Origin of the sequence: Algibacillus agarilyticus (assembly GCF_003286125.1) — a bacterium.
In the GTDB taxonomy this organism is placed as follows: Bacteria; Pseudomonadota; Gammaproteobacteria; order Enterobacterales; family Alteromonadaceae; genus Algibacillus; species Algibacillus agarilyticus.
Genome location: NZ_QMED01000005.1, coordinates 1 through 57,671 on the forward strand (window position 1 = coordinate 1; position 57,671 = coordinate 57,671).

The window sequence follows — 57,671 nt, forward strand, 5'->3', positions numbered from 1 at the left end:
ATGGTAAGGGTTAAATTGGCGACTGCGTTCAACCAATTTCACGCTTCGAGCCATTGAAAAAAGTGTTTTAGGATCAAAAATGGCTTGGATTTTATCTGTTAAAGTTGTAAGTTTCATTGTCTTCGCGTTTGTTTGTCTTTTTATCAGTTTTGGTGAACCAATAAGATCACAAATTGAGCGCGAAGACACCTCTTTTTTTCTTAAGATCCTACATATGAAATCCATTTAGGCGGCCCCAATCACATAGTAGAGCATATGCTCATGGCGTCTCGAAGCTTGCCTGCATGGATGCAGGTAAGGGGCGAGAGCAGGACGCGGTAGCTTTGACGGCTTTGCTTACATGGATGTAAGTACTTCGGTTTCGTCTGGAACGAGAAACCTGCCCCTAAAACCCGATCGCTTTGACTATATTGTTCGAGTTTTTTACGTAAGCGCGACATAGACACTCTAACCGAAGCATCTTCAGTTGAATTAAAATCAGTTGTTTTGCCAAACACCTCGATGACTATTTCAATTTCTTTTAGGTGCTTGGCTTCATTTAAGCCGCTTTCTAATCTATCGGTTTTTTTTTGCAGTAAAAAAATCGAATAATTTACTTAAATTCGCCAATCGGGCTAAAGTTCCACTTTTTTTGTTTTGCTGCGCCTGCAATGCAATGACAGATGGAATATAGCTCATTAAATCTATCCTGTTCAATGCTAGGGATACACTTAACATGACCTATAACGTTAAAGATAACCTGTAACGTTACGTCACTTAAATAAATTGACAAATAAATTCATAAGTGAATTTATATTTTTATAAGTGTATATTTAAATAATAACAATTACTTTGTGTTTAGTTGCAACTGGGTTGAATCATTTATAGATCAAGGTTAAACAATAATGAAAACGTTAATAACAATATGCTTACTGTTTGTTGCAAATATTGCATTTGCAACAGGATGGAATTACAACAACAATCGGATAGCGATCAGCGCCGATGGTAATAATCAGCCTGATAAATTACATTTTTGGCCAAGAGCCGACCCTGATGATTGGGGCGCAACACCGGCTACCTTAGCCATAATAGCCAAGCTAAAACGCCAGCATAATTTAGTGCATTTCTCGTACAACAACTTTATCGATTCAGCGGCTCATACCACAGCAATAAATGAAATGGCAGTTGGCATACAAGGGGCGATTAAACATTGGCATTACGATAATGCTAATTTCTTTGATGTGACAACTCACTACAAACATGCACTCAACCATTTGGTTAAGGTTATTGAAGTATCCACTAAAGATGACCCTTTATATTTTGTGCATATGGGGCCGGCAGAGTTTTTTTATCGAGCGGTGAAACAAGTTATTGCCCACGGTAAAATCGACAGTTTAGCCCATGTTTATGTGTTATCACATAGTGGTTATAACGATAACCATTTACGCCGTGGTGACAGCCAGTATGATAAAAACCCAGTACCAGATAGCGAAAAACACCATACGTTACCCCAAGCCATCAAACTCAGTGGTGATCGCATTCAATATCGTCGAATTAAAGATCAAAATGGTCAATGGGATCCAAATTTATTATGGAATTCAAAACAGGATTGGTCGGTATGGCAATGGATGAAAAATCATTCAGATGAAAGTGTATCGTGGATGTATCAGCGTATGCAAAGACACCCTGATCAGGTCGCCGATATTTCTGATGCCGGTATGGTGTATTTTTTGTTATTAGGTGACGAAAATGGCAGCCCTGAAAAATTTAAACACTTCATCGGCCAAGGTATTAATTAAACATTAACTAAGCCTTTAAGCCACTTAAAGTGCACACGGTTTTGGGTTGATACCAGCATGCTTTATTAATAGATGTCTTAGAAACATGCATATATAGTCTTCTCGCTCAGGTTTTATGGTTCATTGTCAGCGCTTACTCGCCCCAATCACATAATAGAGCATATGCTCATGGGGTCTCGCCCCTTGCCTGCATGGATGCAGGTAAGGGGCGAGAGCAGGACGCGGTAGCTTTGACGGCTTTGCTTACATGGATGTAAGTACTTCGGTTTCGTCTGGAACGAGAAACCTGCCCCTAAAACCCGATCGCTTTGACTATAGCACTGTATTTATGTGCAAGTCCTGTTCTTTGCTCCTCTATTCAAGAAAATGCGCAAGTTGCGAATTTTTATCGTTGATAACCTTTTATCAGTAAACAAACAATATCAATAGTAATTCGTTTGCGTGTTTGTTAAAAATATAGTCAGTATAATAATGCGCGCGGATTTGGTAGGAAAATGCGCACATCGCGCATAATTAAGCGTTAGCAATATAGGAAAGCTATGAAAAAACTTTTAGTAATAGTATTCGCGTTATTTTTAGTATCGTGCGCTAGTACAGAAAATCAAAATACAAGCTTTATTCGAATGGAACCTGTATACCCTGAGTTCGCACTAAGAAATGGAATCAGAGGTTGGGTGAAGTTAGGGTTTGATATAACGTCTGAAGGATATGTTGAAAATGTCAAAGTATTGGATGCAAAACCACAAGGTGTTTTTGAAAGATCAGCTCGTAGAGCACTAAAGAAGTGGCGATACAGACCTAAAATAGTAGATGGTAAAGCCATAGAAGAAAAAGGGCTAGATGTAACTTTGACATTTGGTTTGAGCATAGTAAACATTGATAACAACACGCCCTGAGGTGGGCAGCAAGCATTAAAGTTTACTTTCTACCGCATATTTTAAGAGCTGTGACTCCTTACTTTTCAAGGCTTCTAGATAGGTTGATTCATCATCTGCAGTGCTGGTTTTCCAGCACTAAACTCATTCGGGACCATCTCAGCAGGCACTAATAAACCAGTTGCGCATTTTATCGTTGTTAAATTTTCATCTGTAAATAAACAATATAAATAGCAATGCGTTAGCGTATTTGTTAAAAATACAGTCAGTATAATAATGCGCGCGGATTGAGCAGAAAAATGCGAAAATCACGCACTATTAAGCGTTATGTTTTAATCAAATTCGGGGCTATTAATGACAAAAGAGGAAGGGTTAATTCGTGCTGGGGCAGATGCGATTATTGCAGCAGATTGGGATTTAGCAGTCTCTCTGTTTACTCAAGCATATAACCTAGGGAGTGGCAGCGCTGCTTTTAATCTAAGTGAAATGTACAAGACGGGTATGGGTGTTGTTCGAGACCATGATAAACAGCAGTATTGGCTTGACCGCGCCAAAGAACTTGGATTTGTACCAAAATTTAAGATAGACCCCAAGTCAAATGAACTTTTTTATCAAGCTATAGACGCTAGCAGAGCTAACGATTGGAATTTAGCTGTGTCACTCTACACTGAATCATATAACCTAGGGAATGGCAGCGCTGCATTTAATTTAAGTGAAATGTACAAGTCTGGTAAGGGCGTAGCTCAAGACCATGATAAACAGCAGTATTGGCTCGAACGATCTAAAGCACTAGGGTATATACCAAAACCAAATAGAGATTTAAATGTGTGTAAGAACGTTCCTAAGCCAAAGAAAGTAATACCTAAAAAACAAACTTTAATAGATAGGGTTCTGTCTTTATTTCGTAGTCCTTAAAACATAACAATTCATGCGGGACAGGCACTAATAAACCTAGGATTTTAAGCCTTTAGTTAGGGTACTAACGATACCAGTAGCACACGTTTTTGGTTATATCAGCAATAAGTCAAAGTGGTGCTTTATTAATGGATATCCTAGAAACACGCACGCACTATTAAGCGTATATTTTTAATCGAGTCTAGGTGTAAATGGATAATCAAATAATTAATGATAAGCCTATTGCGGTGAACAAATGTCAAAAGATAATTTACGGTCGCAGCGACTTTTTCTGGGGTATGGTTTTGATCTGGATTGCTTTACCTATATTTGCATCACTAATTATGCTGTATTTTGGAATTGATCTCGGCGGCATAGAAAAAAAGGTTAAACTCTACGAGTCTGGAAATATAGCAAAGGGCTTTCAGTTTAACTTTTTTTCTGTCTGGTACTTACAGATACCCTTACATATTTACCTTTGTTTTAAGCGTGTTTCAGATATGGGGCTTAACAAGTGGTTTACTGCTCTATTTTGTATACCAGTAATACATTTAGCTTTACTGGTATGGCCAAGTAAAAAAATATAATCGGGTAGCCAAGGGTATCTAAACCTCAGCCCCCACAACATAATTCTACAAGCTAGTTAGCACTACTCACGGAGTTTAGAGTTTGATTCTCAATAAATTGAAATGGATTTTAGTTATATTTACTCTTGTTTTTTCTGGGTATTGGTATCTTTTAGAGTTTCCATCTTTTCTATATTCACATAAATTCATTAACGATAATTTGGTTATCCATAGTGATAAAGCGATCCCGAAAAACATTAAGACAATAACAGATGAAGTTCTAATACGTTTAAAAAGATCTGAATTATATAGCGCCGAACAAACATATAACGTTTATATACCAACTGAATATTGGCGTTGGGGTATTGTATCAATGCCTATTTACTATCAAAACGTTGGTGCATTCTGTATCGGGAATAATCATAATATTTTTTTTAGACCTTCAGATATCGCAGGTAACACATTAATTCCACCTTCAGGTAAACTTGCAGATGCACAAGAAAGAGATTTAATTTACTTCATTACACATGAAGTTGGACACGCATTAATGTTTGAACGTGTAGGTGTTATTTCACACTTTAGCGATCTGCCCAAATGGTTAAGAGAGGGATACCCTGATTATATTGCGAAAGAATCCTTCGATTTTGAAGATAACCTAGATCAATTTAATAATAACGAATGGCGGTTAACTGAAAAGTCAGGGCTTTACGTTAGGTATCATTTATTTGTTTCTCTACTTCTCGACAAAGAAGGCTACAGCCTAAACGAACTTATAGATAGAGCTCCAGATAAAAGTGAAATTTTAAATTTATTAAAATCTTATAGTGATAAAAAGTAGTGCTAATCGGTAGCCAAGGATGTGCATATAACACAGCAGCCAATGTATTAAATGGCCTTGTAGAGTTGAAGCTTTTTACAAAGAAAAAAGAAGGTAGAGAGTGGGTTTATAGCATGTTAAGCCAGAAGAAAATTCTTAAGTCTTGGAAAAGCTAATCGGTAACCTAAAGTATCCCCCCCTCTACCCGCGCATAATAAATCCACTTAATTTTTAGCGCGTAATTAAATAGGCAAGCGATAATTTATAGGGTATACCCAACTTAGATACTCCCGTGCTACAAACCCTCAATAAGCCTGCAAATCAATTGGTGAAATCGAGTGATATAAATTGGTTTCTCACTTTTATAAGCGTGTAATGTATAAATGGGCCATTGTGATCCCGAAAAATTCGGGGCAATTTGCATCAAATCGCCGCTCTTAATTAAGGGTTGAGCAACGACATGCGGGATCAAAGCAAACCCCATATGCATCATGACCATTTCAATGGTCGTAAGCAATGTATTCGTTTTTGAAAACTGTTTTAATCTAATGATATCTACCGAGCCATTAGTATTATCGGTGACTTCAACACGCGCTTGTTGCCATCCTGTGGCAATCCAATTGTAATGACACAAGTCTTGAGCGTGCTGAATGTTAGGGTTTCGATTTATATAAAGCGGCGTTGCACAAAAAATTTCAGTTAAGTTTCCGGCTGGTAATGCCCGATAAGTACTATCAGGCAGTTCTCCGATGTGTACCGCGATATCGATTTTATGACTGATCAAATCTAAACTCGAATCATCGGCAATTAACTCAGGCTCTAAACCTGGAAACTCTCGACATAGCTGTTCGATGGCGGGCAAAATGACCGCCTTTTGTAAACTAAAAGGATACGTTATTACAACTCGACCTTTTGGCACTTCGCCTGCATTTTTAAGATCATTAAATAATAAATCAACTTGATCTTGAAGTACTAAACACCGTTTAACCACTTTTTCACCAATCGGTGTGATCGATACCCCTCTTGTTGTTCGGTTTAATAATCGAACACCTAATTCAGATTCCAGCAAGGTAATTTGCTGACTAACTGCCGATTTTGAAATATTTAAGTGCTTAGCCGCCTGTGTGAAAGACTTTTTAGAGACGACGGTGCTGAAAACCATTAGGCGAGATAATTGCTTACTCGTGTTCATTATTCTTAACTTAGAGTTTAATTTTTTATTATTGTCTTGATTAAACGCCACGAGCATAATAAATGTCAAGATTTACTCACATCCTATTAAACCTAAACAGGAAAAAATATGACAACTTATGTAGTAATTGGTTTTAACATCAAAGATACCGAAAAATTAAAAGCGTACAGTACACAAGCGGCCCCGACCGTAGCAAAATTTGAAGGTGAATTTTTAGTTAAAGGCAGTGTATTGCCGCTATGCGGGCAATACGATTATAACGTTCAAGCGATAATCCAATTTCCGAGTAAAGAACTCGCGGAATCTTGGTATGCTTCTGAAGAATATCAAGCATTAATTCCATTACGAACGCAGGCAATAGACTGTCATTTTCAAATAATAGAGTAAATAAAACACTGGATTAATCGCATTAAATTTACGCTGAATCACTAATAAGTAGGAAGCAATCACACAAGTAGCTTATATTAGACTGTATTGCTTACCGACAGATTGTCTTCTTAACATCATAAACACTGTAAACTTAACAGCTCGGTGATGAGCGGCGCTAAATCAATCTAACCCTTAACTAACGAATAGGCTCAATTAATATTAGTTTTTCGAAATCTGATGGGGGTATGGGTTTTGAAAACAAATAGCCTTGTATGATAGCACTGCTTGTTTGCTGTTGAATAAAACCTAAGTGTTGTTCCGTTTCAACGCCTTCACAGATCACTTTTAACTCTAAGCTCGCTGACAAAGCAAAAATGGCTTTGATAATGGCAGCATCTTGCTGATTGCAGGGTGCATTAAACACAAACGACTTATCTATTTTAATAAAATCGATCGGGAATTGAGTAAGATAACTTAACGATGAATACCCCGTACCAAAATCATCAAGCGCTATAGCAATGCCATGTGTTTGTAACCACTTCATCTGCTGTATTAATACATCATTTTCTAAAATTAACGCATATTCTGTAATTTCGATACCGATTTTTTCGTAGGGGATAGCCGAATAATCTAACTGCGCGACAAGCTGGTTGATAAAATCAATGTCGCATAAACTTTGTCCAGATAAATTAATAAATACAGGTGCGGGGTTAACCCCATTATGTAACCATTGCTTAACTTGTTTTATAACCGCGTTAACCACCCAACTATCGATACCTTGCATTTTGTTTTTGCTTTCGGCAAGTGGAATAAATTCCGCAGGTGAAATAGCGCCCATTGTTGGATGTTGCCAACGTAAAAGCGCCTCGCAGCTCACGATATTTTGAGCTTGATCGAACTGCGGTTGATAAACCAAACAAAACTCATTGTTTTCTGCGGCAGTATTTAGCGCAGACAAAATAGAATATGAACGTTGTAGTTGATGATCGAATTCTGGCTCATAAAACAAATATTGGTTTTTACCGGCATTTTTAGCGTGGTTCATGGCCGCTTCGGCGTTTTTTAAAAAATCGATATTTGAGTTAGATGCTTCAGGGTCAAATACCGCTTCGTTAATACAAATGCCCGCACTTAGCGTAATTATTTTCTGTTCGTTATTAACAGTGCAAGGGGTTCGGCCTGATTTTCGAATATTAGCAAGGGTTTGCTCAAGCAGATCAGACTGGGTATCTAGCGTTATTAAAATAACAAACACGTCACCACTGTATCGAGCAATATAATCTTGGGGTCTAATGCTACTGGTTAACCGTTCAACAACTTGTGCTATCACTTTGTCGCCAGCACTGTAACCATAAGCATTGTTAGTATGTGTTAAATCATCAATGCCTACAAAAATAGCAACGTGAGATTCTGGCTCCTTTGAATTAGTGGCTGTGAGTTTTTTTGCATAACTAAATAAACTGTCTTTGTTGTGCAAGCCCGTTTGTTTATCAAATTGAGTGAGGTATTTAACTTGTTTTTCTTTGTTGCGTTGCCCTGATAGATCAACATCAACACAATACATTTCAGGGTTATCTGTATGCTGATACAACATAACGTGGCTTGAATAAACAGGCACCAAATGATCTTGCTTGTGCTTTAATTCAAGTTCACCGGCAGGAATAGCAACGCCGTCATTAACCCAAGCGTGGTGAGCATCAATAACACCTTGGCGCATAAAATCCGGAATAATTAGGTCTTCTAGCAGATTACCCATTGCTTCTGCTTCAGTGTAGCCATAGAGCAACTCACTGGCGTGGTTCCAATATACAACCCGACGATCTTTATCGTATCCCTGCACCGACACGTTAGGCAACGCGGTTAACAACGCCCTGAAATGCTCATCGTTTTGTTGAATAATATTATTTTCAAATTTATTCATCGCTAACTCCAAGTTCCCTTATTAGTTATACCCAAGTGACTTTAAGCTGCAGGATTCAGTGGGAATTTAAATTGATTTAGGCACAGCTTCCGCATCCTGCTCACGCTAAGCACCTACGTCCTGTAGGCGAGGCAAACAGATGCAAGTTTAACGGGTTAAATTAAGTCTGTTTAACACAGCATAAATCAATTTAAAACCCACCGGGACGGAGCCCCTGAGCGCTTTTACTTCGTTGTTGTATTAACTTGAAAGGGGACTACATTCCTGCCTTAATACGCCTAGAATTAAAATCGCTCAGGGACTCTGAACTCGCATCTTGAAGTGACTTGGGTATAAAAGTAACAATGTGTCCTTAACTATAACTAATAGTCTCGATTAACTTTAAAATCAATTAAACCGTAAAGCTTCCCATTTCTTCAGTTAGCGTTTTAACATTTAATTTAAGGTTATTACCCGTTTCGGTGACAATTCTGACTTCTTGTTCAGTGTTACCCGTTAGCTCTGCTAAGTCATGTAAGTTGGCATTCAAATCTTCAGTTACGCTCATTTGCTGCGATGCGGCAGTCGCGACAACCGCATTAACTTCATTTATCACTTGAATAGACCCATTCACTTTTTCAAGTGAAGATTGTGACGCTGCTGCGACTTCTTTCGCATCCAAACTTGAATCTTTAATAACCAACATGGCGGATGCCACCTTTCGAGCCCCTAATTGTAACTTATCGATCATGGCTTTAATTTCTACAGTGCTGTCTTGAGTTCGAATTGCAAGCGTTCTAACTTCATCGGCGACTACAGCAAAGCCACGACCTTGCTCACCCGCTCTTGCAGCTTCAATAGCGGCATTAAGCGCTAATAAATTAGTTTGCTCTGCTATTTGTTGAATAACTTTTAAAACCGTATCAATCTCGTCAGTTTCTTTTTCTAATTCATTCATCGCTAAAGACGATTGATTAATATCAACGTTTAAGTCATCTAATTTTTGTACCGCAGACATTAATGCTTCTGATGTATTAGTCGCTTCCTCACTGGCTATATTCGCGGCATTTGCAGCGGTATTCCCATGATTAGTTATTTCTTGTGCACTTGCGACCATTTCATAGATGACCTGATTCAAGTATTCTGTTTTAATGCGTTGCTCTTCAACTAAGTTCAAGCTCACTCGAGATGAATCATCTAACCTAATCGTTGCTTTATCTATAATTAATGCTTCATTTTTAACCGATTTGACTGTTTTATGTATTTTATTCAAAAAATCATTAAAGGACTTAGCACATCGACCGATCTCATCTTCAGACTCCACTCTCAGGCGATGAGTTAAATCACCTTCACCATGCGCAATGTCGTAAAGCGCTTCATTCATATTATCCAGTGGCTTTAAAGCGCGCATTACAGAGATAAAACAAACCATCAATGAAATAATAATAATGATGCATGCGGTAATGACCGTTTTCGTCATAATGCGTTCCAGTGTGGAATCAAAGCTTTTAATCTTAGCTTGAACCCCTACTTCAATATCATCAATAAAATACCCTGTTCCGATCAACCAATCATAACCTGGTATGTTTTGCGCATAGGCAAGTTTCGGGGCTTGTGTTTTATCACCCAATTTTTTAAACGCGGTGTAGTGAATAAAGCCCCCTCCTTGTTTAGCAACTTCAACCATTATATCAAGTGGATGCTTTTTGCCATCAAGCTTCACACGATCAATATTCAGCTTTTTTTTAGCTCTAGGCCCTACCCGACCATTAGCAATTGAATACATATCGTAACTATTTATAAAAAAATAAGTGCCATCACCAAAATTAAGGTTAAGTAAATAAGATATAACCGCTTGATCACGTTCAACTGAAGCTGGGCGATTTAAAATATCTTGCATGCCAGACAACGCAACTAAAACAATAGATTTAAGCTCATTCTTTTTTTGAGCGAGTAATGCATGGCGTTCATGTTCGATTTGCTGTTGTTTAAAGGATCCAAGCTCTGAAATTGTGCCCCAAGACAAGACGACCGAAATAACAATTAAAGGCAAGCTACAAATTAGTAGCATCTTGTTTTTCAAAAGTTTTAATTTTTTAAACATATGCACTCCAAACTTGGGTTGTAGTAACCGATAATTAACTCATCAAACTTTGTCACAAATAGCCACCTCAACTTAATAAGCATGATGGCAAAAACAGGTTTAAGCGGGTGAACATTGATAATCTTAAATAAACAGTCAAAAACATAAAACTTCATTGTCGCGATATAACATTTTACTGAATTAATTATAAATCAAAGTATAGCTAACCTTACCAAACTTGCTTACCCGTATGGTTAAAATAGGTTAATTACATTCACAAACCAACCTCATTCAAACTTACACAAACCAATAACAACCTAGCATGACCGGTTTAAGCTGTTTTTATTTATCATTCCCCCCTGTAAACTTAGATAACCTCAACTCACTAAAATAACAACAAAAACAAGTTACTTTGCAAGCTTGCTATTAAAAGGACCATTTTGATGAAAATAGATATTAATAAAGTCGAGTTAAAATTAACCGATACCGACGACCCAATCGCAACACAAATAAAATGGACCCCCGCTAAAGAAGGCGGCTCAAACTTTAAAACCAGCACGTTAGAAACCATTGATAATCAAAAAATAAGTATCAAACCATCACCTTTTTTTCGCTTGTTTTTAGGCGCTTTTGTTGGCTTTGGTTTTTTGTTTGCTATAACAGGGGCAATTAACGGTGACATAATGCAAACTATTTTTAGTGCTATTTTTGCCGCCATACCTTTTAAACTCTTAGCGAAAGAACTTAAAACGATCTATTTTGATAAGGCCAACAATTCAATATATGAAAAGAAGCACGTTGCGCTACAAAAATTCGATCCGTCGCCTTTATTATCTGAAAATATTAATGAGGTACATGCCATACAAATTGTGGGGGAACACGTGAGCAGTAAAGGAAGCGGTGGACGAACATCGAATTACAATAGTTATGAAATCAATTTGGTTTTCAAAAATTTACGACGGGTTTGTATTATCGATCACGCTCAACATAATTCTATTCTTGAAGACGCTCAAACAATATCAACCTTTTTAAACGTTCCGCTCTGGGATGCAACCTAAAGTGTTCTAACAAAAACCGGTATGATTAAAAATCATTTAAAATAAACGTTAAGTGACTTCAGGGTTTGGACGACTTTAAGCCATTATTTTTATAATATCGCATAACCGCCAGCCCTAAGCCGATTAATACGAGCAACGACAAGATAAAAGCAGCACCCGCCGTTTCATTACTACTCACCTCGTTAGCAATCGTCATGCATACATAGTTGATTTCGAATTTAGCATCTATACTTTTTTAACATTAATTAATTGCTTGAGGCTGCTTATGCACTCATTCACGTTAACGGCTTTATTTGTATCGACAGTAACTTTATTTCTGTGCAGTTTAAACACAATAGCCGCCCCCGGCACACCAGTTAAAATACAAATCAATACCGAGGTGACGCATAAAGTTGGCACATTTGATCAATTTGAGCGAGAGCGTTATATCACGATCCACGAAACCAATAATGGCCACGACTGGTGGGGAAAAAACCCACAAAGCCTCAATCAAGAAAATGAGCTTGAAAACTTAATCGGCGAAGTTATGGATAAACGCGATGTCTATTTTGGCCGTGATACGGGCTCAATGAAATGGATAGTCATTAACACAGAAGAAGATCCAAATCGTAAAGGCTGGGCCAATAGCGATACACTAAAAAAATTAGGTGGTGATTATCGGTGGTGGTACAACAATAACCCTGATGAACAAGCAAAAGTGGCGCTCGCTTACGAAAAACGTAACTCTCGGCTTATAGTCGGCGCACAACAACGCCCATACTGGCCAGACGGTGGCGCAAAAGTAGGCACGTTTATCAAAAAACCGTGGCATTTTGCGACAACAGATACCCCAGAAGAACCGCTAGGCAGTGCGGTTGGCGATTTTATGGGGCAATACATCGCCCAATTTTTTCGTGGCCGTAACAGCGATTCAGTCGGACAACTCAAGCCTAAATATATCGAAATAATGAATGAGCCTTTATTTGAACTCGTCGAATACCCAGGTAACCATCATGCAGCAACCGTTGATCAAGTTATGCGCTTTCACGCTAACGTGGCCGACGAAATTCGCAAACATGATAAAGAAGTACTGATTGGCGGCTATACTGTCGCATTTCCGAATTATGAAGTAGACAACTTTAATGAGTGGGAAACAATCGATAAGCACTTTATGGAAGTCGCCGGCAAAAAGATGGACTTTATTAGCATCCATTTATACGATTTTCCGAATATTCCGTACGGCAGTGTTACTCGTGAACAATATCGCAAAGGCTCAAATATGGAAGCCACACTGGATATGCTAGATGCTTACATGGCGATTGAATGGCAAACCTTAATACCCATTGTCGTGTCAGAATACGGCTCACAATTACACGGCATGTATAACCAACCTTGGAGCTCAGAACGTGATTGGCTGCAATTAAAAGCCTTTAATGCCATGATCATGCAATTTTTAGAACGCCCCGATCGCATTGAACAATCATTACCCTTTATTCCGCTCAAAGCAGAATGGGGACGAAATGCACCAGATATACCCTATTATTGGCGGTTAATGATCCAACAAAAAGAACGACCGGGGCAAACAGGCGAAAAGTGGACATTCTCCGATTTGATTTATTTTTATGACTTATGGAACGGCGTAAGCGGTAAACGCTTAGATACCCGCGCCACCGATCCGGATATTCAAGTCGATGCTTATTTAAACGACAAAACACTCTATGTTATTGCTAATAGTTTAGAGTTTGCCGACTCCGCACTCGATTTATCGATGTTAGGTATTCAAGCAAAGAATATAAAACACGTAACACAACGCGTTTTATATTTAGGTGATGACAAGATCGTTAAATATAAAGAGAAATCATTAGGCAATCAGTTCCCTAAAAACCTAACTTTACAAGGCGAAGCCACCATTGTGTTAGTTATTGAACTCGAGAATGCCGTCAAGCAAAAATATTATTTACAAGAAAGTCGTCATTATGCCGACAAAATGACACAAACGATAAGCGCAAACAAAATACAGAGCTTTAAAGTGAATGGATTAGATGTCGCTAAGCAAGGAGATGCTATTTTACGTTTAGGTGTGGGGCGAGACTTTACCAAAAGTTTAACGCCGACAATTAAAATAAATGGTTCTTTAATTAATTTACCTGATGACTTTAGAGGTTATGATCAAAACCATAATGCCGCAGGTGAAAAAGGCAAAGCCAGAAATAGCTTCTTTGGGGTGCTAGAGATCCCTTTCCCTTATAGATTACTGAAAAAAGACAATAATGTTGACGTTACTTTTGCAGATGATGGAGGAAAAATATCAACCGTTATCATCCAAAATATTCAACATAGCGCAGTTTTACCCCGTCGATAAAATTCAGTACAAAAATAGACTCAAGTAACTTGGGTTTAGCACCAAGTTACTTTCATGCACTAAAAAGCGGTTTTATTTTGAATATGAGTCTTAATGATTGAATTCAAGAAACGATAAATTAAAAGTGTAATTAAATAAAAGTTAACCTATACTCAAGCTACATTGTCAACAACATACAATATTATTATGAAAAAATGCATTTCAATATTATCGATTTTACTCTTTACGCTGATCGCGTTTACTAGCCAAAGTGCAGATAAACGACCTAATATTATCGTCATTTTATCGGATGATTCAGGCTATACCGATCTCGGTAGTTTTGGGGGGGAAATAGACACCCCAAACTTAGATCAACTTGCCAATGAAGGTATGCGCTTTAGTGACTTTTATACAAATGCTCGCTGCAGCCCGACGCGCGCAACCTTATTAACCGGTGTTGATGCTGCACATGTTGGCTTTGGCGGCGGTGTGGTGGGTGATTGGGTGCGCGAATTACCTTTTAAAGCGCACCGAGGTCGCTTACCTTACGAGCAACCGTTAATCTCTGAAATGTTAGGCAGTAATGGCTATCAAACATTAATGGTTGGTAAATGGCATTTAGGCGGCAGTTATATAAAAGAACAGCCTGAATTATTAAGCCCTTATTGGAAAAAAACACACCCACCTAGCATGAAATTAACGCAAGAAGAAATGGAGTTAGATTATTTAGCTTTGCCCCCTCAACGCGGCTTTCAAAAAAGCTTTGTATTTCATGGGGCGCAAGGCAACCTGTTTTACTTACCTGAAGATCAACACGAATACTACGAGGACAATCAAAAAGCGACACTCAAATACGATTACAACTATAAAATGCATTGTTACACCAATAATGCCTACAACAAAAAACGTTATGGTGGTTGTCATGGCAAGTCGGGTAAAGTGTTTCATGCAACCGACAGCATGACCGATCGCGCGGTTGACATGATTAACACAGCGGCTGCCGATCCTAAGCCTTTCTTTATGTATGTTGCGTATCGTGCACCACATAAACCTTTGCAAGCACCAGAAGATCTTGTGCAAAAATATTTAAAACGTTATGCCGATTTACAAAAAATAGCGGATGACAGACACAGTGGATTAATTAAAGCTGGCTTATTTTCTAAAGACGTTAACATCGCTAATAATAACTACTTATGGACAAAACAAGACCAAGCTAAAATAGAGAAATTTCGTTTACAGTCGGCCATTCATGCCGCCATGATGGAGAAAGTAGATGAGAATGTCGGCAAGCTGATCGCCGGTTTGAAAAAAACCGGTGAGTATGAAAACACGCTTATTTTATATTTTTCTGATAATGGAGCCGCTTCGCACATAGGTGATTTAATGAATTCGCCTTATAAAGGTGTTAAAGCCCTCTTATGGGAAGGCGGTGCACGTGCGCACGCCATTGCTAATTGGCCAGGTGTTATCAAACCCGGCACCATCACCAATGATCTGGTTTGGGTAGGTGATATTGTGCCTACTTTATTAGATATTACGAATACCCGTTTCCCAGAAAAATTTCACGGTGCGACGCCTAGAAAACCAGATGGTCGTAATGTGTTAGCCACACTTAAAGGTGAAAAAACAACAGCACCAGAAGCCATTTATTTTAACGATAAAGGCCAACAAAGTGTTATTTATCAGGGGCGTTGGAAACTGTTAATTGAAGCCGGTTGGTATTTGCAAACACTTAAAAAACCAGGCATTGCTTATGAGTTATATGACTTAAATAAAGACCCTGGTGAAACAAATAATTTAGCGAAGCAAAAACCGGAATTAGTTCAAAAGCTCACGGCAATGATCGACAAATGGACCAAAGAAAACCAAATTGTTAATTACGCAGAGATCATTAAAATTAAACCGAAAGACCCTTTTTAGTTAAAACGTATGCTAAGCACGGCTTAAACCTTAGGCCGTGCTTAAGTCCAATTTATGCGTATATCCTTTTTCTATACCTCTATACTTATATCATCGTCGTAAATAGCAGGTCACCTTACTGGGTTTAAAAACTCGATAACGGCGAATAAACATTAATAGATCCAATAAGGATTAAGCTGGAGCTTTTTTCTTAGGCTAACATTAATCACTTATGAGCGCGGATAAGTATCAAACAACCCGCTTAATTAAAAATATTTGCTTTATTAAACATCATTATTTTTCTTTTATACTCCGATACATTTCGTCAAGCTGCTTTTGCCAACCCCATTATTTTTAGTTCTAAACACCTTGTAAGAAAAATGACAATCCGAATAACATTGCAAATTTAGTACAAAACAAACAAATTAAATTAAATTAAATCAAAACAAACAAATAATTAATCTATACTAAGCCCATATATACTAATAGGAGTAAACAATGAAAATCGCACTCATGAATGAATTTAGTCAAGCGGCTAAAAATCCAATTGTATTAGCGCAATTACAAGCGGTAGGGCAAGAACAAGGTCACGATATTTTTAATGTGGGTATGAATGGCGACAATGATCACCGTTTAACGTATATCCACTTAGGTATTATCGCGAGTTTATTATTAAACAGTAAAGCCGTCGATTTTGTTGTGTCGGGTTGTGGTACTGGCCAAGGCGCTTTAATTTCATTAAATGCATACCCTGGTGTCGCATGTGGCTATTGTATTGACCCATCAGATGCCTTCTTATTTGCACAAATCAATAACGGCAACGCACTCGCGCTTCCTTTTGCTAAAGGATTTGGTTGGGGTGCAGAACTAAACATTAAATACATTTTTGAAAAAGCGTTTGGCGGCGAAAGAGGTCAAGGTTATCCACCAGAGCGTAAAGAATCACAAGTCACTAATGCGGGAATTTTAGATCAAGTCAAACTCGCTACCGCTAAAAGCTTTTTAGACGGTTTAAAAGCGTTAGATCCTGAATTAATAAAAACAGCGGTCGGTGGAGAACGTTTCCAGCAATGCTTCTTCGAAAACAGTAAAGATGAAGAAATAACGGCATTTGTTAAGCAGTTTGTTTAATCTATAGCCATTCATGCTATTGCTTAAATTAAGCCATTAAACATCATTTTAATGGCTTAAAATTATTAACGTACCAATACTCTCACAAACCAATACCCTCACAAACCAAAAGCATTTGTGAAGAAAATAATTAAAGAAGCTCAAATTCCATTTTTCGTTGACGTAAATCAACCGTTTTTAATACCACATCAACACGATCACCTAAGGCAAAACTCTGATCTTCATCGGCTATTTTTTGAGTTGCAGCATCATAAACAAATTCACCTGCACTAAAACTCATGATAGGCACTAAACCATCAATACCGAGTTCATCTAGCTCAACAAAAAAGCCAAAACTGGTTACGCCCGATATAGTGGCGCGATAGGTTTCACCAATAAAATCTTCCATGTAAGCGCATTTTAATGCGCTATCTACTTCACGGCTAATATCGTCGGCTTTTCTTGATTGCTCAGAACAGTGCGCACTCAATTTTTCAACTATTTCAAAGTCATATGGATAGGCTTTTTTACATAATTTTTTGCGACTTAATTTATCCAAACTCAAAAAGCTTAACAAACGTTGCCAATTTGATGTTTCGTCTGCATTTTTTTGCCCGTTAGACATCGCTTGAATTTTAGCGCGGATCGCGCGATGCGTTATTAAATCAGGATAACGTCTTATTGGCGACGTAAAGTGCGCATAAGCATCATACGCTAAGCCAAAATGCCCTTGGTTACTCGGCGAATATTCAGCCTGACTTTGTGAACGTAATAATAACGTATGGATCACACGAGCATCTTCCCGAGCATCAATTTTGGCAAGCAAGGCGTTATAATGTTGTGGTGTGGGTTTATCTCCCCCACCCAGCTCCAAACCTTTCTCTAATAAAAAAGCCCGCAGTGCATTTAACTTTTTAAGCTGAGGGCCGGCATGTATACGAAACAACCCCGGTATTTTATGTTCGGCTAAAAATTGAGCCGTTGCCACATTAGCGCACAACATACATTCTTCAATCATGCGATGAGCATCATTACGTAAAATAGGCTCAATGCTCTCAATTTTGTTTTGCTCATCAAGGTTGAGCATTGATTCTTGGGTTTCAAACTCGATTGCACCCCGTAACTGACGTGCATTGAGTAATTTTAAATATAATGTATGTAAGTTCGTAATTTGCGGTGTGATGGCCTGCATTGAATCAGTCACAAGCGTCTCAATTTTAGCCATCACCGATTCTGACATCACTTCAGTTAGGCTAGCGCCAGAACGTGCAACAATGCCATAAGCTTGATCATAAGTGAGTCGAGCATGAGAATGAATAACCCCCTCTGTGAAAGTCGATTTGATAACAATCCCTTCATCATTGATTGTCATATCACAAACTAAGACTAAACGGTCTTCATGCGGATTAAGCGAACATAACCCATTGGATAATGCTTCAGGCAACATAGGGATCACTTTGCCTGGACAATAAATAGAAGTGGCTCGCGTTTGTGCTTCTAAATCTAAAACATCATCCGGTTTCACATAATGCGAAACATCGGCAATAGCGACCAATAATTGCCAATGACCTTGTTCAATCGGCTGACAATACACCGCATCATCAAAATCACGAGCGTCTGCGCCATCGATAGTCACGAAAGGTAAAGCTCGATAATCGACTCGTGATAATTTATCTTGCTCTAATACTTTATCGCCCAAATTTTTAGCCTGCGATATCAGCTCGTCAGGCCAAACATCCGACACACCATGACGTCGTAAAGCAAGCTTCGTTTCCATGCCTGCAGAATGTGGATGACCTAATACTTCCGTTATTTCGACCTTAGTCGATTGGCGGTAAGTCGGGTAATATTTAATCGCAGCATTAACATACTCGCCAACCTGCGCATTAAGTAATGCATTGCCGTCGACATCTATCTTCTTGGTTATTTTATTGTTTTCAGGGATCAGAATATAATCTTGACCTTGTTTTTTTAATAAACCTGCAATGTGCGTTGTTTTATGTTCAAGTATTTTTAGCAAGCGATTTTGTGGACGCTTGCTATTACTATCTACAGGTGCCAGTAAAACCATTACTACATCACCATCAAATACATGACTAATTTGGTTTTGCGGTAAAAATAAATCTTTTTCGTCTTCCCCAATATTCACAAACCCAAACCCATCAGGATGAATACTAATAACGCCACTCACTAATCGCTTGGGATCAATAACTTCAAACCCGGTATGTTTGCTAAACATTAACTGACCATCGCGTTCCATTGCACGCAAACGCCTACGAAGCGCTTCTTTTTGTTCAGGCGTAGTTAATGATAGCTCACTCGCAATTTGCTCTCGGGTGAGGTGTTTTTTAGATTGGTTAAAAAGGCTTAAAATAAAATCACGATCAGGGATCGGGTTTTCATAGGTTCGTGGGGTGGATTGTTCGGCGGTTGGCTTCAAATTAATAAAATTCTCTTAAAATAGCCCATCGCTTTTTACGGTGTATCTTTAAACTTGGTATACAAAATAGTGGGAAAGATAGTGCGAAGTAAAGCTTAGGACAGTAATGATTCATGAAACGAATCGAAATAGTAAATAGTGCGTAAATGATAAAGATAGAAAGGTTTGTTAGGGGGTAAATCATTGCACTCATAATAAATTATGAGTGCAAAATTAATGCGTTATAAAACGTATTAATTAAAAGCTTAAATACAAACGATGTTTTCAGCTTGTGGACCTTTTTGACCTTGAGTAACAGTAAACTGTACACGTTGGCCTTCAGCTAAAGTTTTGAAACCATCGCTAACGATTGCGCTGAAATGAGCGAAAACGTCTGGACCAGATTCTTGCTCGATAAAACCAAAACCTTTAGACTCATCAAACCATTTTACTGAACCAGTTGTTGAATTAGACATAATATGTATCCTAGAAAATAATAAAAAAAATTGCCTCGAAAATAAGGCGGTTAAGCAGGAAGAAAACGATTATTTAACTAAGGATCACGCGAAGAATTAATACTAACAAAACGGTTGAACATGCAAATAAACAGGCTTTCTCTCAAGCCAGAACCTCACTCTAACAGTATAAAATATGATAGGCAAGGTTTTAAATGGTTAATTTAAAACCAATTGCGATTAATATGGGAGTTGTTTAAAGCAGTAAGCATTTGTTAGGTACTTATTAAGTAATCAGGTTGATTATGTTAAAAATAAACCTTTATAAACAACACTTTTTATATTTTTTACCACTACCGCATGGGCAAGGATCATTCCGCCCTACTTTTTTTGTTTCACTCACCGGCACACTATTAGCCAAAATAAAATCTTCATCGTATATCATATTGGCTAGTAAACCATTATCCGACATAAGATCGGCAAATTCAGATTCATTGGCCAGCGGCTGAATAAAATCACTTTCGGTAGCCACGCTAATAGACCAATTACTTAACGTATCAACCACATTAAATGCCGTTGAGATTAAACCCGACTCGATAACTTTTTTCTCGTTATCATATTGCCATTCTTTTACTTCTTTCGCTGAGAAGCAACCTTCATCAAACACAGACTTATCACACAAGGCAATAAATTCAGCTTTAAATTCATCTAACTGATATTTAACACAAAGATGCGCCAGCGTACTTAATAAAAAACCATGCGTTAAATTTGGAACAACCAGAAAAGCGGCGAGCCAACGTTTTATATGCTCATTCAATACCGACTGAGTAATATCCCCTGCTTCGTATTGGGCAAATACCGCATCAATCGCCGAAGCTTTAACATACATAGCCTCATGATCACCCACGATATAATCCGATAAAGCTTGCGCATCGCCATCAGCCAACATATAAAATATCGAGCCGGTAAGCTCAGTAATGGTATCGCCATAAACAGCTTCAATTGGCGTTAAAAACATATCGCTGCGCGAAAAAATTTTTAAAACGAGTGGAAAAAAGGGCTTATGTTTAACTTCAGCAGCCAGTAATGTTCCGTAAAATAAAACAGACTGCTGATCTTCAGTTAATGACGTATCATCATTAATAAACTCATTTGCAATACGTTCAAACACCGGATAAAAATCAGACCAGTTTTCTTTAGCCGCATTCAATGCGGCACTCGGTAATTCATTGGTGGTAACATCAGAAAGATCATTTAAAATTTGCTCTAAAACCACTTATAGCTCCACTTTAGTCCTCATCATTTGAGGCCAATTAATACAGTTAATATAATATGTACAATTTACTGTATTTAACGATTTTAACCAAATGTAAACGTTAAATATTTCGGTTCACTAAAAGTGATTGTTACTGTATTTTCACTGTTTATCACGGTATAAAACGATCTGATAAACCCCGTGTTGATTATTTATTTTAATGATTAGAATGACTCACTGTTAAATAAAACGATAAGTACGGTTGCTTGATAAATGAAAATTTATATTAAAAATATGGTTTGCGAACGCTGTTGTCTAGCCGTATCTAATATCCTTAAATGTCATGATATAGGCTATGACTCAGTTAAATTAGGTGAAATTGATTTTGCTGGTAAATATGATTCTCAATTACCTGCTGAAACATACAATACCTTGAAGATTCAATTAGAGAATTTAGGCTTTCAAATCCTAAATGATCAAAAAAGCAAATTGATTGAACATGTTAAAATATGTTGTCTTGAATACATCGAGAAGATTGAAAGTTTAGATGGCCAAAAGTTATCTGAATACTTAAGCAAGAACACCCAGCTAGAGTACAACTATGTGAGCAACATTTTTTCTGCGGTTGAAGGAGTGACCATTGAAAAATATTTTATTCGATTACGCATTGAAAAAGTTAAAGAGCTATTAGTTTATGCTGAAATGTCCACTAGCGAAATAGCATTTCACTTAGGCTTTAGTAATGTAGCTCACTTAAGCGCTCAATTTAAAAAACACACCGGGTTAACGCCAGGGCATTTTCGCAGCTTAAAAAATGAAAAATTAAGGAGCCCTCTTGATAAGCTGTAAATTTTATAAAAAACAATAAAAAACATATAACACGTTTTTTCTAAGCGGGTAATAACATACACCAAGTGATTAAAATTTAACTTGGGATAGCTGATGAGCATAACCTGGAAAAATAAAAAAAATTGGATAAAAAGTGCACATAATACTAAATGGTGCCTAATGGGTTGTGCAATCGGTGACTTTGGCACTATTGCTTATTTCCAATTTACACAACATAGTTTATCAACCTTGATAGTTATGCTTTTAGCCATGTTTAACGGTCTAATTACGAGTGTGATTTTTGAAACTATTATTCTTTGTAGAGCAAAATTTAAATTTAGTGAAGCGCTAAAAACAGCACTTGGAATGAGTTTTATCTCGATGCTAGCAATGGAAGTGGCCATGAACCTGACTGACTATATTTTAACGGGTGGAGCCATACTCACCTGGTGGGTAATTCCTATTTCACTGCTTGCTGGTTTTATAACGCCATGGCCCTATAACTATTGGCGATTACAAAAACATGGAAAGTGCTGTCATTAATATTGGCGTTAGATCTGACTAATACCAATCCGTAATAATAAGCATTTTGTGTGCAGGTTTGTTCATTTTGCCAGACGAAGGTTAATCAACAAGGTTTTGCCGATTAACCTCATTTTACTTTAACGAGACAACGCTGCAATTTTCTTCTTTGAAAATCGGCTATATAACACAGGTAATACAAATAAAGTCAGTAGTGTCGCGGTTATCAACCCGCCGACGATCACGCTGGCTAAAGGCCTTTGTATTTCAGCCCCAACACCATCAGACATAAGCATGGGAATCAGACCTAATGCCGATGTTATTGCGGTCATCAGTACCGGCCTTAATCTTGAAGTTGCGCCTTCAAAAACCGCTTTTGGCGTTTCTAGTCCATCGTTAATGCGTAGATTAATACTTTCAACCATAACAACACCATTTAATACAGCAATACCAAATAAAGTAATAAAGCCGACTGCACTGGGTACTGACAAATATTGGCCAGAAATGTATAAAGAAAAGACACCGCCAATAACCGCGAGTGGCACGTTAACCATGATCAGCATGGCTTGACCAACCGAGCCAAAAGCCAAATACAAGAGTAAAGCAATGAGCACTAATGATAATGGCACCACAATAGCTAAACGATTTTGCGCACGTTGCTGACTTTCAAATTGCCCACCAATCGAAACGGAATACCCCGCTGGTAAGTGAACTTGTTCTGCAATCAGTGCGCTGATGTCGTTTACTACACTGCCCATATCACGATTTTGCACGTTGGCTTGAATAACAACCCTGCGTTGTACATCATCTCTTCTTACTTGTGGAGGACCTGATTCAAAGGAGATGATGGCAACATCACCTAAACGCACCCAAGCGCCAGAAGGTGATTGAAGTCGTATATCTGAAATAGCGCCTTTGCTTTTGCGGTATTCTTTTTCTAATCGAACATAAATATCGTAACGCTCATTGCCGTTGATTATTTGTCCCGCTTTAACACCACCAATACCGTCACGAACAACGTTCATGATATCACTAACCGAAAGACCGAACCGAGAAAGCGCTTGTCTGTCAGGCTTAACAACTAATTGAGATTCACCCGTTATTTGCTCTAAAGCAACATCTCTAGCGCCTTCAACATTTTTTATTACACCTTCTATCTCTCGCCCTTTACTGGCCAACACATCAAGTTCAGGACCAAATAGTTTTATGGCTAATTGAGCTTTGACCCCTGAGAGTAATTCATCAACACGCGTAGCAATGGGTTGTGAAAAGTTTAGGAGTAGCCCCGGAAATTCGTCTAAAGAACGTTCCATTTTAGCTTGTAGATCGTATCGATTACTTGCGCTTGTCCACTCAGATACAGGCTTTAGCCCAATGTAAATTTCAATATTGTTAACTGGCTCTGGATCACCACCAATATCAGGACGGCCAATTCGACTCAGCGCATAGGTAACTTCAGGAAATGCCATCAACTTTTCTTCAAGAATAGGGGCAACCATCAATGCGGTATCTAAACTTGAAGCGGGAGCAAGCGTGACTCTTAAATTGATTGTGCCTTCTTCAAGCTCAGGTACAAACTCGGTGCCTATATAAGTCACAAGCGCAAAGGCAGCAACAACTAATAGTACAGACGCTGAAATAATCGTTTTAGTGTATTTTAGCGCAATTGTTAGTCCTTTTTTATAAAGCGCATCGAGTGGTTTAAGAACAAAACTTTCTTTTTCTTTGATACCCGATTTAAAAAGATAAGTCGCAAGAGCAGGTACAATGAATAAGGCCACAATAATGGCAGAGACTACCGCCAATATGATACTGACAGCCATAGGCTGAAACAATTTAGCTTCAACCCCTTCAAAGCTAAATAAAGGAGCAAACACGACAAGTATGATTGAAGCAGCGAAGAATACCGGACGAGCGACTTCTTTACCGGCCGCCGCAAGGCGCAGTTCAATACCCTGGTTGTCATGAGCAACATTAACATGATCAACATGAACACGATTAAGATGTTTGAACATATTTTCAACCATAACAACAGAGCCATCAACAAGCATACCAATGGCGACAGTAATACCGCCTAGAGACATCAGGTTGGCTGAAATATCCCACCAAGCCATCATCATTAACGCGATGCCAATAGAGATAGGTATTGATATTAATACAAGAAAGGTTGCCCGTAAGTTCATCAAAAAAAGGGCTAGCACAATAGTAATGAAAATAAACGCAAGTAATAAAGCATCAACCACCGTGCTTACTGCTTTTTTAATGAGTTCAGCTTGATCATAAAAAGGTTCAAAGCGAACGCCTTTGGGTAGTGCTTGATTAATTAATGGGATCCTGGCATTGATGCCATCAATTGTCGCTTTGGTATTTGACCCCATGCGCTTTAACACAATGCCAGAGACCACTTCACCTAAGTTTTCAATGCTACCGTTTTGAGCTTTACGCGTCATGGTCACGGCGCCTTGGCGAATTTCATGTCCCATTTCGACTCTAGCGATATCAGCTACCGTAACCACGGTGCCAGCAACCGTTTTTACCGGTACTTGCCTGATATTCCTAATACCCGCAACACCACTTTCAAACCAACCCGTGCCTCTAATAACAAGTTGCTCTTGTCCTCGGTTCATATACCAACCGCCAACATTAGCGTTATTATTTTCGAGTGCGGTAACGATATCGTCTTGCGTTAGGTCATATGCTAACAGCTTAGCAGGATCAACATTAACTTGGTATTGCTTAACATTGCCACCAAACGATAAAACATCGGTCACACCATCTACCGGCATAATGAGTAACTTAACAATCCAGTCGTTCAAGCTTCGCAGTGCCATGGCATCATAACCCGCGTTTTCATCCGAGATCAGTAAGTATTGAAATACTTGACCTAAACCCGATGTGTTGGGTCCCATTTCGGGCGTACCGACGCCTTCAGGTATCAACTCCTTTGCGGCTTGCAGTCGCTCAAATACAAGTTGTCTGGCAAAATAAATGTCGGTGCCCTCTTTGAAAACAATCGTAACCCCAGACAACCCTGTTTTAGAAATAGAACGAACCTGTTCAACATCTGGTAAGGCGTACATCACCGCCTCTATTGGGTAAGTAATTAGCTGTTCAACCTCCTCTGCTGCAAGCCCAGGCGCTTCAGTGTTAATGGCGACTTGCACGTTAGTGACATCAGGAAAAGCATCTAAATTTAATTTAGGAATGACCATTATTGCGCCCACAATAGTTGCGCATAACACAATTAAGATGAGCATTCTGTTCGTAACTGCCCAATCTATTATTTTATTAAACATAGTATTGCTCCCTAATGGTTATGCGGATCGAATCCGCCTTTAGCGATTTCCGAAGCCACAAAAAAAGCGCCTTGAGTTACAATGCGTGTGCCGCTTTCAATGCCTATAATTTCTCGGTAATCACCTAAAGAACGGCCCAACTCGACTTCAACGGCTTGAAATTCCCCGGGATGATCTTCTACAAAAACAACCCAATCACCATCCGCACTGCGCAGCAATGCGTCTTCAGGTACGGCCATGACTTTTTGTTGCGTCGTAAATTGAAAGTAAACTTTAACAAACATGCCTGAATGTAATTTATGATTGCTATTGTCGACAGACAGTCGAATAATTCGGGTACGGGTTTGGGGGTCAATTGTATGGCCTTCTTGAATAACCTTGGCGCGGTATTCTTGGCCATCAAAGCTCACCATAGCTGGTGAGTTTACTGAAAGTTCTAATGGTTTATTGGGAGAAACTTTAGCTTCAACCCAAAGTTGTTTTTCGTCAGCTAATAACATTACGGTATCACCGGCGTTTAAACGTTGCCCTTGAATAAAGTCGTCTTGCAGCACCACACCTTCACGTTGTGCGACTAAAGTGTATTGACCAAAGGCCTTTATATCTTTGTTCGAGATGTCGTTAATCGCTTGTTCGGTGAGCCCTAATGCAATGAGTTTTCCATAGGCCGCACTGTAGGTTGTTTCTGCTTGTAATAAACGGCTTTCGCTCACCGTTTTATTGCCAAGGCGCTTTACTCGATACCATTCTGTAGCTGCGATTAAATAATCAGCTTGAGCTTGCGAAACCGCTTCGCTGAAGAGTGTCACTAGCTTTTGCCCCTTTTCTACAGAGTCTCCTAGTGCAGCATAACGGCTGATAATAACTGACTCAGTGCGCGGCGATACGACATAGCTTTTATAACCATTCACTTTGACTTCACCTGGGGCATACACAGCGCTATATTGAAAGCTTGGCGTGATACTTTCTACATTAATGTTAGCAAGTGACATTTTTTTAGGGCTAAGCGTAATGCTTGCTTCGTGCGCATCCTCATCTATCTTACTGGTTGTTTCAGGCTCTGAATAAACATGACCTTTCGCTGTATGGCGGTTGCTTTGCACACCGTGTTCATGGGCGTGATTTATTGAAGATTGCGAATCTTGTTCTAATGATTGATTTAATCGATTTGCAGAGAGCTTGGTACTCGTCGTAAATAAAATAAATATCGACAGGAGTACACCCGTATTTTTTAAATATATAGACATATGACTTCTTAATTTTATGCAGTAATGAACGACACTTTCATCTTTCGAGTTAAGATAAAAATGCTTGAGATCAAGAGAAATTGAATACGAACAGAATTAAGAAATAGGAGGGCGTAATATAGGGTCTAAAAAGGCTTTTGTGTGAATAAATTGATAAGGCGGATTATTAGCACTTTGTATCTTAGCGTGAATATTCGCGTTTAAGGTGATAACAGAAAACCATGATAAATGGCTTCCGCTACAATGATCACAGTGATGGCAATCGTTTATATCATGTTCATCAGTGTCTTTATCATTAAAATGATTCTGATCATCTTGATGGTTATGTTGTGTTTGTAGGTGCTCAAAATCTACCTGATGATTTTCTGAAGTTGCAGATGCGATCGCAGTTAACGATTGCAAAACAATCGAAACGACCAATAGCATTTTTAAAACAACAGAAAAATTCAAATTAATCCCCGACAAAAATTGGATCCATACCCTAACAAATTATAAATTATTGAGCTACACCTAAACATCTTATTTTACTTATCTCGACAGGTTTCATCAGGAAACTCAAACTCGATCGTCGTATGGGATAAGTGATAGGAAGAAAGCGCCAAAGCCACTCTTTTTTTCAAACTAATAATGCCATCAACGCAAAGGTTATTAACTAATTCTAGATGAACCGTTAATACGTGACTTTCACCATCTAATGACCAAAAATGCAGATGGTGAATATCTCTAATTTCTGGCATTGCTAGCAATTTTTCTTCAATTTGTTTTTGCACCTTTTCATCAGGAGTCGCTTGTAAAAAAAGCACTAAGGTCGATTTTAAATTTTTGAATACATTAAATAATATAAACAGCGTGAATCCAATTGATAATAGAGGATCCAATATCGGTAGCTCAATAAATAGCAACACCACAGAAACAATGAGCACCGCGACCCAACCCAACATATCTTCGAGCAGGTGCCATGTCAGCACTTTTTCATTTAATGTTTTGCCTGCTTTTAATTTAAACACAGCATAGCCGTTTACAGCAACACCAAGCAAAGCAAGCCCTAACATTCCTTCAACAACCGGCATTTCAGGGTTAGATAACCTTGGAATAGCTTCAAACAGCACCCAAATTGAACCAATCACTAATACAATACCGTTTACTAATGCACCAAACAGTGTCAGTCGACGATATCCATAACTAAATTTATCTGATGCGGCTTTATCTGAGAATCGACTCAGAACCCATGCAAAACCGATAGAAAGGCTATCACCTAAATCGTGTACGGCATCGGCCATAATAGCGGTACTGTTGGTTAACCAGCCACCAATCAATTCAATAATAGTAAAGGTTACATTAAGAAAAAAGGCCCACCCCATTCGGTTATTACTTTCATGATGATGGCTGTGATGATGACTGTGATTGTGGTCGTGCATTTGACACCTCCAGCGATATCTTATTTCTTATTTCTTATTTCTTATTTTTACTACGTTTAAATTGATTAAATGACGGATCATACGACGATACAACCAGCGTTTTACCCCTGATAAGTTCGTGCCTTTTTCAAGATAGAATTCGTCAGGTGAATCATAAACACCAAAGTCATCATGAATACCTTCTTTTTGAATATAGGTATCAGCTCCACGCCAATCCGTATCGGGTGATGAAAAACACGTGGTAGCAACACCATAGCCACAAAAATCATTCTTTATTTGGCTGAATTGCTGCTGTAAAGATGTTAAATATTGAGAATCTAAAATGAAACCTTCTAAGTTTATCCAGCGTCCATCATAATAAACTTCAACCCAGCTATGAATAATATATTTTGGGGCTAACCAGAATACATAACTAGGAATTGCCCCTTTTTGCAGTTGTTGGTCAATGGTAAAACCATGGAAACGGCATGGAATGGCTAAGCCCCTCAATAATGCCATTAACAAGTTGCCTTTGGTGTTACATTGTCCGTAACCATCAGCTAACACATCGCTTGCTGAAATATCATCGCTTTGGTTATAGCCAAACACGATTTCATCTTTGACGAATTGATAAGCAGCGCCAATTTTGTCGTACTCATTAAGTTGTTGCCACTTTCTATTTTTGATCAATGCCTGAATTGATGAATGTTCAAAATTTATTATATTGGTCTTTTTTAAGTAGTTGTTATTCATAATATTTCCTTTACTTAGAACAGCAAGAAGTCGACTTTTTATTTAAAGCGTCTTCAGTTTTTTGAGCAATAACAATCTCTTTTTTAGCATCAATTAGGATCCGATAGGCACCTCGCAAAATTAACAGTGAAATGATGCTGCCAATGACAATATCAGGCCAACGTTGTTCGAGTACCATCACGAGTATGCCAGCAATAACGACACCCAGGTTGGCAAGCACATCATTAGCTGAGAATATCCAGCTTGCTCGCATATGTACATCATCACTATTGTGCTTACGAATAAGCAAAAGACAGATTACATTTGCAACTAAAGCGACCATGCCTATGCATATCATAAACCATGAATGTGGCTCGCTTTCACCATATAGCCTTCTTGCAATATCGAGCAGAATTAACACGCCCAGCCCTAATTGGAAATACCCACTTATTAACGCGGCGTTCGCCTTATGCATGATCGATTTACCAACGGCATATAGCGCAATAATATAGACAATAGCATCAGTCAACATATCTAAAGAATCAGCAATTAAAGCCGTTGATTCAGAAAGCCAGCCAACGCTAATTTCAAAAACAAACATGGTGGCATTAATCGCTAAAAGCCAATAAAGCACCGTTTTTTGTTGGTTATCTTTTAATTCAACTTCACACCCACAACCGCTCATTACAATCTTCCATTTAACTTGTATAACTTTACTATAAAATCTATAGTCACTATAGAGTCAAGGTTATTGGAAAATTTTATGAAGATTGGCGAATTATCAAATATATCAACGTGCTCGATACAAACAATACGGTTTTATGAAAAAGAGGGGCTGCTTTCAGAGCCAAAGCGTTCAGAAGGCAATTTTAGATTATATGGCCATAAAGCTTTAAAAGAGCTCGAATTTATAAAACATTGTCGAAGTTTAGATATCCCTCTTGTTGATATTAAGCTTCTTATAGCACTAAAAAACAAACCTGACGAAAGTTGTTCCGATGTTAACGCGCTGATCGAAAAACAACTCGCGTTGGTTAACCAACGAATGAAAGAGTTAATATCACTTAAAAATGAATTACAACAGATGATAAGCACCTGCGGTGCAGATAATACGATAGAAGCCTGCGGAATTATTAAGTCGCTAGATAGTTAAACTATACCCAAGAGATCTCAATATAGTCTTCTCGCTCAGGTTTTATGGTTCATTGTCAGCGCTTACTCTCGACTTTGCTTACATGGATGTAAGAACTTAGGTTTCGTCTGGCACTAGAAACCTGCCCCTAAAACCCGATCGCTTTGACTATAGTTTCCTGCACCTAAATTAATGTCAGTGACCAAAAATAACAAATGTTTTGTTTTACCTAAACATGAATACGCTCGTTTATGACGGCTAGCGAAAAGCGTAAAACTCAACGTTCTGCCATTTTTTTTAAAAAAAATGGCAGAGCTAATTAACGTTATCAGTTAACTATTTATCAATTAATAAGTGTTTTCTTAACCCCCTTAAAAACCTTGTAAACACTCGCTTTAGTTTATTTTTACGTTTTATTTAGAGCTTTTTTTGGCCTTACCATTGTTAACAAAAAGTTGAATAAAGCAATAATTGATAAAGCTATAGGGTGGTAAGTCCAATTATCTTGTGCTAATTTTATTTTGTCGAGTGAAAAACAAACCTCGATAGGCGTAATTACAAACCAAAACAGTTGTTTTTAGAAGCAATGCAACAACCAGGAATGTAAGCGCTTACACGAAGTGGGTTATCAAAATAAAAAATACAGATAAGGCCATTTCAAATTAAAACCACATTACAAACCGACCCGTCGGTGCGTAAAAATAAAAATCAGCATGATAAATAAAGATTATACAGCACGTTATTGGCAAGTGACCTCGCAGAAATGTAAGCGATTACATTTGTGCCAGCACGGTTGTGTTTAATTTAATAAATGATGCGAAAATAAGGTTTTCTTATGACCAAGTACACTAAAAAACAATTTCAACTTTACTTACCGCTGGTATTAACCGCGGGGTTATCGGTGGTATCGCCAATATCAACCGCTGAGGTAAAGCCAATAAATAAAGTAAGAGTAAATCAGCACGGGTATTTACCCGGTCAACCTAAACACGCGGTTTATGTTGGGGCTGCCGGCACTCAATGGCAACTTAAAAACAGCGCGGGCACAACCGTAGCCTCTGGGGTAACCACCCCCTATGGTAACGATAATGCGTCAGGCGATACAGTTTCTCATATTGATTTCTCAAACGTGTCGACTATCGGCAATGGCTTTTATATTAATGCGGGAGCAGGCTCAAGCTATCCTTTTAAGATAAGTGATTACACCTATACCTACATGAAAGAAGACGCCATGATGTATTTTTATCATCAGCGCTTTGGCCATGCTGTTGATGCACAATACGTAGGGGAAGAGTTTGCACGCCCAGCGGGACACTTTGATACTAACCTCGTTTGTGACGACGACCTCGCGGCTGATTGGCCAGCAAGTTCACAATGCAACTACAGTTTAGATGTAAGAGGTGGCCACCAAGACGCCGGTGATTATGGTGGCTACGTTGTTAATGGTGGGTACTATAATTGGCTTTTACAATATATGTATGAAGCAAACAACAATGTCTATGTTGATGGTTCATTACGCATACCTGAAAATTCAAATGGCATTCCAGATATCTTAGATGAAGCGCGCATCGAGCTCGATTTCATCATGCGCATGCAAGTTCCGCAAAGTAAATCCCCTTATCCAGGCATGATACATCACAAAAAATCATACCAGGCTTGGGCTCCATTTCCGCTTGCTCCGGCTGACGATAATGGTATTTATTGGGGTGGTGAACAAGCAAAACGCACGATCAAGCCCGTATCAACATCCGCCACGTTAAACGGTGCAGCCGTAATGGCTCAAGCCGCTCGGTTGTGGCAATCATTTCCTAATGCCCTGCCCTTTGATGATCAAACAGAACCTTACCATGCAACGTTAATTAAAAATGCTGAAATAGCGTGGGATGCAGCCGTCGCCAATCCAGATTTATATGCATCAACCGATGCCTCTAAAGGCAGTGGTCCTTATAACGATACAAACCTAGCAGACGAATTTTATTGGGCCGCCGTTGAGCTTTACTTAACCACCCAAAAAGTAAAATACAAAGACTTTTTTGTGAGTAGCCCACTCTTTGCTAAATACCGTTCATTTGATTGGCAAGAAGTGCAAGTCGCGGGCAATTTGTCATTACTGTTGCATAAGCAAAACAATGGCTTAACGGCAACACAAAATGCGCAACTTGAAAATAATTTAAAAACACTGACCGATGGCTTTATATCAACCATCAACACTGAAGGTTACATGAGCCCTTATGCGCCCAAAGCAAGCTCACCTTCAGGCGGTTCTTGCAGTGGCAGTTATAGTTACCAATGGGGATCAACCGGCTCATTTGTACTCAGCCATGCGGTGCAGTTAACCGCCGCACATCGAGCCTTAGGTGATAAAAAATATCTTGATGCAATAACCCGCACGATGGACCATGTTTTGGGCGTAAATGCCTTAGATAGAGCCTACATGACAGGTTATGGTGAAAACCCAACCACAGAACCTCATCACCGCTTTTGGTTAAAAGCAAAAGGAAACCCAGTAACAGAGCCCGGTGCTGCAGTATCGGTTCCTTACCCTGCAGCCATGGCAGGCGGGCCACAAAATGACTTTGTTGAAGATGGCACCAGCGGGCCAGAAACAAATGGCACGCCTTGCGCAGCCCCAGCAAAATCGTACGCTGATCATTGGAACAACTACTCATCCAATGAAATCACGGTTAATTGGAATGCAAACCTAGCCGCAGTTGTATCGTATATTGAAGAGCAAATACCCGCCCCTGCCGATACGCTAGCGCCATCTAAACCAGCTAACGTGCAAGCTGTTGCCACGAGTGGTTCTTCAATTGAAATAAACTGGCCAACCGTCATCGATAACGCGCAAGTGCGTGAATATCTCATTTATATGAAGCCTAACAACGGTGATTATCAGCTCTATGCAACCACCCTTTTTAATACATGGTCATTTGTACCTTTGGCACCTGAAACTGAATATTGTTTTCAAATTGTCGCTAAAGACTTTAACGGTTTAGCATCAGCTAAATCAGACGAAGTATGTGAAACAACGTTAGCCGCAACAGCCTACGAAATATATTATCAGCCTGATAATACGGCCATGAGCGACTACGTGGGCACCGGCGCTATCAATCAACCCGAAGCACCGACCACAATACTCGGTAATGGTTGGTATCATTACGCATTCCATCAAGATCCCTCATACGATTTCCATTTTAGTATGCCTAACTACGGTAGCCCAGAAAGGTTCTCGCCAGACGGCAGTGGTTCAAATTGGCGTATACAAGCATCTGCTTTTAGTGATGAAGGAACGATTTGGTTAACCGCTGATAAAGTATTTCATAATGCGCCTCCTAGTTTAACTCCCCTTTCTGAAGGTGGCGAAACCGGTGGCGGCGAAACAGGCGGCGGCGAAACCGGCGGCGGCGAAACCGGCGGTGGTGAAACCGGCGGTGGTGAAACAGGCGGCGGCGAAACCGGCGGTGGTGAAACCGGCGGTGGTGAAACTGGCGGCGGTGAAACTGGCGGCGGTGAAACCGGTGGTGGCGAAACCGGTGGTGGCGAAACCGGCGGCGGCGAAACCGGTGGTGGTGAAACAGGTGGTGGTGAAACAGGCGGCGGTGAAACTGGCGGCGGTGAAACTGGCGGCGGCGAAACTGGCGGCGGTGAAACAGGCGGTGGTGAAACAGGCGGCGAAACCGGTGGCGAAACAGCAAATCGTATTTATGAAAACGGCTTCGAGACCATGAGCTTAGGGCTTGCAAATGATAGAGCAGTAAAACAAGCTTGGGCAACACGCTATGCCAAAGGCCCAGATGAAGGCCGATTAACCATCACAACAAACGGTTATGTAGGTCAAGGCGGACGCGTTAAATACCCTGCCGGTGGTAACACAACCAGTCATAGTGGTGCCCATTGGGAAACAGACATTAACGTATCGGCAGAGAATTTATACCTCGCTTATTGGATAAAGTTAGATTCAAATTTTCAATGCGTTAAAGGCGGTAAACTCCCCGGTTTAGCGGGTTCAGAAAGCTTTCCATACGGCGATAACGACTGGACAGCCCGCTTAATGTGGCGAGAAGATTGTAAACTAGAATGGTATTTACACGATTTTGGCATGAACACACCACAAGGAACAGAACCCTATCGCGTACTTTGGGATGATTTTGGTACACATGCCCAACTCATACCCGGCCAATGGCACCATATTGAGCTACGCGTAAAACTCAATACGCCAGGTGAGTTAAATGGCCGATTACAAGGATGGCTAGACGGCGAACTCGTATCAGATGACTGGGAAAACTCAGGTATTAGAGCCGCAGGTAACAACACCGTTAAAATAAATCAATTACTGTTCTCAACCTTCTTTGGTGGCTCAAGTGCTCCGGCATCGCAGTGGCAACCAACACAAGATGTATATGCCACCTTTGATGAGTTCAGTGTGTCGACTTCACGCATTGGCGTTAACTCAACCACCGAAAATGGCACAACAGACGATACCAATACAGGCTCAAATGAGACTAACAACGGTGATAACACAGATAACGGCACAAATAACGAAGAAACCGAAACGAACAACGGCAATGCCTGTATACAATACACAGGTAAAGGCCTTGATGAGCTAACACTCAACGAGGCGCATTGCGTAAAAGTGGCAGACGGACTCTTAAATAAAGAAATCTCAATAGCCGACAGTGATGAAAATTCTTCATGCGACATCAGAGGTTCGGCCCATTCAGCAGACGGAACGGGCGCTAGAATTATTGATGGTAACTGGGAAAAAATAAGTGGCGGTTGGACAGGTACTATCATTAACTTTGATATATCGAATGATTGCCCATATTTAAAGTTACGCGTTAGACCGCTTTAAATGATCAATTAACATAAAGCGTTTAATTAATCACAATAACCAATGCCGTTTGTTACAACAAACGGCATTTTTTTACTAACAACCCAATAAAAAATTAAACCCTTCACCCCGTGCAACGACACTATGCCTAATAACAAATGGCATAAAGGGCACAGTTAGCTTGCTTGATTTTTGTTGGATTTCGCACCTCAACCAAACCGACCAACGGGTCGATAACCTAAAGTAGGTTGGCGCTAAGGAACGAAGCCCAACGTCACGCATAAATTCCGGAGATCAGGTCTTTATTATTGATTTTTAGTTTGTCGCAGGTTTATAAAAGTTTACCTAAGTAAGGTCATTCTACAAACAAGCCCGTATGGCGATCAATAATCAAATGGCTGGGCGAATAATATCGAACAACCTTGTTAAAATCAGTGATTAAAAGCGGTGGCGGCCCTTTTAATTTAGGCGGTATTATTAAGCAGCAAATGTACTTTTGAACTATGGTTAGTTATAACGTAAATCATAGGCATCAAGCATGAAAAAGCGATGGATTTTAGCTCTTTCTCTGTTCTGCCCTTGGGCATTAAGTAACACCCTTTATACGATACAAGCCAGCTTTGATGTTGAAACCACCACAACCTACGAATACCAAGTTTTAAAACTCGCTTTAAAAAATACAACAGATGAATATGGTCAATTTCAACTCAATGTAACCCCAACCCCTGTGCCAACCACACGGTATTTAATCGAAGCGAATTCAGATAATATTCATAATTTTATTTTTGTCGATTCTGTCAATAAAGAAAAATTAGCCGAGCTAGCTTATGCTAAATTTCCTGTATTGCTGGGTATCATCGGTTATCGCGTGTCATTAGTCTCTCAAGATTTAAAACAACGAGGTTATACCATTGCCAATAAAGCCGATCTCATGAACATAGCTATGGTGCAAGGTAAAGGTTGGTTAGATGGTGATATTTTAACTGACAACGGGTTTACATTGCATACCGGTAAAAATACCGAAGGGTTGTTTTATATGGTTGCCAATGAAAGAGCCCATTTTTTCCCAATTGGAGCAAATCAAATTGATTCAGCGTTAAACACTTTAGCCATGTGCCCGGTTTAGCTATCGACGATCAAGTTGTAATTTATTATCCGCTGCCTCGGTATTTCTTTATGAATAAAGACAAAAAAAAGGAAATGGCTCGTATCGAAAAAGGCTTAATTGCTGCTTATAAGGATGGCAGTCTCATTAAACTTTGGCATAAACATTTTGACGCGCCTTTAGCGAAAATCCACTTAAAACAACGTACGCTGTATAAATTCAAAAATAAATTTATTGAAGGTATCGATCCATCGTATGAGCAATATATTTACAACCCTTATTTAGAGTAAAAATGCGTCCAAAGTAATAATCAGTGACAACGTTTAAAACGAATTTTTTATTAAAAATTAAAACCACGTCCTTTGGGCGTGGATATTTACTTCTCTACCCAATCAAAACGTCTAATCTTTAGCGGCCTATTATTAGCTAACGTGAATATAGTCTTCTCGCTCAGGTTTTATGGTTCATTGTCAGCGCTTACTCTCGACTTTGGCTCCTGCGTCGTTCTAACACCTAAATCCATTTAGGCGGCCCCAATCACATAATAGAGCATATGCTCATGGGGTCTCGAAGCTTGCCTGCATGGATGCAGGTAAGGGGCGAGAGCAGGACGCGGTAGCTTTGACGGCTTTGCTTACATGGATGTAAGTACTTCGGTTTCGTCTGGAGCGAGAAACCAGCCCCTAAAACCCGATCGCTTTGACTATAAAGCGCATATCTATTTCTTGTTGGTCATTATCATAAACGGATCGCGATAGTCGTATGCAGCGTAATAAAATCACGCCGCTGATATAAGGAATACGGTATTGAGTTGTTTAAACCTTATTCATTTACTTGTTTGACTAATTTTTTATTTTCTTGTTGAATGCGCTTACGTTGCGCTTCAGACAAACCGTATTGATAGTGTTGAGCCGGGGTATATTTTATAAAATGATTTTTCATATTGGGATCATGAACATCTCGACTCAGATCAGCATCAAATCGAGTTAATACCGAGTGATTCGCCTTCCAGTTTACCGCCGCATTAGTAAAATGCGAAATGCCCCACGTTATGCCCCTGCCATCTTTTGTATCGGTAAATGCATCGGGTACATAAGGCCCTGCGGCTACCGGCATCATTTCAACATGAGCTTGAACATCAAAATTAACCCAGTCTTGCGCATATTGTATGGTGTTTTTTTCAGTACCATCTTTAATAACAAAAGCGGCAACCCCTTCTTTAAAAGGAAAAAGTGTCGTTTCATGCCCTGAATTAATTACCGGATTTAACGGGTGTTTAACAAAAGGACCAAACGGGTTATCCGCAATGGCTAACCCTTGCATTCTGACAATTGAAGGTTGAATATTTTTACGTTGATCAAAATCAGATTTGTAGTAGATATAAATTTTACCATTATGCACCAGCGGGTAAGGATCATGTACCGAGTATTGATCCCATTCACCAGGCTTTCCATTGTCGATAATCACTTTATTGTAAGGCGTCCACGGGCCATCGGGGCTATCAGCATAAGAAAGCGCAACCGGGCAATCATCGCCTCTTAGGCCGCTAATTTCACTAAACGCTTGGTAATATAAATAATATTTACCTTGCCACTTTAAAATATCCGTTGTCGTTACCGCACGCCAACCTAACGCCGGCTTAGCTTGACGAGGCACGGCAACACCTTGCTCTTGCCAAGTAAAACCATCAACCGAAGTGGCATACCATATTTCGCCTAAATCCCAATCACTTGATGCAATGGTTGCTGTCGCTTTTCTCGCATCACCAATAGGAGGTGTCTTAGTATGTCGGTATGTGTACCAAACATAATATTGGCCATTTTCAAAAATAACCTTTGAGGGATCACGACGTGAAATAGTACCGTCACCATCGTTGTAGTTAAAACCTTTTAATTTTGTATATTTAAACTGACTATACAACTCGTTAGATTCAGGTCTAATGGAATTATATTGGGTGTAATTACGCTTAATTGCACGGCTTAAAGGTTGGTTTGGGGCTTGCTCGGGGATCAAAAAAGGAAACGCAGGTTGAGCCTGCGAAGAACCCACTAACAACCCTAACATAGAGAGCATCACAACAATTTTACGCATGAGATTAACCTTGCTTATTATTCATATAAAAACAGGCTCATTGCCGAGCCAAATTACTTTAAAGCGGCTTGGGCATTGCCCAATTAACTTGGGTATAAGCTACTTATACCCAATAATTACCAGCTAAATTCAAACACCGTGGTTTCGTCATAAACGTGTCCCGGCTCTAAATACGTTCGCGGCGAACCCTTAATATTAGGTCCATTGGGGTATTTCGATGTTTCAAAACAAAACGCTTTAAACTGACCATATTGCAAACCGTCTTCACGGGCTAATTTGTCTGAGGTATAACGGCCTGTATACAACAATGCCCCAGGCTCGGTTGTTGATACCACTAATTGTCGACCCGACTGTAGATCGCGAATCGTCGCAACTTGATTAAGCGTTGCGTTAGGGTTATCAAAAACATAATAATGCTCAAACCCCATTTTTAACGTTTTGAAGGCGTTTGCGAGTAATTTACTTTGGTTAAAATCGGCAGCGGTACCTTGCACTTTGGTTAACTTACCATCGGGTATATGGGTATTGTCGGGCGTTAAATAAGAGTCACTATTTATTTGCACATGATGGTTAAGCACATTTTCAGTAAAACCATTCAAATTAAAATATGCATGGTGTGTTAATGAAAGCGGCGTTTTTTTATTAGTACTGGCCAAGTAACGAATTTTAATTTGATTTTGATTGGTTAATCGATATTCAACATCTAATTTAAGTTCACCTGGGTAACCCTCTTCACCGTCTTTGCTTATTATTGCCAAGATTAACACGGCGGCATCTGGCTCTTGATAGGCTTTTTTAACTTGCCAAATACGCTTATCAAAACCTAATTGGCCACCATGTAAATGATGGGGTGGCATATTTTGCGATAATTGATGCGTTTTACCATCGAGTTCAAATTGACCATTTTTTAAAACGGAAGCATATCGACCCACAATACCCCCAAAGTAAGGATTATTGCTTTGATATTCCTCACTCAAATAGCTCGAGAATTGATTAAATCCGGCGGTAATCTCGGCTGTTTTGCCATGTTTATCGGGCACCATTAGCGAGGTCATCGTTGCCCCATAATTAGTGATTTTTACCTGCATGCCATGTTTGTTTTTTAGGGTAAACAACGTAACCGGTTGCCCTTGGTGTTGTGCAAAATGTTCACTTTGAATTGAGACCGCATAAGCACAATTACTTACAAGCCCCAAGGCTAAAATAAAGAGTGGCATCATCGCTTTAACAAACCATATTTTTATCATTTAAAATTCCAAAATAGTTTTTTGATTTATTGCGAATTAAATATAAAGCAATACACTTAAATGTAAATACTGGTTAACAATTAATTAGATATTGTTAACCATTTTGTAAAATATCAAATATTTGAAAGACATGCATATCCCTGACAGGGTAATAATCAAAAGTAGGTTAGCGCGGTGGAACGAAGGCCAACATCACGCCTACAAATCGAGAAGAACAGGAATATCTAAACTCATGATATTACTGTTTTTTTAGGCGAGTTTTCATCGCCATTCTATTGTTTTAGTAGGGTATGGTGAACTTGCGAATCGCGCGATTTTACTTTGTTTGCATACAGTGAACGTAAGTACTTAGGATTTGTCGGGAGCAAAATTCTGTTTATTAATTTAAAAGGGAATACCATTCCTGCATTAATACGCCTAGAATTAAAATCGCTTAAGGGCTCTGAACGAGCACCTTGAAGTGACTTGGATATAGCAGCTAGCGCCTGTTTAATAAAAAGTGTTTAATTTAAGCTTGGTTAGTGCGTGTTCTCGAGTGAGATGATGTTTTTTTCTTTAATACTATTTTGATTACTGAGAGCACCATAGTGTGGATGAATGGATGAAATCCAACCTTTAATTTGCGGTGCTTGTAGATAAATAGAATGTTTTTGCAGATTAAAATTAACATAAAACCATTGAGCTTGAGCGCTGTCTTCTGGTGAATAGTAAATACCTTGATCATCAAATGAAAATAAAGTCGAGTTTTTAGGAATATCCTCATTTATTTTTACGGCTTCGATGTTATCTAAGTTTATTTGCCATACACCTTGCTCATCCTGCTTTTGAAAGTAAGTTTTCCCACCTTGACCCCATGCCCAGACTAAATTATCTATAATTTTTTTATCCGTTAATGTATTCCCTAGCGGCCGTTGCCAAAGTGATTTAATGTCGTTTTCGATTTTAATATACGTTAAGGTATTTCGTTCAGCTGAGAATGAAATAGGGTAATGATTCGGTGAGTTTTCAAGTAATGTTTCACTTTGGGTTAATAATGAAAATAAACTTGAATGGCTCGAAAATTTGACGAGTAAATGATCCTGACCTTGTGCCCAGTTTATATTTTCAATTTTCCTATCATCTTCATAATGACTGAGTTGTTGCTCTGATCCTTGGGTGTTTTGCCAAATTTGATCACTGCCACTTCTATTTGATACAAATACAAAGCTGTTTCCTTTGTGAGTAAATATCCCATTGCGATCTGTGTATGTACTTCTAGTGAGCTGTTCATCTTTATTCGGTGGGTTAATGCGCCAAATATCATAATTTTCTTTTTCTTGCGTGATATAAATTTTTGATGCATCCGTACTAAACCGTGGACGGTGTAAGCTATTTTCGGTTAAGTAATGAATGGTTTGTTCTTCGCCTTTTAACGAGTATAGGCTCATTTTATTATTCGTTAGCAATAATAAATGTTCATTATTTGGATGCCAGCTTAAATCGGTAATGTGAGAGTCGATTTGCCACTCATAGTTAATAACTTCTGATGAAGGGTCTGTCACGTTTACGATTTGGATAGTTGTATTATGCGTATCAATAATAGCGCGCGCTAAAATGTTGCCTTTTTGCTGCACAAATTTCACATTTTCTGTATTGGGTAAGGCTGCCAATGTATTTTGGCTGATATCAAATTGGAATAACTGATATGAATGGCTTTGCTTTTTAGCGGCTAGTAACAAAAGATGTTCGTTTTGCCAGGTTATGCTTGATAAGTCATAAGGCGAAAAAGGTAAATTATGGGCTTTATGTTTACTAAGCTGTGTTACAAAGTCGAACTCAAAAATAGATAATTCTGTTTCTTGATTATTGGCTTTTGATATAGCGAGACTTCTTCCATCGGGGGACCAGTTCAAATGGTTCCAAGGGTGTTCACTTTCGGTGATGATCCACTCTTCCCGTTGGGCATTAACAATCACTAATTGATACACGAATTGTTTCTTTTTTACATAAGCAATATGACTACCGTTAGGGTTGGGTTCAGCATAATACTCATAACCATCTGCTGAAGTTAAGGGTGTTATTTTATTGAATAGCAAGGGAGAGTTTTGTTGAAGCGATATTATAAACTGACTAATAAAAGCCACAACTGTCATTATGGCTAAACAAGTCCCTATAATCATTTTAATATTGACTAAACGGGGCTTACTCAAGGTATTAATCTGAGCAGGGGCGTTACTTATTATTACGTCACTGATTAAGGTATCTCTCGTTTCAGAATCTCTCGTTTCAGAATCACTTGGGTATAACCCTTTTTCTACTTGAGTTGTATCATTTTTTAAAATGGGCGGGTGTAATAGTTGATAGCCTTTTTTAGAGTAATTAGCGATGTAAGGCTCTGCATTTTGTTCAGTTTTAAATACTTTTCGTAAAATAGAAATGCAACGCTGCGCAGACTGATTTGAGACAATGGTTCCTTGCCAAACATGAAGAATTAACTCGTCAACACTAACTACTTTTTCATGATTTTGCGCTAAATAACAGAGCACCGCCATCACTTTAGGTTCTAACTTTATCGTTTCATTAGCGTACATTATTCTGTTTTGACGGGGTAAGATGTGAAACTCACCAAGTGTAAATTCCGTATCAAGCGTTAATGCCATTAATGAGAACCTTATTTTATTGATCGGACAAGCAAGTTAAAGCACTGAACATGCATTCATACAGTAAAAATTTATGCATGACAATAAATTAATACTTAACTCATTGTTATTTCTAATAAAATACATTCAATTATAAAAGCTAAAAAAATCATAATTGAACGATTTATTAACCATCAACAAACCATAAGGTTTTTTTGTACCCATTTCCGTACATTTATTTCAGCTAAAACAATAAATACAAAGGAATAAAAATGTACTCACACATAAAAAATAAATTCAAACTGGCTAGCGTCATGGGCTCTTTAATTATGTTAACTGCATGCGGCGTTGACACTGTTAGTCCACCAACTGGCCAATCTAAAGCCGCTTTTTATGAGCAAAACCCTGAATTTTTAAATCCTCCGGAAAGTGATGAAAAAACAGAGCAAAAGTCAGAACCCGATATTGTCAAAGAGACCAGAGGCCAATCTTTAGTTGTCAATATAGATACACCTTCGCTACAAAGTGGTTTACTTGAAAACATTAGTCAAAAAGCGGTCAAAATATATTTGCCACCTAACTATAATCACTCAGGTAAATCTTATCCTGTTACTTATGTGTTGGCTGGCTTCGGTTCGTCTGCGGCTATAATGTATGACTATATGAATGTGTATGGACGCACTAACGAGTGGTTACTAGCCAACCCAAATAAAGAGATGATCATTGTTTTTATTGATGGTGTTAATGAACTGGGAGGATCTTTTTATACAAACTCGACTATCACTGGCGATTGGGAAGATTACATTACTGTTGATATCGTTAATTATATTGATAGCCAATATAGAACTATTTCTGATGCTCAACATCGTGGACTTGCAGGGCATTCAATGGGGGGATCAGGCGTTTTAACAATTGGCATGAATCGCCCTGATTTGTTTTCTCATCTGTATAGTATGAGCCCGGGTGTGTTTGAACCAGGTGCGTTTGAAAATCATCAAATAGCAACAAATCCGATAAAAGATAAAATACTTAAATTATTTACCGATATTGCTCAGCAATCAGAAGCGGATGCAGCTCAATCATACCGTTCTTTTATTGCCAGTAATAAAAATGACAATAACCTTATGTTTTCATTGGCGCATAGCAGCGCCTTTACCGATAAAACAGAGCATCAAGCACCATATTTTAATTATATTTATGCGGCAGACGGCACGGTTAAGCAAAGCGCTTGGGATAGTATTGAGTCTGGTTTTGGTAATGTAGAAGATCGAATTGCGCTGAATGAAGCTAACTTTAAGGCGCTTAAAAACATCGTTTTAGATGTGGGCACAAATGATAACTATACTTGGATTATCCAAGGTACAAGGCACTTTTCAGATGTCCTAACCCAATATGGTATTGAGCATGATTTAAGAGAGCATACCGGTAACCATTCTAATCGTTTGCCTACGCGTTTCGCCTCTGACCTGTTACCATTTTTTGCAGAATCCTTTGCAGCTAAATAATTAATAAGGTTCATTACAATGACATTTCCTTCTATGTTTTCATACGTAGTAAAACAGTGGCAACGATATCTATCGTTGCCACTTATGGCTTTTAGTTTTGCGATATTATTGAGTATAGCCTGTAATAGTATTCATTCTAATACTGAAGCTAACCATCAAGCACAACAAGAAGCACAGCAAGAAGCACAGCAAGAAGCGGAAAAAAGTACGTCAACAGAAGTACAAAGTGAACTACTTGTTGTGACTGACAATGAACAAACGTCTCAAAAATTAGAACAATACCTGACAGATAACGCTTTTAATGGCGCTGCATTAATTTTTGAAAATGACCAAATCACGCTAAATAAAGGTTTTGGTTTAGCTAATCGCGCAAAAGGTTATGACAATAATGCTGATACGGTATTTCGTTTAGGCTCTGTGACTAAACAAATAACAGCGACAGCGATCATGCTATTACATCAACAAGGTAAACTTAATATAGTTGATACGATAGACCAATACATTCCGAGCTACCCCAATGGCGATCGCATCACAATAACCCACCTACTTCAACATACTGCAGGCATAAAAAATTACACCTCGTTTGCTAATTTTGGCACTATCATGCGTGACTATTATACAGCAGAGCGACTCATTGGTATTTTTAAAGATTTACCGCTGGAGTTTAATCCGGGTAGTGAAATGAGATATTCAAATTCTGGATATGCGCTACTCGGCTATTTAATTGAACAAGTCAGCGGATTACCCTACGCAGAGTTTGTTCAGCAAGAAATTTTCACCCCCCTTGGTATGACTAACAGTGGCTATGGAACTAATCAAATTGGTGATGACGCTATCGCACAAGGTTACGGTCAAACAGGAAACCAATCGATCACTATTGATATGTCGGTTCCTTTTTCTGCGGGGGCACTGGTGTCAACGGTCAATGACATGCACTTATGGATGCTGTCATTCAATCAGCAAATATTGCTGTCAGCTGAAAGCCAAGACATTATGTTTTCACCAGCACTAAATAACTATGGCTTTGGTTGGGATATTCGTGAACAAGATGGAATTTTACTAAATCAGCATGGTGGTGCTATTAATGGTTTTAGCAGTTTTGTCGTACGTTACCCAACAAAAAATAAGCATGTTATTTTATTGAGTAATGAAGAAGGCGTTAACTTATACAAACTCATTCAAGGACTTGCAGCGCTATAAACAAAAGCTAACAAAAGGGAGGAATTGACTTAATCATCCTGTTTAAGTCTATTCCTCCCTTTTGCTTTATATAAGCCATGTTCAGCGCTTGGTATCGCATTTTTAATGCCTTTTTGGGGGTTAGCTGAGCTTATTCTCACGCTAATGCTTATTTGAACAAAAGTGTGTTGTTTGTCTTGAATTAAAGAAAATGTCTGGCCATGTGTTGCTTCACCGCTTATTTAACAGACATGCATATTTAATATCAATGCAAGACCAAGACCCGACAGTGCCGTTTATGGCACTGTATTTATGTACAAAATCTGTTCTTTTCTCCCCTATTCAAGGGAATGCGCAAGTTGCGCATTTTTATCGCTGAGAAGTTTTTTATCTGCAAATAAGCAATATAAATAGCAATGTGTTAGCGTATTTGTTAAAAACACAGTAAGTATGAAAATGCGCGCGGATTGAGCAGAAAAATGCGCAAATCGCGCACTATTAAATGTATATACCTAGGGAGAGTCTGAGTTACATGGACGTACTGAGTAAACTTCAAGAGAAAAATAAAATACACTCTCAGCAACAACGAAATGCAAGTTGGAGTACAGTTTGGATTTTCTGCCTGTTAAGCCCTTTACTTTTTAGCTATGCCTATGAATTTTATTTTTCAGTAATTAAGCTCAGAGAGTTGGAATTCGTTCCTCCATTTATTGTGTTAATTGGTTTATTAGGTTTTGGTTTACCTTTTGCTGCTATGGGTGACTTAATCCTTTTTAATCGTAAAGTTAAGCTGTTACTTTTACTAATCGCTGAGGCTTGGTTCACTTGGTTTTGGGTTGTCTCTCCATTATCTTGGTTAGCTTTCTTACCCTTAATACCTGCCTTTATCATATTGCAGGTACAGTTACCCAAAATAAAAGCTGGTAGTTAGTCGGTATATAAGCCACTCAAGCGGGACTAAAAGCAGTTCGCGACTTTCGCTCCGCTCGGTATTATAGCCAACAATTTTTAGCCCCTTAGTGGGTGTTGAGGCTGTAGAATTAATCAAAATGATAATTTTTATGGCTTTTTGTATGCGCAGAGAGTCGCTTTAAATGTGTTTTTCGCTCAATATGTCCTAGATTTCATACAGAAGTGCAATTTAGGGCTTAATTTTAATGATTTTTATGAGCTGTTTTTTCTAAAAGAGAAATTCTACAGGCTCGTTTATGCCTTGGGTATTACGTTTGAAAAATAAAATTATATTTTCAACTATCATTTTTATTCTTATTGGACTTGTAACCATTCCAATGTTGATTGGTACGACAGTTTGTCTAAAGTCCTCTAAAGCTAATTTTGACATCAAAAACTTAAGTAAATCTATTTCCATTTATTTCAAGAAAAATTCGAATCTACCAAGCTCTCTTTATTCATTAATAAGCCCCGATTACAATTTAAATCGTTTACCAATTGACCCTTGGGATAGTGAGTATAGCTACCAAGTCATAACGAAAAATAAATTCATGATTTGGAGTTCTGGTTCTGTAATACATAGTGATACTGCTATAGTTGCTGTTTACAGTAAAACAGAAGATGGTTTTGAACAAATGCTCCTTTATAACTTTTAGGCGGCATATAATCGGGTAGCCAAGGGTATCTAACCCTCAACCCCCACAACACCCTGCATGCGGCTCCGCACACGACTATAGGGATATCGATTTAAAGGACATGCATATTTATTATCAAACACCCATGGAACACCCATGCAGGACAGTCTTTGATGTATTCTTCAGAAATAACAAAGGCTCCATCTAGGGAGCCTTCGCCAAGATATGATCTTAGATTCAGAACGTCATTACCGGGCACTGCCTCGACCTCTTAAAGGTTACGTGATGTCATGTCAAGAACATGTCTGCTACATCAATACTCAATATACTAAAGCAAGCACAAACGTCAACAACAAAAACGCTCTAAAATTATACTATCAATCCTTAGGCAGAACATGGTAGATGAGCGCCGTAGTAAGCTAACATTTAGCATTCTTGCATCACGTAATGTGTGATCGCATAGTGCCTTGTTGAATTAAGCTGATGCCTGCGCCCAACTATAAATTGGTATGCTAAATGATTTAGGAAATTGTTTTTTAAAGGAAGCCAACATTTATAAGACCCGCATTAATACCTCGCATAATACCCCATTGAAAAACAGTGAGTATAATAAACAACGTAAATGCCATTTGTTAACACAAATGGCATTTAGTTTATGCACGCGAATCAAAGGCTGGTTAATCTTATATTGCCGGTATTAAATGCGCCGGTATATTCAGTTTTTTATCGTCTGCCCCCACCGCAAAATCACTCAACGAGTATGTATTGGCTTGGCTCCAATCAGCTTCTATCCGTCTATCACCTAATACGATATTGCCTAATTTTTGTCTAAACCAATGAGCTAACGGTGCATGAGATTGATCATAAGCAATATTGTTTCGCTCAAGTGGATCGGTCGATAAATCATATAGTGTCATTTCAACTTGCTCTGCCGACGCTTGTAAAGCCCATTTTATATCGTGGCCTAGTTGCGCTGGCGTTAAATTGATATTGCTAAAAGGGCGTGTGCGCATTGAAAACCGAAAACGCTTGCTGTGCAAGTAGGCTCTAGGCCCCGAGATTATATTCACCTCACCCAATACATAGTCTCGTTTAGGTATATTTTGGTGCATCACATCAAACAAGCTGACACCATCTAAATAACTAAACGACGGTTGCTGTATATCAATATGGGCAGCACTCATGATGGTGGGCGCAAAATCAACAAACTCAACTAAATCATGATTAATCTGCTTAGCCGGCACGAGGTTTTTATCTGATGAAACCACAATAGCGGCGTTTGAGACTGACTGTTGCCACGGGCCAAATTTAGCCATGATACCTTGCTCGCCTAAATGCCAACCGTGATCACCTATGGTAAAAATAATAATGTATTCTTGATTATGTGCTTTGCTATATTGCTTAAACGATTCAACCGCTTCGCCTATTAGCGCATCGCCGTATGCACAAAATGCATAATAATCTCGGATCGCTTGCTGTTTTTCTTCGACTGTTAGCGTGTCTGATTTCACCACTTCGTATAATTTAACCAGTTGTTTGGGTAACTTCGCTAGTTCCGTTTCTTTATCAAAAAGCGGTAATTTATATACTTTATCTTTAAATTTATCTCTAAACGATTTTGGCGGTAAAACACCGGTGTGGGGTAAATGAAAACCTAAATTTATAAATTGCGCTCGACTACTATCGGCCCCTTTTGCATCTGCACCCCACGAGGTTTTAAAGGGTTGATTGGCATTGGCTAAATAATTTTTCATCTCTTTAACAATGTAAGCATCAACCGTTTCACCTGCCGGTTTAGGGTTAACACCGCCTATAATTAAATTTTTATTGCCGCCACGTGTATACGATCGCAATAGATCAAACTCGGCTGATACGGCATTTTTAGCGGCTATATCTTCTGCGGTTAAATCAGCTTGGTGCCGCTTTAAAAAGTAAGATTTTTTAGGCCTGTCTGAATAAAGTACATTTTCAGTGTACCCTTGCATAACCGGTGAGCCATCAACCGTGCCATATAATGCTTTGGTGTAAATATCACCTAAACCGTTCGCTTGAATATCATGTTTAAAATGCACCTTATAATCATATAGGTTGGCATCGTGAAACCCTTGCCCTGGGCCCCATTTATAAATATAGGCATCTTCTTTACCAAATACCGATGTCGCATAACCATGTTCACGCATTGTTTGCGACACGGTTGGCTTAACAAAATCTGGGTTTTGGTGCGTTAATTCAAAAGCATAATGACCATTTCTAAACGGATAACGACCCGAATGCATAGACCCACGTGAAGGCCCGCACACCGGTGAATTTGTAAAAGCCTGAGTAAATAACACGCCTTCTGCCGCTAACTTATCTACATTAGGCGATTCGACATGACCGATAGGGCTAGCTGATTGACCATAAACAGCGCGATTATAGGCCGCGATAGAATCCGGTCGCTGATCATCGGTAATGATCCACAATATATTGGGCTGAGCCTTTGATGTGTCATCAGCTTTAAAATCGCTTTGCTGCTCATTATGATTTGAGCAACCGGCTAATAATAAAAAACTAATAACACCTAAGCCCCCAGCTATAAATCTGTTGATATTAAAAATCATTATATATTTAAACCTTTATTTAAATTTATTTTTTTAGGCAACACATATACCTACTCTAGATTTAATAAGCCCAACTTCATGTGTTTATTTAACAGACGTTTAGCTAGAAAACTTATTTATCTATCAACCTTATGTAAACACCTCATTCACCTGACACATTTAGTTAACAATAAACATTAAGAAATAAATTAATCGAGGTTAAAACCTATTTTGGCGCGTTTATCTGCCATACAAATAATTATTTATCATTAAGTGTGTCAATTAACTTCTATATTTACATTAAGTATTAAATGCAAAAAATGGCGATAGAGGTAATACGTGATCGAAGAAAACGAGTTAGCATTAATAGAAAAAGCGCAACAGAATGATCTAGAGGCATTTTCGCAACTGATCCGTTTGCATGAGCGCGAAGTACGAATATGCTTGGCCGCTCGTTTAGATTCTTATCATGAAGCCGAAGATTTAGCTCAAGAAACATTTATTGTTGCCCATCGACGTATTAGCGAGTTTTCACCGCAAAAGCCGATCAAGTATTGGTTTAGAGCTATCGCGATTAATTTATTAAGTAACCAAAAAAGAAAAAAATACCCGATTGCCATCGGCAGCAGCCACGATCTTGAAAACTTATTGAACGACAAAATAGAAAACCATTTAACCGAACATAATGAAAGTAATGTAGCCTCGGCATTAAATAATTGCATTGCCAACTTAAGTGATAATTTAAAAAAACTCGTGAATCAACACTACAACGAAGAATATACAGTAGGTGAGTTAACCGAGTTATACGGAGTTAAACACTCGACATTAACCATGCGTTTGCATCGAGTGCGCGATAAATTGCGTCAATGTATTAACGCGAAGTTAGCATCGAGTAACACATGAATAAAGAAACGGAAATCACAAAGTTAATCGCCCAATACCTTGCTAATGACAGTGACAGTGACAGTGAACCAGCAAGCCATGAATTATTAATGCGGTGCAAAGCCGATCCTTCACTTATTGATCAAATAGCTGAGCACAAAATAATTGAACGCTTAATACGTTTTGAAGCACAGCATTCAACCACCGATATTTTTACTAAAGAAGTAAACTATCGGCTTGAACTACCAGCAAGCTTAGCGTTTTCAAACAAAATTGAATCGCAAATTAAAGCGAATCAAACCGACAACGTGACTCGGCTATCACACAATAAAAACACCCATGTTTTGGCGTTGGCGGCTAGTTTTTTAATTGCATTTATGCTGTGGTTATACCTACCGGTTGTTGAACAGAACACGCCAGCATCAGCCGCTTTACCTTCACATAATAAATCAACTAATCAACCCCCCTTACCCGCATTAGATCAAGGGCCAGAGCCGACACAGGTTATATCTTCTCATAACGTTCAAATTGGCCATCAGGCAGAATCAACCCATAAACGATTTAGCGCACCGTTAGCGATCATCAAAACCAATCAAAACACCGAACGAAAAGAAGGTCAAAAAACAAAACATGAATCGACTGAATTAATCGCGGCAATCGACCTTAATAGCGACTTATTAGCCAGTTTAAATGGTGACTTTGAAGAAGGCATGTTAAGCCCTTGGCAAATAAAAGCGGCCAGTGCGGGTTATGCCGAGGTTCAACCTGAAGCCGCAAAAAATGGCCAATACGGTTTATACGTAAATACCCGTGCAGGGCGTGTAGATTTAGCTCTTAATTCACACGCGTTACCACAGGGGTTTATGCAGCAAGGTAAACTTTTTAAATTAAGTTTTGATATGAAAAGGTTGCTTAACAACAAAAACTGGGCCGGTAGTTTTGCCCGATTAACCAACACCAAAAATAATTACATAGAGACCGCGCTAGGGCCTTGGCTTGGCACTTATGATTCAGGCGAATGGTTACATCATGAGAAATTTATCATTGGCGAAAACTGGCCGACAACCGAAACACAGTTAGAGCTAATATTTAATAACCCTAATGAAGAGTTTTATATCGACAATATTAAATTAGCGCCAGTTCAACAAACCAATAACCTATTAAGCGATCGTAATGGCGACTTTGAAAGCGGAAAATTAGGCCCCTACATTACAAAAAAAGTAGGCACGGGCTACGACAATTATGCGCAAATTGAAGTGACGGAAGCGGCCGCGATCGCGGGTAAGTATGGGCTCTATGTAAATTCACTTATTGGTGAAATGGCCATAAAGTTTAACGCCCTCGCCTTTGATGATCCCAGCTTGAGCAAATCAACTCAAGATTATATTTTTTCATATGATTTGCGTATTATTGAAGGCTCGGTTTCAAGTATTAATATGACATCGACCGGTTTACAAACGGTCGTACCGGGTTGGCCACCTCATAGTTTTGATTTAAGCGAAGCGGTTGTTAGCCCAAGCGGTCTCATAAAGGTCAGTGTACCGGTTGCACATAAATACCTGCCGACTGATCGCTTTTTTGAAATCAGCGTGCACATACCCACACAAGCGATTATGCATTTAGATAATTTTAAATTTCATCCAGTAGAATTATCCGCTAAAGTGGCAGCTAAAGAACGATCAACCCAAGAATAGCCCTGTAAAATTGGATTAAACATGCCGACAATATTAGCGTTAATTTTATCTTTGCTTTTTACGTTTTCAAGCAATTGCTTGGCTAGGGCGTGTTTATCTTTTCGTATAGATTTTGTTCAATTCCAAAGCGTTTTGATCGCGGCATTGGCTTGATGGCATAGTGGTTCTACGTCAAAAGCCAATAACAAAGAGCAAAACGTTTTGGATTGAACCCAAAGGGCAGCGCATTTGCACTATTTCTACTATGTTGCCCCACATGGATGTGGGGTAAGGTGACTTTGCAGGAGCATAAAGTCTTTATCGCTCTTTTATGTAGAATAACGACACCGCAATCGCTCTGCCTTGTATAAATCGTGCAAATACGGCTGCAAAAGCATACACAAAAGATAAACACGCCCTAGCACCCAGCAAGCACCTGACACATTAATGTGCCAATATGCGGTCGATCATATGATCCAAATCGCTAAACAATCACTCAACGATAAAAAGAGTCGGCCAGAACGCATTAAAAAAAGAAAACAAAAGGTTGAGGAATGGGTAACCAAAATAAAAAAAGGTGATGACCCTTGTGATGTTTATGCTGATATTCAAAAATCGGGCAACACTTTTTAGCCCTCATAAACATTGAATAATATGCGACCATGCGTGATGGTTGTCACACTATTAACCACTAAATAGCAACTAAACGTGAAATATCGTCTTTAATATACCAATAATACAAGTCCATACCACCACAAAGTTAACAACAAACAATTAACAATGTGTTATTTTATAGTATATTAAAAACACATATAAAGTAGGATCACCATAATGAAATTGATTTTGTTACTCATCTTGTTAGCTGCAAACGTGTTTACAATCGCGCAAGCAACACAGTTAAAAACGATACTAACGGGCTTTGATAAACCCACTGAAATTAAGTTTTTTCCGTCTTCTAATAACTATGCCCTTATTGCAGAAAAAGAAGGCGATTTAAACTTTGTTAATTTAGACACTAAAAAACACTATGTCATACATACATTAGCGGTAGATTCTGCGGTTGAAAAAGGGTTGCTTGGGGTTGATTTTCATCCTCAATTTAATAAAAAACCCTACCTCTTTATTAATTACAACCCGGCAGAAGGAGAGCAACGCACCCGTGTTTCACGTTTTAATTTAACGCTGAATACCGATCAGCGATATCAACTCACTCATGAAAAAATTATTATCGAAATTGACCAGCCTTATCCTAACCATAACGGCGGCCAAGTCGCCTTTGGTCCAGATGGCTATTTGTATATTGGCATGGGCGATGGCGGTAGCGGAGGCGATCCCGAAGGGCATGGCCAAAACACCCAAACATTATTAGGTAACATGCTGCGCATTGATATTAATACACCGCAAGATACACCTTACGCTATACCTAAAGATAACCCTTTTGTTGGTAAAGCCGGCTTTCGACCTGAAATTTGGGCATACGGTGTAAGAAACCCTTGGCGTTTTTCGTTTGCAGGCGAAACCTTAATTGTTGCCGATGTGGGTCAAAGTAAATCGGAAGAAGTCTCTGTGGTCAAAAAAGGGCAAAATCTAGGTTGGAACATTATGGAAGGTAACCATTGTTTTAAACCCAAAAAAGCGTGTGACCAAACTGCATTAACCTTACCTAAACTAACTTATGGTCGCGACGATGGTTTATCTATCACTGGCGGTTACGTTTATAAAGGTAAGTTAATACCTGAATTATATAACCATTACATTTATGCCGATTTTATTTTAGGCGGTGTGTGGTCTTCTGCTTTTCCTGCGCTAAATTCGTCAACCAAGTTATTTACTGCGACGGGTATTAACCTTTCCACTTTTGCATTAGATGCAAAAGGCGAAATTTATAGTGCCGACTATGCCAGCGGCGATATTTATCAGTTTGTCCCTTAACAATTAAAGAAACACCCCGTCAGACAGCTATTTGTTAATTTTTAAATAGATGTCTGTCGGGTTGATATTTTGTTGATCCACTATTTATTTGTTGGAGATCAAAATCATTAACTCAATCCTGAGCCGGTTTTATTAAATATTTAAGGCGCAGTTCTTCAAGCTTATTAATCGCTTTATCAATATCGGGGTTATTAACAAAATCTAAGAATACAGCCGGTGTTTTGCTCGCAAAATTGATATCAGCATAGCGATCAAAATATTCAATTCCGCCAGGGGAATTTTTAACAACATCAGCTATCTTGTTGTCTCTACTACTATCGGCCGGTAACTTTATAATTCTTGCAGGCAAATGTTTAGTCACTTCTACAAACCCACTCTGAAACGCCTCTGAGGCCATGTAATTTAAAACACGAGCGATCTCTGTCGACATAATCGCGTAATGTGGCACCATAAAAATACTCAGTGGTGTAACCGTATAATGCGGTATGTCTTCATTAATGACAGGAAAGGTCATAAAACCAATATCACTGAAATCTGAAAAGTTAATGTGAGTTGGCACCGAATCGGCTAAAGCCATCGCGGTAAGGCCTCGAGTGATCGTAGGAAAAACATCCCAAATTGAAAAACTATGATGGTCGGCATTAAAACACTGAGAATCAATAAGCTTTTTAAAGTGCGTTAACGTATTTCTCACTCTTGAGTCTTTAAAACTCACCTTTCCTTCTAATAAAGACTGATGAAAAGCTAATCCGTTTAATCTTAAATTTATATAATCAAACCAACCATGAAGTATCCATTCCGTTTTTAGCGTTCCTAAAGCAAATAACGTTATATTTCTCTCATTAAAACGTTCACAAGCGGTCAAGGTTTCTGCCCAGTTGGTTGGCACTTTAATGTTATATTTTTTAAATATCGTTTTACTATAATAAAAGCCAAATAAGGTCGATGAGATCGGCACACCATAAATAGCGTCGTTATAAGAAACAGAGTCTAACAGTGTTTGCGGAAAGTGCTGTTGATTACCACTTTGTCGCCAAAAATCAGTTAGGTCAGTCAATAAACCTTGTTCTGCATAATAACGCATACGTGAACCACCAATCCACCAAGTAACATCTGGTCCATGCCCTTGTTTTAACCATTTATTTAGCTCATGTTTATGTCTGTTGGCACCACGGTAAGCTAACAATGAAATCTGTAAATCAGGGTTTTGGCGATTAAAATCATTAACCAGTTCTAATATTTTTTCTCGGTGGTCGCCACTATCGGCATGAAATGAAACAGTAATAGTTTTAGGGGTCGGCTTGTGGGTGGAGCTATCGGTCGCAAAAAGGTCGCCAGAAGAAAATACGCCTACGGAAACTAATATCATTCGTAAAAAATATTGATTAAACAAAATGGTTAGCCCTATAGGTTAATATTTATTTATATTACCTTAATAGGGCTAGCGCAATTTAACAAGTCACTTGTTGTTGTTGCACGGCTTAAATGTGTATTTATCTAAATGCAATCTCGCATTACCGTGTAAAATACTTAAATACCTAATTAGTGACTATATTTAACATTATGCTGAAAAATTTATCGCTTCTGATACTTGCGTCTCTTTTATTATTCTCTTTAAGCCAGGCTAACGCTGATGTTAAGCCCGTTGAAATAGTGTACCCCGATGCCAATGCTAATTCTTACTTCGTGCAATTGCTCGAACTAGCCTTGAGTTACACTGATAATAAATATGCATTAAAAAAATTAGGCGAACCTTTACCTCACGACAGACCTTTTATTTTTTTGCAGCAAAATAAGTTTATCGATGTCGCTTGGGGTGGCGCAAGAATAGAACGAGAAAAGCACAATTTACCCATTCGATTTCCGATATTTAAAGGGTTAAATGGCTGGCGAGTCCCAATTGTTAATAGCGATAACAAGGCGTTATTGGCTCAGGTGACTCATAAAGAAGGATTAAAAAAATTCAGCGTTGGTTTACACGCTAGATGGTCTGACTTTAAAATATTTAAGCACAATCATTATCATCTCATACCCGGTTCATCTTTGCAGGGCGTGCTCAATATGGTCTCGATGAAACACGTAGATTATCTGCCACAGTCAGTATTAGCCGTGCAATATAACCTCGATCAACACCCTCAATTTTCATTGGTCATAGAACCCGAGATCCTAATTCAATACCCCTCGGCATATTACTTCTATGTGCATAAAGATAATCATGCACTAGCAAAAGATATTCAGCTAGGCTTAGAGGCCGCCCTTAAAGAGGGTAAATTTGATAAATTGTTTCATTCTATTTACGCGCCAACACTAAAAGCACTTAATTTAAAATCACGCAAAGTAATCAAGCTAACAAACCCGCTTTTGTCAGATAAAACACCGCTAGAAAAAACCGAATTATGGGCAAAGGAAACTGATTTTTAATTTTAGACTTAGCCATCGAAAAATATCGAGTTTTAGATCTAAGTCATTCTTAATAAGTACTTTTTAACAACCATTATTAACAAATGGTTTTTAACAAAAAAGCTAAACACACATAAAAATACCCAGTTTGCACACCTCTCAACACCGTTTAAAACAAAACGATGTACAAAACAACGTAACTACCCGCGCTCGCATTTAAAGGTATTGTGTGATCATCACGCAGCCCAATCAAACCTCTCCATGATTATAAAACGTGCAAAAAAAAAGCCTGCTATTAATAGCAGGCTTTTATTATGGCCGTTTTATCATTATACAAAGTGTAAGCCTATGAATAGGCTAATGATTGCTTGTGTAACTCACATCAGTCACTGTTGCTTTTGAAGTAGTGATACCAAATTCTTCAAAACATTCAGCCCAAGAATCTGAATCACCTCGGGTGCCACATTCTTCTCGTGTTACCGGATCTTGCGACTGCATGTAGTTACCAAATTTTAAATAAGTCGCCTCATCATTTTCAACTTTAAGCTGTGCTGAAACCCCAAATGCAGTAATAGTCATCGTACCGTAGTTATTCACCATACTCAGATCAAAACTACCACCACTGGTAATTGTACCTAATGCGGTTTTAACTTCGTTGCCATCAGTACCACGTAAACGAACATAAACATCAAAGATGCCATTATTAGCAACACTATCAATAAAGCCAGACTCGCTCGAATCAGCAACATAAACCTTCATTAATGTAGAGATCGTTGAACCGTGAGTTTGTGCGACAATGGTTTTAGCACCATTAGATAAATCCATTTTATAGGTCGCAGAGAACGTTTCATAAGTGCTATACATGGCTTTACGTTCACTGGTTTTAATTTTGTATTCATGACGCCAGCCGCCGCCACCTGAAGTGGTATATTTAGTTTCTAATGGTACAAACGCTAGCGTTTTACTATTAACTAATGGATGCGGGTTATCACCTTCTAAATCGAATAACGAACCATCCGTAATAATACTTGGAATATCGTTACCGCTACCTACATCGTCATCTGCACCGTATAACTTCACTTCAGTGATGTTCATCCAATCACTACCCGCGCTGTTTGATTGCGCTTTAATTCTCACTTGACGCGCAGTAGTGTCAGTTACATCATATACTTCTAAGCTGGTAGAATTACCTGAACTCACACTGTCGTGTACTTTAGTCCATGCTCCACTCGTACTCGGTCGAGCGTAAATTTCAAAAGTATGGGTACGTGAATTACCTTGGCCCCAAGCCACTGCAACGTCTTTAACCTCTTTGGCCTCATCAAGCTCTAACGTTAAATTAACCGCCGAACCACCCGCCTCTGCAGCCCAACGAGATGACCAAGCGGTATTATCATCAATCGCTTTTGAAGCAGGATAATTAGCATGACCCGTACCATCATCAAAAGCACGACTAACCGATAATTCACCATCAGCGTCATTGCCGCCAGAACCATACAATTCAACTTCTTTTATATTGGTCCAATTTGAACCTGCACTATTTGAAAAGGTTTTTACACGCACTTGCTGTGCTTGAATATCATCAATATCGTAAACTTCAATGCTTGAAGTCGAGCCTGTGCTCACGCTGTCGTAAACTTTGGTCCAATCGCCACTCGTTGCAGCACGAGCCCAAATTTCAAAGGTATGTGTTTGGTCGCCCCCTTTGCCCCAAGAAATACCCACCTCCGTCACGTTTTGTACTGAATCTAGGTTTAACTGCAAGTTAACCGGTGAACCAGAAGCCGCCCAACGAGACGCCCAAGCTAAACTGCCGTCAATCGTATTTGAGGCAGGGTAACTCGCATGCCCATTGCCCCAATCTGTTGCGCTATCGATATTGAGTGTATTTGCATGTGC

43 protein-coding genes (1 of these 43 running past the window's edge) are annotated in these 57,671 nt (G+C 38.9%); 25 read left to right on the top strand and 18 right to left on the bottom strand.

Annotated features, from left to right (window positions below):
* Positions 1-884 precede the first annotated feature (884 nt).
* The 5 genes from DPX34_RS05910 (at position 885) to DPX34_RS05930 (ending at position 4,951) form a co-directional block, all read left to right on the top strand.
* Positions 885-1,778 carry a hypothetical protein gene (locus DPX34_RS05910; RefSeq protein ID WP_111977495.1) on the top strand — a complete coding sequence of 298 codons (894 nt, stop codon included), beginning with the start codon at positions 885-887 and terminating at the stop codon, positions 1,776-1,778.
* A 539-nt stretch (positions 1,779-2,317) separates the two neighbouring features.
* Positions 2,318-2,674, top strand: a complete 357-nt coding sequence (locus DPX34_RS05915; protein ID WP_111977496.1) for an energy transducer TonB — start codon at positions 2,318-2,320, stop codon at positions 2,672-2,674.
* Between the two features lie 333 nt (positions 2,675-3,007).
* Positions 3,008-3,568 carry a tetratricopeptide repeat protein gene (locus DPX34_RS05920; protein ID WP_111977497.1) on the top strand — a complete coding sequence of 187 codons (561 nt, stop codon included), beginning with the start codon at positions 3,008-3,010 and terminating at the stop codon, positions 3,566-3,568.
* Between the two features lie 191 nt (positions 3,569-3,759).
* Positions 3,760-4,134: a DUF805 domain-containing protein gene (locus DPX34_RS05925; protein WP_111977498.1), complete on the top strand. Its 375-nt coding sequence runs from the start codon at positions 3,760-3,762 to the stop codon at positions 4,132-4,134.
* 82 nt (positions 4,135-4,216) lie between these two features.
* Positions 4,217-4,951 carry a hypothetical protein gene (locus DPX34_RS05930; protein ID WP_157964630.1) on the top strand — a complete coding sequence of 245 codons (735 nt, stop codon included), beginning with the start codon at positions 4,217-4,219 and terminating at the stop codon, positions 4,949-4,951.
* Between the two features lie 274 nt (positions 4,952-5,225).
* Here the strand turns inward: DPX34_RS05930 and DPX34_RS05935 are convergent, their stop codons facing one another.
* Positions 5,226-6,191, bottom strand: a complete 966-nt coding sequence (locus DPX34_RS05935; protein WP_232824670.1) for a LysR family transcriptional regulator — start codon at positions 6,189-6,191, stop codon at positions 5,226-5,228.
* 39 nt (positions 6,192-6,230) lie between these two features.
* Between DPX34_RS05935 and DPX34_RS05940 the strand changes: the two genes are divergently transcribed.
* Positions 6,231-6,509 carry a DUF1330 domain-containing protein gene (locus DPX34_RS05940; protein WP_111977500.1) on the top strand — a complete coding sequence of 93 codons (279 nt, stop codon included), beginning with the start codon at positions 6,231-6,233 and terminating at the stop codon, positions 6,507-6,509.
* A gap of 178 nt (positions 6,510-6,687) precedes the next feature.
* Here DPX34_RS05940 and DPX34_RS05945 read toward each other — a convergent pair whose 3' ends face one another.
* Together DPX34_RS05945 and DPX34_RS05950 are read right to left on the bottom strand one after the other, a co-directional pair.
* Positions 6,688-8,412 carry a putative bifunctional diguanylate cyclase/phosphodiesterase gene (locus DPX34_RS05945; RefSeq protein ID WP_111977501.1) on the bottom strand — a complete coding sequence of 575 codons (1,725 nt, stop codon included), beginning with the start codon at positions 8,410-8,412 and terminating at the stop codon, positions 6,688-6,690.
* 391 nt (positions 8,413-8,803) lie between these two features.
* Positions 8,804-10,495 (bottom strand): methyl-accepting chemotaxis protein, encoded by a 1,692-nt coding sequence (locus DPX34_RS05950; protein WP_111977502.1) that lies wholly within the window; start codon positions 10,493-10,495, stop codon positions 8,804-8,806.
* Between the two features lie 422 nt (positions 10,496-10,917).
* On the opposite strand from DPX34_RS05950, the gene DPX34_RS05955 reads away from it, so the two are divergent.
* The 4 genes from DPX34_RS05955 (at position 10,918) to DPX34_RS05970 (ending at position 16,882) form a co-directional block, all read left to right on the top strand.
* Positions 10,918-11,532, top strand: coding sequence for a hypothetical protein (locus DPX34_RS05955; RefSeq protein WP_111977503.1), 615 nt, complete (start codon positions 10,918-10,920; stop codon positions 11,530-11,532).
* 265 nt (positions 11,533-11,797) lie between these two features.
* Positions 11,798-13,873 (top strand): agarase, encoded by a 2,076-nt coding sequence (locus DPX34_RS05960; protein ID WP_111977504.1) that lies wholly within the window; start codon positions 11,798-11,800, stop codon positions 13,871-13,873.
* Positions 13,874-14,059: 186 nt separating this feature from the next.
* The gene (locus DPX34_RS05965; protein ID WP_111977505.1) at positions 14,060-15,772 is read left to right on the top strand and encodes a sulfatase-like hydrolase/transferase; all 1,713 of its coding nucleotides are present in this window, start codon (positions 14,060-14,062) and stop codon (positions 15,770-15,772) included.
* Positions 15,773-16,249: 477 nt separating this feature from the next.
* A complete protein-coding gene (locus tag DPX34_RS05970) occupies positions 16,250-16,882 on the top strand; it encodes an RpiB/LacA/LacB family sugar-phosphate isomerase (RefSeq protein ID WP_111977506.1) in 633 nt (210 codons plus the stop codon).
* Between the two features lie 130 nt (positions 16,883-17,012).
* Here DPX34_RS05970 and rnr read toward each other — a convergent pair whose 3' ends face one another.
* The 3 genes from rnr to DPX34_RS05985 form a co-directional block, all read right to left on the bottom strand.
* The gene (gene rnr, locus DPX34_RS05975; RefSeq protein ID WP_198673641.1) at positions 17,013-19,301 is read right to left on the bottom strand and encodes a ribonuclease R; all 2,289 of its coding nucleotides are present in this window, start codon (positions 19,299-19,301) and stop codon (positions 17,013-17,015) included.
* Positions 19,302-19,546: 245 nt separating this feature from the next.
* Positions 19,547-19,756, bottom strand: coding sequence for a cold-shock protein (locus DPX34_RS05980; RefSeq protein ID WP_111977508.1), 210 nt, complete (start codon positions 19,754-19,756; stop codon positions 19,547-19,549).
* 301 nt (positions 19,757-20,057) lie between these two features.
* Positions 20,058-21,011: a DUF1186 domain-containing protein gene (locus DPX34_RS05985; protein ID WP_111977509.1), complete on the bottom strand. Its 954-nt coding sequence runs from the start codon at positions 21,009-21,011 to the stop codon at positions 20,058-20,060.
* Between the two features lie 252 nt (positions 21,012-21,263).
* Here DPX34_RS05985 and DPX34_RS05990 point away from each other — a divergent pair, with 252 nt between their 5' ends.
* A complete protein-coding gene (locus DPX34_RS05990) occupies positions 21,264-21,839 on the top strand; it encodes a helix-turn-helix domain-containing protein (protein WP_111977510.1) in 576 nt (191 codons plus the stop codon).
* Positions 21,840-21,932: 93 nt separating this feature from the next.
* A complete protein-coding gene (locus DPX34_RS05995) occupies positions 21,933-22,361 on the top strand; it encodes a DUF4396 domain-containing protein (protein ID WP_111977511.1) in 429 nt (142 codons plus the stop codon).
* A gap of 119 nt (positions 22,362-22,480) precedes the next feature.
* Here the strand turns inward: DPX34_RS05995 and DPX34_RS06000 are convergent, their stop codons facing one another.
* From DPX34_RS06000 to DPX34_RS06025, 6 genes are all read right to left on the bottom strand, one after another.
* Entirely contained in the window at positions 22,481-25,636 is a 3,156-nt protein-coding gene (locus DPX34_RS06000) for a CusA/CzcA family heavy metal efflux RND transporter (RefSeq protein ID WP_111977512.1), read from the bottom strand.
* 11 nt (positions 25,637-25,647) lie between these two features.
* Positions 25,648-26,883 (bottom strand): efflux RND transporter periplasmic adaptor subunit, encoded by a 1,236-nt coding sequence (locus DPX34_RS06005; RefSeq protein WP_232824671.1) that lies wholly within the window; start codon positions 26,881-26,883, stop codon positions 25,648-25,650.
* Between the two features lie 96 nt (positions 26,884-26,979).
* Positions 26,980-27,333 carry a hypothetical protein gene (locus DPX34_RS06010; protein WP_111977615.1) on the bottom strand — a complete coding sequence of 118 codons (354 nt, stop codon included), beginning with the start codon at positions 27,331-27,333 and terminating at the stop codon, positions 26,980-26,982.
* Between the two features lie 74 nt (positions 27,334-27,407).
* Entirely contained in the window at positions 27,408-28,301 is an 894-nt protein-coding gene (locus tag DPX34_RS06015) for a cation diffusion facilitator family transporter (protein ID WP_111977513.1), read from the bottom strand.
* Positions 28,302-28,328: 27 nt separating this feature from the next.
* Positions 28,329-29,033 (bottom strand): transglutaminase-like domain-containing protein, encoded by a 705-nt coding sequence (locus tag DPX34_RS06020; RefSeq protein WP_111977514.1) that lies wholly within the window; start codon positions 29,031-29,033, stop codon positions 28,329-28,331.
* 10 nt (positions 29,034-29,043) lie between these two features.
* Positions 29,044-29,697 (bottom strand): cation efflux transmembrane domain-containing protein, encoded by a 654-nt coding sequence (locus tag DPX34_RS06025; protein ID WP_111977515.1) that lies wholly within the window; start codon positions 29,695-29,697, stop codon positions 29,044-29,046.
* A 78-nt stretch (positions 29,698-29,775) separates the two neighbouring features.
* On the opposite strand from DPX34_RS06025, the gene DPX34_RS06030 reads away from it, so the two are divergent.
* The 4 genes from DPX34_RS06030 (at position 29,776) to DPX34_RS06045 (ending at position 36,370) form a co-directional block, all read left to right on the top strand.
* Positions 29,776-30,165 (top strand): Cd(II)/Pb(II)-responsive transcriptional regulator, encoded by a 390-nt coding sequence (locus DPX34_RS06030; RefSeq protein ID WP_111977516.1) that lies wholly within the window; start codon positions 29,776-29,778, stop codon positions 30,163-30,165.
* A gap of 814 nt (positions 30,166-30,979) precedes the next feature.
* Positions 30,980-34,996 (top strand): glycoside hydrolase family 9 protein, encoded by a 4,017-nt coding sequence (locus DPX34_RS06035; RefSeq protein WP_111977517.1) that lies wholly within the window; start codon positions 30,980-30,982, stop codon positions 34,994-34,996.
* A gap of 517 nt (positions 34,997-35,513) precedes the next feature.
* Positions 35,514-36,101, top strand: coding sequence for a hypothetical protein (locus DPX34_RS06040; protein WP_111977518.1), 588 nt, complete (start codon positions 35,514-35,516; stop codon positions 36,099-36,101).
* Positions 36,102-36,151: 50 nt separating this feature from the next.
* Positions 36,152-36,370, top strand: coding sequence for a hypothetical protein (locus tag DPX34_RS06045; RefSeq protein ID WP_111977519.1), 219 nt, complete (start codon positions 36,152-36,154; stop codon positions 36,368-36,370).
* 532 nt (positions 36,371-36,902) lie between these two features.
* Here the strand turns inward: DPX34_RS06045 and DPX34_RS06050 are convergent.
* The 3 genes from DPX34_RS06050 to DPX34_RS06060 form a co-directional block, all read right to left on the bottom strand.
* Positions 36,903-38,171 carry a glycoside hydrolase family 117 protein gene (locus DPX34_RS06050; RefSeq protein ID WP_232824672.1) on the bottom strand — a complete coding sequence of 423 codons (1,269 nt, stop codon included), beginning with the start codon at positions 38,169-38,171 and terminating at the stop codon, positions 36,903-36,905.
* Between the two features lie 116 nt (positions 38,172-38,287).
* Positions 38,288-39,418 carry an aldose epimerase family protein gene (locus tag DPX34_RS06055; RefSeq protein ID WP_232824673.1) on the bottom strand — a complete coding sequence of 377 codons (1,131 nt, stop codon included), beginning with the start codon at positions 39,416-39,418 and terminating at the stop codon, positions 38,288-38,290.
* Positions 39,419-39,936: 518 nt separating this feature from the next.
* Positions 39,937-42,057: a winged helix-turn-helix domain-containing protein gene (locus DPX34_RS06060; RefSeq protein ID WP_111977520.1), complete on the bottom strand. Its 2,121-nt coding sequence runs from the start codon at positions 42,055-42,057 to the stop codon at positions 39,937-39,939.
* A gap of 251 nt (positions 42,058-42,308) precedes the next feature.
* Between DPX34_RS06060 and DPX34_RS06065 the strand changes: the two genes are divergently transcribed.
* The 4 genes from DPX34_RS06065 (at position 42,309) to DPX34_RS06080 (ending at position 46,327) form a co-directional block, all read left to right on the top strand.
* A complete protein-coding gene (locus tag DPX34_RS06065; RefSeq protein WP_111977521.1) occupies positions 42,309-43,541 on the top strand; it encodes an alpha/beta hydrolase in 1,233 nt (410 codons plus the stop codon).
* Positions 43,542-43,559: 18 nt separating this feature from the next.
* A complete protein-coding gene (locus tag DPX34_RS06070; RefSeq protein ID WP_111977522.1) occupies positions 43,560-44,741 on the top strand; it encodes a serine hydrolase domain-containing protein in 1,182 nt (393 codons plus the stop codon).
* A 511-nt stretch (positions 44,742-45,252) separates the two neighbouring features.
* Positions 45,253-45,651 (top strand): hypothetical protein, encoded by a 399-nt coding sequence (locus DPX34_RS06075; RefSeq protein ID WP_111977523.1) that lies wholly within the window; start codon positions 45,253-45,255, stop codon positions 45,649-45,651.
* 277 nt (positions 45,652-45,928) lie between these two features.
* Positions 45,929-46,327 (top strand): type II secretion system protein GspG, encoded by a 399-nt coding sequence (locus tag DPX34_RS06080; protein ID WP_111977524.1) that lies wholly within the window; start codon positions 45,929-45,931, stop codon positions 46,325-46,327.
* 662 nt (positions 46,328-46,989) lie between these two features.
* On the opposite strand, the gene DPX34_RS06085 is transcribed toward DPX34_RS06080, so the two are convergent.
* A complete protein-coding gene (locus DPX34_RS06085; protein WP_111977525.1) occupies positions 46,990-48,906 on the bottom strand; it encodes a sulfatase-like hydrolase/transferase in 1,917 nt (638 codons plus the stop codon).
* Positions 48,907-49,224: 318 nt separating this feature from the next.
* Between DPX34_RS06085 and DPX34_RS06090 the strand changes: the two genes are divergently transcribed.
* The 4 genes from DPX34_RS06090 (at position 49,225) to DPX34_RS06105 (ending at position 53,372) form a co-directional block, all read left to right on the top strand.
* The gene (locus DPX34_RS06090; RefSeq protein ID WP_111977526.1) at positions 49,225-49,788 is read left to right on the top strand and encodes an RNA polymerase sigma factor; all 564 of its coding nucleotides are present in this window, start codon (positions 49,225-49,227) and stop codon (positions 49,786-49,788) included.
* Positions 49,785-51,461 carry a carbohydrate binding domain-containing protein gene (locus tag DPX34_RS06095; RefSeq protein WP_111977527.1) on the top strand — a complete coding sequence of 559 codons (1,677 nt, stop codon included), beginning with the start codon at positions 49,785-49,787 and terminating at the stop codon, positions 51,459-51,461. The genes DPX34_RS06090 and DPX34_RS06095 overlap by 4 nt, the downstream gene beginning before the upstream one ends.
* A gap of 450 nt (positions 51,462-51,911) precedes the next feature.
* Entirely contained in the window at positions 51,912-52,073 is a 162-nt protein-coding gene (locus DPX34_RS06100; RefSeq protein ID WP_157964631.1) for a hypothetical protein, read from the top strand.
* A gap of 198 nt (positions 52,074-52,271) precedes the next feature.
* Complete coding sequence (locus DPX34_RS06105; RefSeq protein ID WP_111977529.1) at positions 52,272-53,372, top strand: PQQ-dependent sugar dehydrogenase; 1,101 nt, start codon at positions 52,272-52,274, stop codon at positions 53,370-53,372.
* A gap of 112 nt (positions 53,373-53,484) precedes the next feature.
* Here DPX34_RS06105 and DPX34_RS06110 read toward each other — a convergent pair whose 3' ends face one another.
* Positions 53,485-54,765 carry an ABC transporter substrate-binding protein gene (locus DPX34_RS06110; RefSeq protein WP_111977530.1) on the bottom strand — a complete coding sequence of 427 codons (1,281 nt, stop codon included), beginning with the start codon at positions 54,763-54,765 and terminating at the stop codon, positions 53,485-53,487.
* Positions 54,766-54,935: 170 nt separating this feature from the next.
* Here DPX34_RS06110 and DPX34_RS06115 point away from each other — a divergent pair, with 170 nt between their 5' ends.
* The gene (locus DPX34_RS06115) at positions 54,936-55,793 is read left to right on the top strand and encodes a substrate-binding periplasmic protein (protein WP_111977531.1); all 858 of its coding nucleotides are present in this window, start codon (positions 54,936-54,938) and stop codon (positions 55,791-55,793) included.
* Positions 55,794-56,129: 336 nt separating this feature from the next.
* Here the strand turns inward: DPX34_RS06115 and DPX34_RS21975 are convergent, their stop codons facing one another.
* Positions 56,130-57,671, bottom strand: the 3' portion of a protein-coding gene (locus DPX34_RS21975; RefSeq protein WP_232824674.1) for a discoidin domain-containing protein. It continues 54 nt past the right edge of the window; 1,542 of the gene's 1,596 nt are visible here — the last part of the coding sequence; the start codon falls outside the window, past its right edge — the gene reads right to left on this strand; its stop codon occupies positions 56,130-56,132.

Excerpts from the sequence above, each read along its gene's own strand:
- DPX34_RS05910 (WP_111977495.1), top strand. The coding sequence starts at position 885 with ATGAAAACGTTAATAACAATATGCTTACTGTTTGTTGCAAATATTGCA.
- DPX34_RS05915 (WP_111977496.1), top strand. The coding sequence starts at position 2,318 with ATGAAAAAACTTTTAGTAATAGTATTCGCGTTATTTTTAGTATCGTGC.
- DPX34_RS05920 (WP_111977497.1), top strand. The coding sequence starts at position 3,008 with ATGACAAAAGAGGAAGGGTTAATTCGTGCTGGGGCAGATGCGATTATT.
- DPX34_RS05925 (WP_111977498.1), top strand. The coding sequence starts at position 3,760 with ATGGATAATCAAATAATTAATGATAAGCCTATTGCGGTGAACAAATGT.
- DPX34_RS05940 (WP_111977500.1), top strand. The coding sequence starts at position 6,231 with ATGACAACTTATGTAGTAATTGGTTTTAACATCAAAGATACCGAAAAA.
- DPX34_RS05945 (WP_111977501.1), bottom strand. The coding sequence starts at position 8,412 with ATGAATAAATTTGAAAATAATATTATTCAACAAAACGATGAGCATTTC.
- DPX34_RS05950 (WP_111977502.1), bottom strand. The coding sequence starts at position 10,495 with ATGTTTAAAAAATTAAAACTTTTGAAAAACAAGATGCTACTAATTTGT.
- DPX34_RS05955 (WP_111977503.1), top strand. The coding sequence starts at position 10,918 with ATGAAAATAGATATTAATAAAGTCGAGTTAAAATTAACCGATACCGAC.
- DPX34_RS05960 (WP_111977504.1), top strand. The coding sequence starts at position 11,798 with ATGCACTCATTCACGTTAACGGCTTTATTTGTATCGACAGTAACTTTA.
- DPX34_RS05965 (WP_111977505.1), top strand. The coding sequence starts at position 14,060 with ATGAAAAAATGCATTTCAATATTATCGATTTTACTCTTTACGCTGATC.
- DPX34_RS05970 (WP_111977506.1), top strand. The coding sequence starts at position 16,250 with ATGAAAATCGCACTCATGAATGAATTTAGTCAAGCGGCTAAAAATCCA.
- DPX34_RS05980 (WP_111977508.1), bottom strand. The coding sequence starts at position 19,756 with ATGTCTAATTCAACAACTGGTTCAGTAAAATGGTTTGATGAGTCTAAA.
- DPX34_RS05990 (WP_111977510.1), top strand. The coding sequence starts at position 21,264 with ATGAAAATTTATATTAAAAATATGGTTTGCGAACGCTGTTGTCTAGCC.
- DPX34_RS05995 (WP_111977511.1), top strand. The coding sequence starts at position 21,933 with ATGAGCATAACCTGGAAAAATAAAAAAAATTGGATAAAAAGTGCACAT.
- DPX34_RS06000 (WP_111977512.1), bottom strand. The coding sequence starts at position 25,636 with ATGTTTAATAAAATAATAGATTGGGCAGTTACGAACAGAATGCTCATC.
- DPX34_RS06005 (WP_232824671.1), bottom strand. The coding sequence starts at position 26,883 with ATGTCTATATATTTAAAAAATACGGGTGTACTCCTGTCGATATTTATT.
- DPX34_RS06015 (WP_111977513.1), bottom strand. The coding sequence starts at position 28,301 with ATGCACGACCACAATCACAGTCATCATCACAGCCATCATCATGAAAGT.
- DPX34_RS06020 (WP_111977514.1), bottom strand. The coding sequence starts at position 29,033 with ATGAATAACAACTACTTAAAAAAGACCAATATAATAAATTTTGAACAT.
- DPX34_RS06025 (WP_111977515.1), bottom strand. The coding sequence starts at position 29,697 with ATGAGCGGTTGTGGGTGTGAAGTTGAATTAAAAGATAACCAACAAAAA.
- DPX34_RS06030 (WP_111977516.1), top strand. The coding sequence starts at position 29,776 with ATGAAGATTGGCGAATTATCAAATATATCAACGTGCTCGATACAAACA.
- DPX34_RS06035 (WP_111977517.1), top strand. The coding sequence starts at position 30,980 with ATGACCAAGTACACTAAAAAACAATTTCAACTTTACTTACCGCTGGTA.
- DPX34_RS06040 (WP_111977518.1), top strand. The coding sequence starts at position 35,514 with ATGAAAAAGCGATGGATTTTAGCTCTTTCTCTGTTCTGCCCTTGGGCA.
- DPX34_RS06045 (WP_111977519.1), top strand. The coding sequence starts at position 36,152 with ATGAATAAAGACAAAAAAAAGGAAATGGCTCGTATCGAAAAAGGCTTA.
- DPX34_RS06050 (WP_232824672.1), bottom strand. The coding sequence starts at position 38,171 with ATGCGTAAAATTGTTGTGATGCTCTCTATGTTAGGGTTGTTAGTGGGT.
- DPX34_RS06055 (WP_232824673.1), bottom strand. The coding sequence starts at position 39,418 with ATGATAAAAATATGGTTTGTTAAAGCGATGATGCCACTCTTTATTTTA.
- DPX34_RS06060 (WP_111977520.1), bottom strand. The coding sequence starts at position 42,057 with ATGGCATTAACGCTTGATACGGAATTTACACTTGGTGAGTTTCACATC.
- DPX34_RS06065 (WP_111977521.1), top strand. The coding sequence starts at position 42,309 with ATGTACTCACACATAAAAAATAAATTCAAACTGGCTAGCGTCATGGGC.
- DPX34_RS06070 (WP_111977522.1), top strand. The coding sequence starts at position 43,560 with ATGACATTTCCTTCTATGTTTTCATACGTAGTAAAACAGTGGCAACGA.
- DPX34_RS06075 (WP_111977523.1), top strand. The coding sequence starts at position 45,253 with ATGGACGTACTGAGTAAACTTCAAGAGAAAAATAAAATACACTCTCAG.
- DPX34_RS06080 (WP_111977524.1), top strand. The coding sequence starts at position 45,929 with ATGCCTTGGGTATTACGTTTGAAAAATAAAATTATATTTTCAACTATC.
- DPX34_RS06085 (WP_111977525.1), bottom strand. The coding sequence starts at position 48,906 with ATGATTTTTAATATCAACAGATTTATAGCTGGGGGCTTAGGTGTTATT.
- DPX34_RS06095 (WP_111977527.1), top strand. The coding sequence starts at position 49,785 with ATGAATAAAGAAACGGAAATCACAAAGTTAATCGCCCAATACCTTGCT.
- DPX34_RS06100 (WP_157964631.1), top strand. The coding sequence starts at position 51,912 with ATGATCCAAATCGCTAAACAATCACTCAACGATAAAAAGAGTCGGCCA.
- DPX34_RS06105 (WP_111977529.1), top strand. The coding sequence starts at position 52,272 with ATGAAATTGATTTTGTTACTCATCTTGTTAGCTGCAAACGTGTTTACA.
- DPX34_RS06115 (WP_111977531.1), top strand. The coding sequence starts at position 54,936 with ATGCTGAAAAATTTATCGCTTCTGATACTTGCGTCTCTTTTATTATTC.